The sequence below is a fragment of the Arcicella sp. genome (assembly GCF_964672035.1).
This window is the reverse complement of record NZ_CBABQS010000017.1, coordinates 1-57,671: the sequence shown is the minus strand read 5'-3', so window position 1 is coordinate 57,671 and position 57,671 is coordinate 1. Positions and strand designations below refer to the sequence as shown.

General features: G+C 36.7%; 46 protein-coding genes and 1 pseudogene (1 of these 47 running past the window's edge). 22 read left to right on the top strand and 25 right to left on the bottom strand.

The genetic code is table 11. The annotated features are described in order from the left end of the window. Together AC1W31_RS07040 and AC1W31_RS07035 are read right to left on the bottom strand one after the other, a co-directional pair. Positions 1 to 219: pseudogene (locus tag AC1W31_RS07040) on the bottom strand (toxin-antitoxin system TumE family protein) (it extends 123 nt beyond the left edge of the window). Continuing rightward, the gene (locus AC1W31_RS07035; protein ID WP_481733710.1) at positions 197 to 463 is read right to left on the bottom strand and encodes a hypothetical protein; all 267 of its coding nucleotides are present in this window, start codon (positions 461 to 463) and stop codon (positions 197 to 199) included. Before AC1W31_RS07035 ends, AC1W31_RS07040 begins: the two are co-directional and overlap by 23 nt. 43 nt (positions 464 to 506) lie before the next feature. Here AC1W31_RS07035 and AC1W31_RS07030 point away from each other — a divergent pair, with 43 nt between their 5' ends. Continuing rightward, the gene (locus AC1W31_RS07030; protein ID WP_481733709.1) at positions 507 to 1,385 is read left to right on the top strand and encodes a helix-turn-helix domain-containing protein; all 879 of its coding nucleotides are present in this window, start codon (positions 507 to 509) and stop codon (positions 1,383 to 1,385) included. Between the two features lie 48 nt (positions 1,386 to 1,433). Here the strand turns inward: AC1W31_RS07030 and AC1W31_RS07025 are convergent, their stop codons facing one another. Then, on the bottom strand, positions 1,434 to 2,255 hold the full coding sequence (locus AC1W31_RS07025; RefSeq protein ID WP_481733708.1) for a DUF4405 domain-containing protein: 822 nt from the start codon (positions 2,253 to 2,255) through the stop codon (positions 1,434 to 1,436). Positions 2,256 to 2,594: 339 nt separating this feature from the next. Here AC1W31_RS07025 and AC1W31_RS07020 point away from each other — a divergent pair, with 339 nt between their 5' ends. Next, positions 2,595 to 3,137 carry a collagen-like protein gene (locus AC1W31_RS07020; RefSeq protein WP_481733707.1) on the top strand — a complete coding sequence of 181 codons (543 nt, stop codon included), beginning with the start codon at positions 2,595 to 2,597 and terminating at the stop codon, positions 3,135 to 3,137. Positions 3,138 to 3,356: 219 nt separating this feature from the next. Here AC1W31_RS07020 and ccsA (AC1W31_RS07015) read toward each other — a convergent pair whose 3' ends face one another. The 7 genes from ccsA (AC1W31_RS07015) to AC1W31_RS06985 form a co-directional block, all read right to left on the bottom strand. Next, a complete protein-coding gene (gene ccsA, locus AC1W31_RS07015) occupies positions 3,357 to 5,927 on the bottom strand; it encodes a cytochrome c biogenesis protein CcsA (protein ID WP_481733706.1) in 2,571 nt (856 codons plus the stop codon). A 107-nt stretch (positions 5,928 to 6,034) separates the two neighbouring features. Then, positions 6,035 to 6,349, bottom strand: coding sequence for a type II toxin-antitoxin system VapC family toxin (locus AC1W31_RS07010; RefSeq protein ID WP_481733705.1), 315 nt, complete (start codon positions 6,347 to 6,349; stop codon positions 6,035 to 6,037). Beyond that, positions 6,349 to 6,564, bottom strand: a complete 216-nt coding sequence (locus AC1W31_RS07005) for a DUF2281 domain-containing protein (protein WP_481733704.1) — start codon at positions 6,562 to 6,564, stop codon at positions 6,349 to 6,351. Before AC1W31_RS07005 ends, AC1W31_RS07010 begins: the two co-directional genes overlap by 1 nt. A gap of 12 nt (positions 6,565 to 6,576) precedes the next feature. Next, the gene (locus tag AC1W31_RS07000; protein ID WP_481733703.1) at positions 6,577 to 7,017 is read right to left on the bottom strand and encodes a cytochrome c maturation protein CcmE domain-containing protein; all 441 of its coding nucleotides are present in this window, start codon (positions 7,015 to 7,017) and stop codon (positions 6,577 to 6,579) included. Then, positions 7,014 to 7,232, bottom strand: coding sequence for a CcmD family protein (locus AC1W31_RS06995; protein WP_481733702.1), 219 nt, complete (start codon positions 7,230 to 7,232; stop codon positions 7,014 to 7,016). Before AC1W31_RS06995 ends, AC1W31_RS07000 begins: the two co-directional genes overlap by 4 nt. Positions 7,233 to 7,252: 20 nt before the next feature. Beyond that, positions 7,253 to 7,918 carry a cytochrome c biogenesis protein CcsA gene (ccsA, locus tag AC1W31_RS06990; RefSeq protein WP_481733725.1) on the bottom strand — a complete coding sequence of 222 codons (666 nt, stop codon included), beginning with the start codon at positions 7,916 to 7,918 and terminating at the stop codon, positions 7,253 to 7,255. Between the two features lie 10 nt (positions 7,919 to 7,928). Beyond that, positions 7,929 to 8,594: a heme exporter protein CcmB gene (locus AC1W31_RS06985; protein WP_481733701.1), complete on the bottom strand. Its 666-nt coding sequence runs from the start codon at positions 8,592 to 8,594 to the stop codon at positions 7,929 to 7,931. Between the two features lie 361 nt (positions 8,595 to 8,955). Here AC1W31_RS06985 and AC1W31_RS06980 point away from each other — a divergent pair, with 361 nt between their 5' ends. Next, positions 8,956 to 9,174, top strand: a complete 219-nt coding sequence (locus AC1W31_RS06980; protein WP_481733700.1) for a FeoA family protein — start codon at positions 8,956 to 8,958, stop codon at positions 9,172 to 9,174. 15 nt (positions 9,175 to 9,189) lie between these two features. Continuing rightward, a complete protein-coding gene (gene feoB, locus AC1W31_RS06975; protein ID WP_481733699.1) occupies positions 9,190 to 11,310 on the top strand; it encodes a ferrous iron transport protein B in 2,121 nt (706 codons plus the stop codon). Between the two features lie 45 nt (positions 11,311 to 11,355). Here feoB and AC1W31_RS06970 read toward each other — a convergent pair whose 3' ends face one another. The 6 genes from AC1W31_RS06970 to AC1W31_RS06945 all read right to left on the bottom strand — a co-directional run bounded on the left by AC1W31_RS06970 (position 11,356) and on the right by AC1W31_RS06945 (position 19,587). Then, on the bottom strand, positions 11,356 to 11,964 hold the full coding sequence (locus tag AC1W31_RS06970) for a precorrin-2 dehydrogenase/sirohydrochlorin ferrochelatase family protein (protein ID WP_481733698.1): 609 nt from the start codon (positions 11,962 to 11,964) through the stop codon (positions 11,356 to 11,358). A gap of 388 nt (positions 11,965 to 12,352) precedes the next feature. Further along, positions 12,353 to 12,763, bottom strand: a complete 411-nt coding sequence (locus tag AC1W31_RS06965) for a QcrA and Rieske domain-containing protein (RefSeq protein WP_481733697.1) — start codon at positions 12,761 to 12,763, stop codon at positions 12,353 to 12,355. A gap of 53 nt (positions 12,764 to 12,816) precedes the next feature. Further along, a complete protein-coding gene (locus AC1W31_RS06960; protein ID WP_481733696.1) occupies positions 12,817 to 13,746 on the bottom strand; it encodes a hypothetical protein in 930 nt (309 codons plus the stop codon). A 507-nt stretch (positions 13,747 to 14,253) separates the two neighbouring features. Beyond that, positions 14,254 to 14,757, bottom strand: coding sequence for a hypothetical protein (locus AC1W31_RS06955; protein ID WP_481733695.1), 504 nt, complete (start codon positions 14,755 to 14,757; stop codon positions 14,254 to 14,256). A 70-nt stretch (positions 14,758 to 14,827) separates the two neighbouring features. After that, complete coding sequence (locus AC1W31_RS06950; RefSeq protein ID WP_481733694.1) at positions 14,828 to 16,291, bottom strand: SusD/RagB family nutrient-binding outer membrane lipoprotein; 1,464 nt, start codon at positions 16,289 to 16,291, stop codon at positions 14,828 to 14,830. Between the two features lie 137 nt (positions 16,292 to 16,428). Continuing rightward, positions 16,429 to 19,587 (bottom strand): SusC/RagA family TonB-linked outer membrane protein, encoded by a 3,159-nt coding sequence (locus tag AC1W31_RS06945; RefSeq protein ID WP_481733693.1) that lies wholly within the window; start codon positions 19,585 to 19,587, stop codon positions 16,429 to 16,431. Positions 19,588 to 19,891: 304 nt separating this feature from the next. Here AC1W31_RS06945 and AC1W31_RS06940 point away from each other — a divergent pair, with 304 nt between their 5' ends. From AC1W31_RS06940 to AC1W31_RS06925, 4 genes are all read left to right on the top strand, one after another. Then, positions 19,892 to 23,044 (top strand): SusC/RagA family TonB-linked outer membrane protein, encoded by a 3,153-nt coding sequence (locus AC1W31_RS06940; protein WP_481733692.1) that lies wholly within the window; start codon positions 19,892 to 19,894, stop codon positions 23,042 to 23,044. A gap of 27 nt (positions 23,045 to 23,071) precedes the next feature. Further along, entirely contained in the window at positions 23,072 to 24,679 is a 1,608-nt protein-coding gene (locus tag AC1W31_RS06935; protein WP_481733691.1) for a RagB/SusD family nutrient uptake outer membrane protein, read from the top strand. A gap of 196 nt (positions 24,680 to 24,875) precedes the next feature. Continuing rightward, complete coding sequence (locus tag AC1W31_RS06930; protein WP_481733690.1) at positions 24,876 to 28,100, top strand: TonB-dependent receptor; 3,225 nt, start codon at positions 24,876 to 24,878, stop codon at positions 28,098 to 28,100. Positions 28,101 to 28,243: 143 nt separating this feature from the next. After that, entirely contained in the window at positions 28,244 to 30,706 is a 2,463-nt protein-coding gene (locus AC1W31_RS06925; RefSeq protein WP_481733689.1) for a bifunctional YncE family protein/alkaline phosphatase family protein, read from the top strand. A gap of 121 nt (positions 30,707 to 30,827) precedes the next feature. Here AC1W31_RS06925 and thiL read toward each other — a convergent pair whose 3' ends face one another. Both thiL and AC1W31_RS06915 read right to left on the bottom strand, forming a co-directional pair. After that, complete coding sequence (gene thiL, locus AC1W31_RS06920) at positions 30,828 to 31,856, bottom strand: thiamine-phosphate kinase (protein ID WP_481733688.1); 1,029 nt, start codon at positions 31,854 to 31,856, stop codon at positions 30,828 to 30,830. A gap of 148 nt (positions 31,857 to 32,004) precedes the next feature. Continuing rightward, complete coding sequence (locus AC1W31_RS06915; RefSeq protein ID WP_481733687.1) at positions 32,005 to 32,481, bottom strand: hypothetical protein; 477 nt, start codon at positions 32,479 to 32,481, stop codon at positions 32,005 to 32,007. Between the two features lie 144 nt (positions 32,482 to 32,625). On the opposite strand from AC1W31_RS06915, the gene AC1W31_RS06910 reads away from it, so the two are divergent. The 4 genes from AC1W31_RS06910 to AC1W31_RS06895 all read left to right on the top strand — a co-directional run bounded on the left by AC1W31_RS06910 (position 32,626) and on the right by AC1W31_RS06895 (position 36,273). Continuing rightward, complete coding sequence (locus tag AC1W31_RS06910; RefSeq protein WP_481733686.1) at positions 32,626 to 32,853, top strand: cytochrome b5 domain-containing protein; 228 nt, start codon at positions 32,626 to 32,628, stop codon at positions 32,851 to 32,853. Between the two features lie 117 nt (positions 32,854 to 32,970). Further along, positions 32,971 to 33,816, top strand: a complete 846-nt coding sequence (locus AC1W31_RS06905) for an N-acetylglucosamine kinase (protein ID WP_481733685.1) — start codon at positions 32,971 to 32,973, stop codon at positions 33,814 to 33,816. Positions 33,817 to 33,857: 41 nt separating this feature from the next. Continuing rightward, on the top strand, positions 33,858 to 34,790 hold the full coding sequence (locus tag AC1W31_RS06900; RefSeq protein WP_481733684.1) for an RpnC/YadD family protein: 933 nt from the start codon (positions 33,858 to 33,860) through the stop codon (positions 34,788 to 34,790). 61 nt (positions 34,791 to 34,851) lie between these two features. Next, positions 34,852 to 36,273, top strand: coding sequence for a TonB-dependent receptor (locus tag AC1W31_RS06895; RefSeq protein ID WP_481733683.1), 1,422 nt, complete (start codon positions 34,852 to 34,854; stop codon positions 36,271 to 36,273). Positions 36,274 to 36,343: 70 nt separating this feature from the next. Here AC1W31_RS06895 and carA read toward each other — a convergent pair whose 3' ends face one another. The 3 genes from carA to AC1W31_RS06880 form a co-directional block, all read right to left on the bottom strand. Then, positions 36,344 to 37,441 (bottom strand): glutamine-hydrolyzing carbamoyl-phosphate synthase small subunit, encoded by a 1,098-nt coding sequence (gene carA / locus AC1W31_RS06890; protein ID WP_481733682.1) that lies wholly within the window; start codon positions 37,439 to 37,441, stop codon positions 36,344 to 36,346. Positions 37,442 to 38,241: 800 nt separating this feature from the next. Beyond that, positions 38,242 to 39,759 carry a DUF1593 domain-containing protein gene (locus AC1W31_RS06885; protein ID WP_481733681.1) on the bottom strand — a complete coding sequence of 506 codons (1,518 nt, stop codon included), beginning with the start codon at positions 39,757 to 39,759 and terminating at the stop codon, positions 38,242 to 38,244. 139 nt (positions 39,760 to 39,898) lie between these two features. Further along, positions 39,899 to 41,551: a fatty acid--CoA ligase gene (locus AC1W31_RS06880; RefSeq protein ID WP_481733680.1), complete on the bottom strand. Its 1,653-nt coding sequence runs from the start codon at positions 41,549 to 41,551 to the stop codon at positions 39,899 to 39,901. A gap of 466 nt (positions 41,552 to 42,017) precedes the next feature. On the opposite strand from AC1W31_RS06880, the gene AC1W31_RS06875 reads away from it, so the two are divergent. Then, the gene (locus tag AC1W31_RS06875; protein WP_481733679.1) at positions 42,018 to 44,444 is read left to right on the top strand and encodes a T9SS type A sorting domain-containing protein; all 2,427 of its coding nucleotides are present in this window, start codon (positions 42,018 to 42,020) and stop codon (positions 44,442 to 44,444) included. Between the two features lie 128 nt (positions 44,445 to 44,572). Continuing rightward, the gene (locus tag AC1W31_RS06870) at positions 44,573 to 45,604 is read left to right on the top strand and encodes a WD40/YVTN/BNR-like repeat-containing protein (protein ID WP_481733678.1); all 1,032 of its coding nucleotides are present in this window, start codon (positions 44,573 to 44,575) and stop codon (positions 45,602 to 45,604) included. Positions 45,605 to 46,937: 1,333 nt separating this feature from the next. On the opposite strand, the gene AC1W31_RS06865 is transcribed toward AC1W31_RS06870, so the two are convergent. Then, positions 46,938 to 47,564 carry an ABC transporter ATP-binding protein gene (locus AC1W31_RS06865; protein ID WP_481733677.1) on the bottom strand — a complete coding sequence of 209 codons (627 nt, stop codon included), beginning with the start codon at positions 47,562 to 47,564 and terminating at the stop codon, positions 46,938 to 46,940. 190 nt (positions 47,565 to 47,754) lie between these two features. Next, the gene (locus tag AC1W31_RS06860) at positions 47,755 to 48,615 is read right to left on the bottom strand and encodes a helix-turn-helix domain-containing protein (RefSeq protein WP_481733676.1); all 861 of its coding nucleotides are present in this window, start codon (positions 48,613 to 48,615) and stop codon (positions 47,755 to 47,757) included. Between the two features lie 115 nt (positions 48,616 to 48,730). Here AC1W31_RS06860 and AC1W31_RS06855 point away from each other — a divergent pair, with 115 nt between their 5' ends. Next, positions 48,731 to 49,378, top strand: a complete 648-nt coding sequence (locus AC1W31_RS06855; protein WP_481733675.1) for a hypothetical protein — start codon at positions 48,731 to 48,733, stop codon at positions 49,376 to 49,378. Between the two features lie 40 nt (positions 49,379 to 49,418). Here the strand turns inward: AC1W31_RS06855 and AC1W31_RS06850 are convergent, their stop codons facing one another. Beyond that, on the bottom strand, positions 49,419 to 49,925 hold the full coding sequence (locus AC1W31_RS06850) for a DUF192 domain-containing protein (protein WP_481733674.1): 507 nt from the start codon (positions 49,923 to 49,925) through the stop codon (positions 49,419 to 49,421). 57 nt (positions 49,926 to 49,982) lie between these two features. Between AC1W31_RS06850 and AC1W31_RS06845 the strand changes: the two genes are divergently transcribed. From AC1W31_RS06845 to AC1W31_RS06825, 5 genes are all read left to right on the top strand, one after another. Further along, the gene (locus tag AC1W31_RS06845) at positions 49,983 to 51,638 is read left to right on the top strand and encodes an amidohydrolase (protein WP_481733673.1); all 1,656 of its coding nucleotides are present in this window, start codon (positions 49,983 to 49,985) and stop codon (positions 51,636 to 51,638) included. Positions 51,639 to 51,761: 123 nt separating this feature from the next. Then, entirely contained in the window at positions 51,762 to 52,379 is a 618-nt protein-coding gene (locus AC1W31_RS06840) for a DedA family protein (RefSeq protein ID WP_481733672.1), read from the top strand. Between the two features lie 86 nt (positions 52,380 to 52,465). Beyond that, positions 52,466 to 52,930, top strand: a complete 465-nt coding sequence (locus tag AC1W31_RS06835; RefSeq protein ID WP_481733671.1) for an NADH-quinone oxidoreductase subunit A — start codon at positions 52,466 to 52,468, stop codon at positions 52,928 to 52,930. 157 nt (positions 52,931 to 53,087) lie between these two features. Further along, entirely contained in the window at positions 53,088 to 53,483 is a 396-nt protein-coding gene (locus AC1W31_RS06830) for a LytR/AlgR family response regulator transcription factor (RefSeq protein ID WP_481733670.1), read from the top strand. A gap of 65 nt (positions 53,484 to 53,548) precedes the next feature. Beyond that, entirely contained in the window at positions 53,549 to 53,884 is a 336-nt protein-coding gene (locus tag AC1W31_RS06825; protein WP_481733669.1) for a hypothetical protein, read from the top strand. A 73-nt stretch (positions 53,885 to 53,957) separates the two neighbouring features. Here AC1W31_RS06825 and AC1W31_RS06820 read toward each other — a convergent pair whose 3' ends face one another. Then, a complete protein-coding gene (locus tag AC1W31_RS06820) occupies positions 53,958 to 54,995 on the bottom strand; it encodes a PorP/SprF family type IX secretion system membrane protein (RefSeq protein ID WP_481733668.1) in 1,038 nt (345 codons plus the stop codon). A 190-nt stretch (positions 54,996 to 55,185) separates the two neighbouring features. On the opposite strand from AC1W31_RS06820, the gene AC1W31_RS06815 reads away from it, so the two are divergent. Continuing rightward, positions 55,186 to 56,268 carry an aminotransferase class V-fold PLP-dependent enzyme gene (locus tag AC1W31_RS06815; protein ID WP_481733667.1) on the top strand — a complete coding sequence of 361 codons (1,083 nt, stop codon included), beginning with the start codon at positions 55,186 to 55,188 and terminating at the stop codon, positions 56,266 to 56,268. A 329-nt stretch (positions 56,269 to 56,597) separates the two neighbouring features. Further along, positions 56,598 to 57,611, top strand: a complete 1,014-nt coding sequence (locus tag AC1W31_RS06810) for an IS110 family RNA-guided transposase (RefSeq protein ID WP_481733666.1) — start codon at positions 56,598 to 56,600, stop codon at positions 57,609 to 57,611. The last annotated feature ends 60 nt before the right edge of the window (positions 57,612 to 57,671 follow it).

Below are 57,671 nucleotides of genomic sequence, written 5' to 3'. Positions count from 1 at the left end.
GGCATTGTCCCATCGGATTATTAAATCGCCGTTGATTTATTGCCAATGGAAAGAATATTTGCGATGGTCAACATCTGTATATTCTCGTACGTGAAGTTCAGAATTATTGACGAAATGTATTTTTATATTGAGGTAAAAAACGGTTTCAGATTTCCTAAAATCGTTGATAGCAGGTGATTTGACGAAGGAAGAATCATCAAGCCATTTGAAAATCTCCATGTTTTATTTCGTCAATTTTGATTAATAATTCCGACAAAAACTGTTGGAAGGCTTTCCATTCTATGTAATCATCCCACGCTTCGAAATTTTCTGTGCTTGCCTGTTCGATTTTTTGTTCAAACGATATAAAGTCAGTCGCATATTTTCTTTCAAGAAAATGTATTTTCTCTTGAAAAACTTGCTTCTGAGCATTATAATCAAGTAGTATCCAATTACTTACCTGCTGTTTTGATAACGTTTGCATAAGTTTTTTTTACAAACATAGTTAAATAATTTCGTTATTAAAAATGAAAACCATCCCCATTTACAGCATAGATAAATTCAATGCAAAGACTGAAAAAACCATTCAATTTCAGATTGAAGTCTTTGATATTCATCGAAATTTCAAGGTGACATATCCACACAGACACGATGATTTTTATGAGATTTTGTTCCTCACGCAAGGCGAAGGTGTGCATACGATTGATTTTCAGCATCATCAAATTAAACCTTTTTCAATTTTCTTTCTTTCGCCTGGACAAATTCATGAGTTAACGCTTTCGGATGATGTGCAAGGATATATTTTTTTGTTTACCTCGTCCTTTTATCATTTCAATAAAACCGACCCGTACAAACTTTTTGAATTGCCCTTTTTCTATAATTTGGCTCAAGAAACACCACCACTTTATTTAGAAAATGAATCGGAAAGACAAACCTTTATTGACTTTTTTCAAAAAGCAATTACTGAAAAAGAATTGAAATTAGCTGATAATGAGGAGGTTATAAGAGCTTTGTTGGATTTAATTTTGATTCAAAGCAAGCGGATTTACCCGGTAGGTACGATGGACGAACAGGCTCATAAAGGGAGAATTTTGGTGAAGCGTTTTAAACAATTAATCGAAGAAAAATGTCAGGAAAATTTATCGGTGAAACAATACGCAGATTTGCTGACCATAACGCCCAATCACCTCAGTGAGACGGTGAGAAATGTAACGGGCCGCACGTCAACGGATTTGATTAATGACCGAATGGGGATGGAAATTAAGCGATATTTAACGCATACCGACTTAGGGATTTCTGAAATTGCTTACAAACTAAACTTCGCTGACCAATCGTATTTTTCCAAATATTTCAAGAAATTGATGAAACTTTCGCCTTTGGAATTTAGGCGGAATATGGTAAAATAAAGACGGTATCGCTCTGTGCAATACCGTTTTTGTTTTATGAATTATATTTTATAGTATTTCCACTAATCCACTCTTTATCAAACTATTACCTGTTGATTTTAATTTAGATAATCCACTAATTGTTTCATCGACTTTAGCTTCATATACTTCGGATTTATCTTTGCTTTTCACTTCCAACATCACGTAAAAAATGCCTTTTACGAAGGTTTTTGAATTGACCACAAAATTTTCGTGAGGCGTTTCTTTTTCTGAAAGTGGCGTTTTTGAAGTTGCTACGGTTTGCCATTTCGCTAAAGATGCTGACTTGAAATCTGAAATATCAAAATGTCCTTCTCGGGCTTCTTCTTCGCTTTCTGGCATTTTGGCTTCTTTGCCAGGAACGTAAAGATTTTCCACAAATTTATGGTCGGCATCTTCTACCCAAATTGCTACGATTGGTAATTCTGTTTCTTTATTTTTCTCGACCAAAATTCTCAAAGCCGTTCCTTTTGAATCTTGATTGGTTTTTACTTCTTCAAACGATAAATTCTCTGGACGTTTAGGTTTTTTTCCTGCAAAAATTTTCCCTGCTTCTGCCACAGGTTCAAGGATTTCGGAGGCTGTTCCTGCTAATACAACACCAAAAACCAGAAATGCAATGATGAATTCTTTTTTGAATTTCCCAGAGGTTCTCTCTTTTGAATATCCCGTAATTGAAGACCAGTTATTGACAATATGAAAGATGGCAAAGCCTACGAAAATTAACCCAAATACGGTATGTGTAATTTCAACGGCGTGCGCTTTTTGTTTGATATACAACAAAATGCCCGTGATTGACAAACTCAAAAAGGCAAATGCTACCGATAGGCTAATAATGTTCTTACGTTTCATGATTCGTTGGTTAATAGTGAATGTTTAAACAAATTTAGGCAAAAAGTTACTTGAAAAGTACCGTAAACTCAAAAATGATACCGTTAAATAAGAACTTCTGTCATGTTTAAACTTAAAAGATAAAATCATGAAAAATTTATTGAAAAGTATACTCATTCTTGGGTTATTAATTTTTGCGATTGCTTACTACAAATAAAGACCGATAACTCATTAATATTACCACAAACTCAATAATGTATGGTATTCATTTTTTTTAAATATTTCTTTGTTAATGTTTAATGAATTGGCTTTGCCCATTCCATTAATTTATCTCTATTTTTCACAATAAATATGATCAAAATGAAATCAATTAAAAGACTTTTCGGGATGTTGGCAGTACTTGCTGCCGTTATTTTTATGGATGCTTGTAAAGCTGAAAAAGGTGATGTTGGACCCGCAGGGCCCGCAGGACCAACAGGTACACCAGGCGCAACCGGAGCAACTGGTGCCACAGGGGCAACGGGTACTACGGGAACAGCCAATGTAAGTTATTCAGATTGGGTTAATGTCACGTTTGTAGGAAGTGGGAATAGTTATATCGTAAATGTTGCGGCTCCAAAATTGACCCAAGATATTTTAGATAAAGGAGATGTGCATGTATACTGGAAAATTGGAACATCTATTTATTACCTCCCCTATTCACAAACGCTTGGTTCAATTGCTTATACAATATTTCAAATATTCACCGTTGGAAATATTAGGCTTACCGCAAGTTATGCTATTTCTTCAAGTACGGCTATTCGGTATGTAATTATTCCTGGTGGTGTTGCTGGCGGTCGTAAAGCGGCCATTGATTATAAAAATTATGATGAGGTGAAAACCTATTATGGTTTAAAAGATTAAAAGAGGATATATTATTCAAACAAAACCCGCCTAATAATCAACACTTGATTATTAGGCGGGTTTGTTTGAATAATATATTTTTAGCAGAAAAATGATATTAAATGAACCATAAATTTTCTTTAATGTGTGTTGAAACTGCTAAGTGATATGATTTTTTCCCAACTAAATACAAAAAAAGACAAGGCATTCATTACCTTGTCTCTGCAAATTTATGAGATTTTACAATTCCTTATCCCGCATCAATTTAAATTCTCGATAGCGTCTGATAATGGCCATAATAAAGCCAATCATTAATATCACCGTACCAATCCAAAGTAAATTTATCAATGGTTTTTCGATGGCTTTTAGCACTACGTAATCTCTTTGGGTAGTATTAAAAGCAAATCCAAATTTGCCCGTTTTAGGGTCAATATTGGTGAATTTTGCCCGAATTCCTACTTCGTCATTTTCAACGGGAGGCATCGCTACCATGCCATCACGAATGACAAAAGTGGGCTTTATTTCGTGCTGAATGAATTCCTTACCCATCACCTTAATCGTCGCTTGAACTGCCGCATTATTGGGGCCTAAAGGCTTGCCTTCAAAAGTATCTACACGAGCCACATTGTCCAAAACCGCTACATAATCATTCAAAAAGAAAGTATCTTTTACGGCAATGGTATAGTTTTCGGTTTTGCTCCATTCACGTTGGTCTAAGTCGGGCGCTTGAGCAACATACGTGTATAAATCTCTACCAAGATTGCGTTTGAGGGCAGGAGAGACCGAATTTCCCATTTTTTTATTAATCTGAAAACGGGGGTAAAGTGTCGTTACTCGTCCTTCTTTATCTCTAAAATCTATTTCGTAATATTTATTTTCTGGAAAAACGGGTAAGGTATCGCCCTTTGAATAGTACTTTTTCCCTTTCTGTTCAATATCCTGTAAAGCAATGGCGTGGAAGTCATTTTCGATAATTTCCACCTGTTCTGGACGCAAATATTCAGGTAATTCTCGCCCTTCTACTCGCACGCCCTTGTAAGTAAGTGTGTAATTGTCCATTTGCTGTGGCGTATTCAACCACAAGGCAATGTGTTCTTTGTTAGCATTGGCATTTTTTGCATCCAAATCTTTCACATTAAAGATTTTCATATCACTCTCATTCATCGAAACAATCTTCGAATATCCAGAAGAAAAAAGGATTCCTAATAGCATCATTGCTACCCCAATATGCGTAACTGCTCCGCCCGAAAGTTTGTAATTTCCTTTGAAAATATCCATCAAAATTGAGCCATTCGTCAAGATTGAGAAGATGCCAGCGAACAATAAGACGATGTACGTAGGAGATTCAAAAAAGTCGCCCGTTTGGGTTTTGGTGGTAAAGAAAATGACTACGAATGTCAATACCAAACTAATTAATAATGGGGTAAGAAAGAATTTTGTAACGTTTTCTTTTTTGATTTTTTTCCACCAAAAAGATTGTCCAATCCCTGAAAATATGGCAATTCCTACGCCAAACCATAATTGAAATTTAGAATAATAAGTAGCAGCATCGGCAGGAGGAGCAAGTTTTGAGACAAAACCAAGCGCTTCTACAATTTTGTTGTAAACGGGTAAGGAGGTAGCTGCAATTATTTGAAAAGCGGATAAACAGAGCGTAGTTGCACCCATAAAAATCCAGAATTCACGGCTATAAGTGGATACTTCTTTTTCATCTTTTGGAATTTCTTTCCATCTAAAAATCAACAAAGTAATGGCGGAAATTAAGAAGAATAATAAGTAAATTAATAGCTGTCCCGAAAGTCCTAAATCTGTGAAAGAGTGAACCGAAGCATCGCCCAAAACGCCACTTCTATTCAAAAAAGTGGAATATAAAACCAAGATGAAAGTAGCGATTACTAAAATAAACGAAGTTCCCAAAGCGGTTTGATTCGTTTTGTAAATAATCATGCAATGATAAGCCGCCACTAAAACCAACCACGGCACAAATGAGGCATTTTCAACGGGATCCCAGTTCCAATATCCGCCGAAATTGAGGGTTTCGTAAGCCCAATAGCCACCCATGATAATTCCTACGCCCAAAACCAAGCCAGAAAATAAAGCCCACGGCAAAGCAGGACGAATCCAAACGGTAAATTCACGTCTCCACAAACCCGCCATTGCGTAGGCGAAAGGAATTAAAGTCGTAGCAAAACCCAAGAAAAGCGTTGGTGGGTGAATCACCATCCAATAGTTTTGAAGCAAAGGATTTAGTCCATTTCCATCTTCGGCAATAAAATCGGGTTTCATCTGCCAAACTGGTAAATTGGGCATGGCTTCCTGTAACATCAAGAAGGGCGAAGAGCCGATTTTGAGGTTGATTACGGGTAAAACAACACCCAAAATCATCGAACAAAGGAAAGTTTGCACGGCGGCAAAAATTGCCATTACGGGTGCTTCCCAGTGTTTATTGGTATTGATAAGTACAATTCCCAAAACGGCGTGCCAAAATATCCAAAGCAAAAAACTGCCTTCTTGCCCTTCCCAAAAACAGGAAATGATATAATAAACCGGTAAAGCCCTCGATGAGTGCGACCATGCGTAATGATACTCGAAATAATGGTTGTAAATAATCAAGAATAAGGCAGTTATCACGCCCACAACTGCCAATCCGTGGACATAAAAGGCATAGCGAGAAAAGCGTTTCCAAGATTCTTGTTGAATTAAATCAGTGGTTTGTACAGATTTGAAATAGCCAAAAGTTGCTATCACCGATGCCACAAATGACAGGATGATGCACAAATGACCAATATTTCCGATGGTTGTATGAAGCATTTTATTTTGGGGTTAGGCGTATTAAAACACCTTAAAAAAACTCTATTAACATGATATTCGTCAAGAATCTCATCAGCGCTAATGGCAGTTATATTTTCGACTAAACATTAGGCTGCAATAATTCTATCAAATGGATCTTTATGATGAAACGGAAGCGTTTCTACTTTTAGAACGTGCGAAGGATTAATAGGTAAGATTCGGATATTACGGAGATATAACTCACCAATCATTTGTTGCAAAACTCCCACAACCTTCAATTTACCAATACTTATTTTAATTGCCATTTCCCAAAGGCTGGCAATACTTATAAATATCTCATTATCAACGTCTTCTATTAAACTTTTACAGGTGTTTGACAATTTAGGGTCATCATCAATAAGCCATATGAAAGTGTGGGTATCAATCAAAAAATCATTTTTCATTACATATAATCCTTATAGTCTTCTAAAGGTTCATCAAAATCCCTTGACACATAGGTTACAAACCCCTTCATACTTCCAACAATACCACGAGTTCTTGGCTTTGGGTTGCTTTGTGGCAACATTTCCTTAACTATTGTACTAAGTTTTTGAAGGTTTGTATCGTCTATTTTATCAATTTGACGATATAGTTCGAGTTTTAATTCCGCTACGTTCATGACTTTAAGAGTTTACGACTGTTTGGCAGGTTTTTCCACTTCCTTAAACTCAACCTTACCTTCTTGATATTTTGAAGGGCATTTCAAAAGAATTTTATCACATTTAAAAACCTGTCCTTCCATACTGCCGATGATAACGATTTGTTCTGCCTTACCCAAATCTTGTGGTTTGGGGGCATTATATACTACTTTTTGTGAACGACCTTTGTTATCGGTCAAGGTAAATTCCAAGTGATTGGCATCAATGGCAGGATTGTAAATAATGTCTTCAATCTCGCCAGAAGCACCTTTCTTTAATTTACCAACTACGTGAACCTGACTAACATCACCACTTTTTGCTTTGCTTTCAGCATCTGTAAAGTCCGTATAAGTACTTGCCTCCGTACCCGTAGAAACTAAAATAGCTACGGCAATGGCAATAATAATGAGTCCAAAAATGTGAGTCTTTTTCATTTTTTAATTTGTTTTTCTAACTTAGAAATTTTGCTATCAAGATTTATTAAGTAAACAATAATTCCTGCAAAAATGGTTGCAACAACGGCAACAACTACATAAATTCTGCCATCGGCGTATAATTTATCCGCCATTTCGATTTCGTTGGTGGTATCTTGGGCGAATAAATTCAACGCCATGAATAATAATGTGATTAGGGAAATTATTTTTTTCATTTTTAGAATATGGTAAAATCTTAGTTATTTTCTTGATGAATTTGTTCTAAATTTTTCAAGCGTAATCTTAAATTGGTAATCCAAAATCCCAGACAAATCCAACCGATACAGGCAGGATAAAAAACGATTCGCATGGTGTGTTCGGAATCCATTGGTTTAAACCCTGGATTTCCACCATTACCGGGATGTAAAGAATCAGTTACTCTTGGAAGAATAATCAATAATGGTATTAACAAAGCCACGGCAAAAATATTGTAAATAGCTGATATCCTGGCTCTTTGCTGTTCGTCATTGAATGAACCACGCAAAATAATATAAGCAAAATAAATTAATAAACCAATGGCAGCACCATTGAGTTTTACATCATTTGTCCACCATGCGCCCCACGTATATCTCGCCCAAATACTGCCCGTCAAAATTCCTACAATGCCAAATAAAATGCCTGTATTGGCATATTCCGATGATTTTGTGTCGTGCAACATATGAGAAGTACGCAGATATTGAATCGAATTCCAAACCGAAACGGAAAGCACCGCAAACATTCCAAACCACATGGGTACGTGAAAATACAAGTTACGAGCGGTTTCATGCAAGACAGGCTGGCGAGGAATATGTCCAAGAAATCCCCAAATTATTACGTAAGTCAATAGCACTACGGCTAAAATTTTATACCAGTTTTTTTTCATCATTTTACTATTAACTTCTCCAAAGAAATGGAAACAAAATTACACTCAAAACCAATACGATAGCATCAATTGCTAACAAGGTCAATATTTCATCTAAACTACTGCTTCTATCCAATCCATCTAACGCATTTTTAGAGATTTTCAAGAGCATTATCAACATCGGAATGATGATTGGGAAACTCAAAATTGCCATTAATGTTGAACTATTTTCAGCTTTTGAAGCAATGCCTGCCACCATCGTGAGCGTACTCGCAAAACCCAAAGCACCCAACACAATGCTCAATAAATATAAGCCAATATCTTCCACGGGATTGCCCATAATGATGGCATAAACCCCAAATCCTATGAGTGCCAACACTAACATCAACAACGTATTGTACACAATTTTTGAAAGAATTATTCCTACTGGACTCGCCAACGTGTAGTAATACAACAACCGTCCAAAACGCTCTTGCGTGAAACTTTTTGCAATGGCATTCATGGCGGTGAATAAAAGAATAATCCAAAACAAGGTATTCCACGTAATTTTATCAATCTGATTTGCCTTCAACCGAAATGATAAATAGCACACATAAACCGTACTAACGATGTACAAAATCATGCCGTTGAGTGCATATTTTTGACGAAGTTCTAATCGTATTTCTTTATCTATCAGTGCTTTAATTTCTTTGAACATTCTTTTAGGGATTGGGGATTGGGTAATTGGGGATTAGTTATTTGGAATAAAAATCTCAGAAAGTCAATCAATATTAATGAATTTCTAAACTGCTAAAAACTAATCCTAAATCTCTAATTACCTAATTCCTAAAACATCCACAAAGTTACGACACAAATAAACGGCACGCACACAAACAAAATAATATTTTGAGAAACCAAAATGTTTATTTATTAATACTTCATTATCAAGGAACTCTTTACTAATTTTACTTTGTTTTGAATAAATCTAAATAAGGGGTTTTGTTAATAGTTATCAGTTATTTTTACCGGTAATTTGTCCAAAATAACTAATAACCATCAACGAACAACCAATACAGAACTTGAAAACCGTAGCAGATTTGAAAAAAGGAGAAAGAGGGATTATTGTCAATTTTACGGATGATGAGCTTTCTTTGAAATTATTAGAAATGGGCTGTTTACCTGGTACACAAGTAACCATGACGCATATTGCACCTTTCGGCGACCCAATTGCCGTTAAAGTTTCAGGTTATGTGTTATCACTTAGGAAAGACGAAGCCGCAACCATTGTTATTGCTTAATTTATACCAATTAAATTGAAAAAATCACCCAAAATAGCCCTCATCGGCAATCCAAACGCTGGAAAATCGTCTCTGTTTAATTCGTTGACGGGACTTCGCCAAAAAACTGGCAATTTCCCAGGAGTTACCATGGATAAACTCATCGGTAAATGGAAATTGGAGAAAGGCGATGATGCCTCAATCCTTGATTTGCCCGGTATTTATAGCATTTACCCAAAATCGGTCGATGAGCAGGTGGTTATCAATATTTTAGCCAATCCCCAACATCCTGATTATCCTGATTTGGCCATTGTGGTGGCGGATGCTTCCAATCTCAAACGAAATTTATTGTTGTTTAGCCAAGTGCGGGATTTAGGAATTCCGACGGTTTTGGCTTTGAATATGATTGATGTCGCTGAGAGTCACGGGATTGTGATTAATTCCGTCAAATTAGCTCGAGAACTTAATGTAGAAGTGGCAGAAGTCAATGCCAAAAAAGGCATTGGATTGAATGGTTTGCGTTTGGCAGTAAATAAAACGTTAGAATCAGGATATAACTCAAATGACTCATTACCAATGGATTATGATAGAGGAATGGTCGAAGTTATTAAAGAAAAATACGGAGATACCGATGATTATCACGCACTTCTGTGGCTTTCAGAACACGATAATCTTAAACAATTTGATGCAAAACAACGAGTAGGATTCGACGAAATTCAAGAAAAATATCATTGGAATACCCAAGACTTTCAGTCGAAAGAAACAATGGCGAGATATTCACAACTCACCGAAATTGTGGATAATTGTTTGCACGAAATGCCCGTCGAAGAAGAACCATTAAATACTTGGACGGACAGATTAGACAAAATTTTCTTGCATCGTTTTTGGGGATATTTTGTCTTTTTAGGCATCCTTTTTATCATGTTTCAAGCCATTTTTACTTGGGCAACTTATCCCATGGATTTGATTGATGGGGGTGTAGCAAACTTAAATGATTTCCTAAAATCTAATCTTCCACCCACCAAATTAACTGATTTATTGACCGATGGATTGATTGCGGGAATTGGTGGAGTCTTGATCTTTATCCCTCAAATTGCCTTTTTATTTTTGTTTATTTCGATGTTGGAAGAAACAGGATATATGTCCAGAGTAATGTTTATCATGGATAAATTGATGCGACGTTTTGGATTGAATGGTAAGTCAGTTGTACCCTTAATTTCGGGCGTTGCTTGTGCCGTGCCTGCCATTATGAGTACCCGAAGCATTGGTTCGTGGAAGGACAGATTAATTACCATTATGGTTACGCCCTTGATGTCATGTTCCGCTCGTTTACCCATTTATACCGTTTTGATTGCCTTAGTTGTACCCGAAAAAAGTACTTTATTTGGCGTATTTAATTTGCAAGGCGTAGCGCTTTTTGCGATGTATTTATTAGGTTTTTTCATGGCATTACTTTCCGCTTGGATTATGAAAATTATCCTAAAAGTGAAGGAAAGAAGTTATTTTATCATGGAGTTGCCTTCTTATAAAAGTCCAAGATTTTCGCACGTTATGCTTACGATTTTGAACTCGACAAAAGCATTCGTTTTTGAAGCTGGAAAAGTGATTGTAGCGATTTCAATTGTACTATGGGTATTGGCAAGTTATGGCCCCGGTGATGCCATGCAACAAGCTGAAATTTACGTAAAAACACAAAATCCAACGCTTTCTGGGACTGGATTAACGAATAAAATATCGTCAAAAAAATTAGAAAATTCTTACGCTGGACATTTTGGAAAATTCATTGAACCTGTCATAAAACCTTTAGGATATGACTGGAAAATAGGAATTGCTTTGATTACGTCTTTCGCTGCTCGTGAGGTTTTTGTTGGTACGATGTCCACTATTTATAGTTTGGGAGGAGAGGCCAATGAGGAAAACTCAACCGTGATGAAACGCATGAGAGCCGAAATAAATCCCGAAACTGGTAAACCGATGTACGACATGGCATTGGGTTTTTCACTCATGATTTTTTATGCCTTTGCCATGCAGTGTATGAGTACATTGGCCATAACCTACAAAGAAACAAAATCTTGGAAATATCCAACTATTCAGTTTGTTTACATGACAGCATTAGCCTACATTTCGGCATTTATTGTCTATCAATCGTTTAAATAAAATTAGCGCTAAGAAGGGGGGCGAATATAGTTTTGCTACGTAATACTAATTATTTGTTTTATTCCCCTTAACCATTCCTTCTGTAACTTCATTCATAATTCTGATTTTCTCTTGAAAATCACCTTTGATGGACTTTCTGATTTCTCGGAGATTTTCTAATAATTGTTGCACATTTTCGGGAATGATGTCATCCAGAAATTCACGCATTCGTTTGGCCATTGTGGGTGATTTTCCATTGGTTGAAATGCCAATTTTCAAATCTCCTTTCTGAACAATTGAACCTAAATAAAAATCACAAAGATCGGGCGTGTCCGCAACATTACATAGAATATGACGTTCGGCAGTTACTCTTTTGATGCTGGCGTGCAAATCTGGATTATCGGTTGAAAGAATTACTAAGTCTCTGTCGTTCAAGTCATTAAACTCAAATTTTCTTTCAATTAAAGTTACATTTGGATAGTTTTGTACATATTCACGAAGTTCGTCCCTAAACATATCCGCCACCATCGTAACTTTTGTATCAGGGCTATTATTAAGCATCGCTGAGAGTTTTTCTAAGCCCACATTTCCACCTCCTACCAACAATACATCCAATTCTTCCAACTTCAAAAAGACGGGAAAAAGACGGTTTTTTATTTCTTTTTTATTTTGCATTCTTTTTAGAATATAGATTTTTTGAAATATTTAATGGCTTTGCATTTATTTGATACAAAATTAACTTCAAAACATCTGACAATTTCAAAATATCGAAGAAAGTTTACGACTCATAATCAGAAATTGAAGGGCATTAAAATTACTTATTTAATTGCTTTTTGCTTGGAGATGGACAGCATACATATTGCTCGGATCGATGATTTCTGATAATTATATTATCGCTTTTTTGCATTTTTTGTGTTTGAAAAAAGGAAAAAAAATAATCTAACATTGAAAATTAACATCATCCAAGTTGGTAATATTATCCTGAAAAATAAAGGCCTCATAGATGATAAAATCTATAAGGCTTTTTGAATTTCAAATGTGGAATTACAACAAATATTGAGTCTTAAGAAATCGTCAATGTTGAACCCGTTATTGTTACGGCATATTTCGATAAACTACTGCTGGCTGGACCTCTGGTTACGGAACCCGTCGTACTGAATTGAGCTCCGTGGTTTGGGCAATAAAAAACGCCATTTCCTTGATAAGTAATCGATGTTCCTTGGTGAGTACAAGCCTGTGACAAGGCAACAAAAGATGCTGCTGTACTTCCTGCACTGACTCTGGCGATGATTGCGCCGCTTGAATAAGTATAATCTCCAACGTTTTTAATGGCAGTGGAAATATCAATAGAAACTCCGCTCGGAGCAACACTATCTGCGCTTTTGCAAGAGGCTAAAACTGCCATTAAAGCAGCACCACCTAAGCCCATGCTTCTAAGAAAATCTTTTCTTGAAATTGATTCTTGTGTCAACATTATTTTAAAAGGGGAAGTTTAAACATGGAATCATTGTAATAATACGCTTTAAATTATGCCGTAATGTGCAAAATATTACCCACCAAAGAGGTTTTATAAACGGTTAAACCGCCTCGACCATTGCTATTTAAGCCAACACCCGAAGTGGTAAATCTGGCTCCGTGCGATTGACAATAAAATTCTCCAACTTGATAAATTACCTGTTTTTGACCTTCATGACTACACGTTTGGGTAACCGCAGCATAAGTATTGGCAGCCACTAAAGCCACCACAATATTGCTCTGACGAATATATCCACCCACTTTTAACAAAGCTGCATTTGCCGAAAGGCTAAGGTCGAGCGTAAGTAAATCTTTGGTTGTCACTAAATCAGTAACCGTTACAGCAGCACTCGCACCCGATATTCCGTTGGGAGTTTGTAATTTAAAAGTATATACACCAGCTAATGAAGGCGTGTAGGTATTTGCCCCAACAACCGCCGCAAAAGTGGTTACTTGGGTCGTTCCGTTAAATACAATGATTATTCCTGCCAAAATCGCAGTGATTGAAATCGCATTATTTGTGTTAATACTACTAACTGAAAGGGTGGGGGCAGCAGGCGTGGTTGATGTTTTAGCCGTTACAATTACTGCTGTACTTGAAATAGAAGTTCCAGCAGAAGTTAGTAATTGAAACGTGTAAGTTCCCGCCTTAGTTGGCGTATAAGTATTCGTTCCCGAAATTGCCGTAAATGTGCCTATTTGCGTTGTGCCATTAAATACCAGCACCGTTCCCGCTGATTCCGTTGTTACCGTGATTGGACTATCGGTTACCGTACTGGCGGAAACCGTTGGAGCATTCGGTACACTTGGCGTAACCGAAACAGGTTCGGGGACAGTCTGTTTTTCATTCAAGCAAGACGAAAGTACTGCCATTAACGCAGAGCCACTAAAGCCAAGCGTCATTAAAAATTTCTTTCGATTAATGGAATCTTGTGTTAACATTTTAAGAGAAGTTTATTTGTTTTGTTAGGTAAGGTTTTTATCATAAATTGACTATTATGCTTTATTATTTACTTTTAAGTACATGACTTCATATAGATTCATTGCCTACGAATTTCTAAAAACTGTATTTTACTAAAATTTTGCTCGATAGAAAACGGCAATGGAAATTGCCCGTTTTCTAAATAATTAAGAGATTGTTTGAAGGAAATGTTTCTTATAATGAAGAGGATAAGTAATTTTAGAAATCATGAATGCCATTAATTTCTAAAAATATTGATTGTATTGAGCGGGAATTATTATTTATTGAACAGAAAAATTAGTGCTAAACTTAATATATCTAAACGCTTGAAAGCGAAATCGCCAATAAAATAAATGACAAATTCTAAGATAAAAAATAGAACAGCGGCGTATGAGTACAGCTGCGTAAAGATTGCATAGTAAACGAAAAAACCGCTTCTAAATCATTTGATTCAGAAGCGGTTTTTGGTGTATGCTAATACAAGATGCTTATAACAAAGGTCTAACTCTTGTTTCTAATGGAATAATGGTTTGACCATTATCCAAGGTTACCAAGAAATAAAACTGCAAATCATAAGGGGTTGTGCCAGATACTTGCAAAGTAGTTAAAGCCTTCTTTTTCAAGTATTCTGCAATCGAAGTTTTGAAAGAAACTGTTTTCCCGCCCCCTGTTATAACTGCTGTATTATACAAACCAGTAGTCGTTTGTACAGAAGTGGCGTTAATAGCTTTGTTGGTTGACGAAGCATTTACACGAGTAATTTCCTTAATCGTATTTGGACTGCTATCGGCTAATTTTAGTACAATTTCAATGTTTCCTCCCGCTGACTGAGAGGTTGTTACGAAAGGAATACGCTCGTAGTAAACGGCATTGTCAACCGTGATTACATCCGTAGGAACAGCATCACGTAAAGACAAATAATCGTACTGTTGTTTGCAAGAGCCAAGACCCAAAATGAGTATCATGGCTACTAAGAAATTATATTTTTTCATGTTGATTTCTTTTTATGTTCACTTATTTGAAAGAATAATAGTGGCGAAATACTGCCACCATCACATCATGTTAGTCAATATCCCACCACACTCGGTCGAACGTTTTCGGGCCAGGTGTTGGTATATTTGGGTTACTTAATTGCTCATTACCTGTGTATGGAAAACGAACAGGAATATTGCTATCATCGCCACCCGTTGCGTTTAAAGCTTTTTCTAAACGAGGGAATCCCCAACGTCTCCAGTCATTATAAGCTTCAATACCATTACCACAATTGGCAATCCATTTTTGGGTCATAACTTGATTTATCTTCTGAGAAGTTGTTCCTGCTAATGTAATAATGCTTGGATTTGCCTTGAAATATGCATCAATTTCAGTCGTAGTAACACCAGTTTTTAACATAGAAGCACGAATACCTTCTTCAAATAATTTCTGAGCATCACCAGCTGTATTAAGTGATAAAGCCGCCTCTGCCAACATAAATGCACGTTGGAAGTTGGTAATCATTCTGATAGGAGCTTCTCCAGATGCTCCCGTTAAATAAACACCGTATCTTGAACGTGTAGCCGAAACTGGAGCTGTACCTGTTGCACCGTTATTCCAAGCTACGTAAGTTGTACCGCTTGGCAAAGTAAAGAGTTTAGAAATACGTGGATCTTTATTTAATAATAAGGTATCTCTAAAACGTTGGCTCAATAATTGGTCATCAGGACGGTTCACAAAGTTGAACGCATAGATCGGGTTTTGTGTACCCGCAGTAGCCGCAAATGCTACTTGAAAATCCTGTGCGTTATCCGTAATTAAACCCGCAGAAGAAGCTAATACACTTGTAATTTCAGTCTTAGCACGGTCAGGTTGAACACGGCTGATAATGATAGCAAAACGTAGTAAAAGTGTATTTCCTAATTTTTTCCAGTTTGCTATGTTTCCTTTATAAACAACATCGTCAGCACCAGGATTCAAGATACTTTTCTTATCTAAATCTGTCAAACCTTCTTTTACTAAATCGAATAAACTTTGAACTGAAGCCGTTCCCAAATAAATATCTTTCTGAGCATCCAATTTTGGCGTAAGTGTGTTTGTCCCTTTCAAGGCCTCCGAGTACGGAATATCGCCCCAAAGGTCTGTGGTCATACTAAAACCATAGGCTTTATAAATTTTGGCAATACCTGCGTAAACTGGACTTGTCGCTTGCGTATTGTCAATCATCTTCTGAGTATTTATCAAAAGACCAGCGTATAATTCACCATTCCATTGGTTGTCAGAGTTTCCACGAATATTATAAGAATCGTAAGTGGCTACTTGGTTGGCAACACCCGCTTGGTGTTGTACCAAAATGGATGTGATACGATTTAAGTCGTTGCTATTGGCAAAAGCGGCATCGTAGGCCAAAGTTGTCAATAGAGCAGCGGGCGGAACGATAAGTGGATTATTGGGCGTATTGTTTACCTCCAAAAAATCACTTGAGCAACTCGAAGCCAAAAATCCTACGGCTAAGGTTGAGATGAAAAGTATATTTTTAATTTTGAATTTCATGATTATTGATATTTTTGCTTTCTATTCTTCGCTTTAATAGCTTAAATAGCAAATATTTGTAAGATTTTATTCTGAAAATAAATAAGAATAAATGTCAAATTTTTTTCGCTAAAAATGACCTTTATAAAACGCAATGATTAGAAAGTCAATCTTAAATTAGCACTGAAGTTACGAGTGTTTGGGTTACTTTGTAATTCCAAACCTCTGATATTACCAGCACCTTGCGTATTTAATTCAGGATCAATTAAGCTGTCTGGCGCATAATAGAACAAGTTACGTCCACTGAATGAAAGCGATACACCACCGAATGGCAATTTCGCTAACAAATTTTTTGGTAACTGGTACGATAATGTCAATTCACGCAAACGATATACAGTAGCACCATAAACGTTCAAGTCAGTTTGTAAACCTTGGTTGAAGTAGTTTTGGGCATCAATCTGGATATTATTTGGTGTATATGAACCATCAGCATTAAGGAAAACGCCATCAATAATTCTTGGTTTTTCACGATCAACCGCTGTTTCTTTCAAGGCTCCTGAACCTTTCAAAGAAGCTAAAGTAAATGAAACGATTTGTCCACCTTGTTGAGAATCAAACAAAAACGAAAGACCAATTCCTTTGTAATTGAACGTGTTGGTAATACCGATAATTGCGTCTGGGTTAGGGTTCGCAATTTCTTGATTAGGAATTGCTGCAATCCATAAACCAGTTTGTGGATTTACGATAAATTTAGTTCCGTCTGGCGTTCTTGCTCTTTTGTTTCCTAAAATAACACCGTAAGGTCTTCCTTCTACAATTGAAGGTGCTGTTCCAATAAATGAACTTCCTGGAATGTTGAAGGCTGTAACGCCCGCACCGATTTCGTCAACATTGTTTCTGTTCACGGTAAAGTTTCCTGTAACTGTCCAACTGAAGTTTTGATTACTAAGTACTTTATAAGAAAGCATTGCTTCAATACCTTTATTGGTCATTTTACCGATGTTCGTAGTACGTGTTCTAAAACCAGTAGTTGCTGCAACCGTAACATTCAAGATTTGATTAGTACTTACTGTATTGTAAACGGCTAAGTCTAAATTCAAACGGTTACGGAATAATCCAATGTTCGCTCCAGCTTCGTAAGAAGTCGTAAATTCTGGCGTTAAGTTATCTCCACTACCGATACGAGTACCGATTGAGAAACCTGCCTGACCATTGATTGGGAAACTAATACTTGACACGTTATTACCCTGTGAAGTAACTGAATAAGTTGAATTCAACAAATAAGGGTCAGCATCTTTACCGACTCTTGCATAACTAACTCTAAGTTTTCCGAATGAAAATACATCACTTTTAATATTGAATGCATCCGTAAGCGAAAGACCTAATGAACCTGAATAATAGAAGAACGTATTATTGGCTTTCGGTAAAGTTGAAGATTGGTCTAAACGTCCCGTTAATTCTAAGAATAACGATTTCTTATAATCAAATGAAGCTTGGCCATAATAACCAACTAACCTTCTCAACGTTGTTGCTTCACCCGTTCCACCATTTGAACTCGTGTAAGTAGTAGCATTGTTGATGTTATAATAGTTTGGTAAAGTCAAACCTCCACCGTAAGCAGAGATATTTTGAAATTTACGTTGGTTAACATTATATCCTAACAAACCAGTGAAGTTGATATTTTCAGAGAAAAGTTTATCTTTCTTGAAACGGAAAATCAAATCACTGTTAATCTCATTTCTGTAAGTAACATCTTCAAAAACAGCTCCCGTTGGAAGACGTGCTGCACCAATGGCAAAAGTTTGCTTACGACGGTCAGTATAAGTATCCAATCCTAAACGGTAAGTGACCGTTGCCCAAGGAGTAATGTCGTACCCTAAATTGATATTACCCGTTAAACGGTCAACATTACTGATGGTTTTGTTATTATTGATTGACCAGTAAGGGTTATCTGCACTTGAAAGATAAATACTTTTACCATTTGCATCCGTATAAGGTAATCCTTGTAAGTCATAACTACGTGGCAAAGTTGATAATACCGCAGGAGCACTTGAGTTGTTACCCGTCAAGAAGTTATTTTGACCCGTTGCAGTATAATTGAATGTCCCACCAAATCTAATTTTGTTAGCCAAAATAGTGTTTCCACCAAAAGAAACGTTGGTACGATTAAATTCTGACCCTGGAACAATCCCTTTTTGCGAAGTATTTGAAACTAACAAAGAGTAACTCTGAGTAGCCGTTCCACCCTGTAAGTTAACCGAGTTGTTCAAAATTGTACCTTGCTGAAAGAAGTTCTTAATGTTGTTTGGGTATGCCTGATAAGCGTAATCTGTACCGTCTGGATTCTTACGAGTACTGCCATCTGCTAATAATAATCCATTAGCTGTGGTTGGTGTTGTGCCAAATTTAGGCCCCCAAGAGTTAGCAGAAGTAGGGTTGAAAATGGTACTCGTACCTTGTCCATAATCATTTTGAAGTTCTGGATAACCATAAGCATTTTGGATTGTATAAGAAGTATTTACAGTTACTTCCATTTTCTTATTCAATCCTCCGCCTTTACCAGCTTTCGTCGTAATAATAATCGCACCAGAAGCCGCTCTTGAACCATAAAGTGCTGCTGCCGCAGGTCCTTTCAATACGTCGATTGATTCAATATTTTCTGGAGCAATATCTAAAGCACGGTTAGATGATTGAGGTCCACCTAAAGTGCCATTTGGTCCACCATTTGTACGATCCAAGTCATTACTAACTGGAATACCATCGACAATAAATAAAGGTTGGTTACTTCCCGTGAATGAAGTTATACCACGAATGTTAATGTTGGTTGAAGCACCTGCTTCACCACTGGCTCCCACAATTTGAACCCCAGCAATTCTACCTTGCAAAGCATTCAATACGTTTGGTTCTCCTTTTTGCGCAATGTCCGAACCTTTAACAGTTTGGGTAGCATAGTTCAACTCTCTCTTAGATTTTTCGATACCAAGCGCTGTTACAACAACTTCCGATAATTCTTCGATGTTTGAGGTCAATTTGACATTAACAACTGTTTGAGAGCCTACGGAAACATTTTGAGATGAAAAGCCAACAAAACTGAAGATAAGTGTGGCATTGGCAGGAATACTTATTTTGTAGGTACCATTAGTAGCTGTCGTAGTACCTCGAGTCGTACCTTTAATAGATACACTCACTCCAGGCAATTCTGTACCGTCTTCTAAAGAAGTTACTTTACCTGAAACTGTTCTGTCTTGTGCAAAACTCTGAGAAACGAGCGAACACACAAACAAAAACACAAAACTAATTAGTAGTTTTTTGTTCATTTGTTGATTTTTTAGTTATTGATGAAAATATTCGCATTGAATATTACGATAAAAATAAGAGATAATTAATTAATCTACAAATATTTTAGATGTATCAACATATAATATAGGTGTTTGTTTCAATTCGTCAATTAATTGAATACATTATCTTTGTTCAATTTTATCAGCGCTATTTTTTCTTCAAATCTATTTTATAAGGATATTCTAATCTCAAGCTAACTTTTTAAACAATATTGTTTAGTAAATTGCAAATCGTATTCATACGAATTGTTTCAATAGTAATTAATCAATAATTCCTCATCAAATGAACAAAAAAATACTAACAAGTTTTGTTCTTTTGCTATTACTCATATTCAGAGTATCCGCACAAGACAGAATAGTTTCGGGAAAAGTAACTTCTTCCGAAGATGGCTCGGCACTTGCAGGCGTAAGCATAGGTGTAAAGGGTACAGCAAAAGGCACTGTCAGTAATTCAGATGGATCTTATAAAATCAGTGTTTCAGGAACTCCGATTTTAGTTTTTACTTTTGTAGGATTCAAAAAATCTGAAGTTTCAACTGGGTCAAGGTCAGAAATTAACGTTTCGCTAACTTCAGAAGTATCTAACTTAGAGGAGGTTGTGGTCATTGGCTACGGTGTTCAGAAAAAATCCAAATTAACATCTTCTATTTCAAGCGTTGCTGGTAAAGACCTTGCGAATTTAACCACACCAAGTTTCGATCAACAATTGGCGGGTCGTGCTTCGGGTGTGCAAGTGACGGTTGGTTCAGGAATTATCGGACAAGCACCTCGGATTCGTATTCGTGGGACAAACTCTATCACATCAGGAGGTTCGCCTTTGATTGTTATTGATGGCGTTCCTGCCTTGGATGGTAATCAAAGTGGTGTTACGCCAACCAACCCATTGGCCGATATTAATCCAAGTGATATTGAATCGCTTGACATCCTGAAAGACGGGGCAGCAACTGCCATTTACGGTTCGAGAGCAACCAACGGGGTAATTTTAATTACTACTAAAAAAGGAAAGAAAGGACAACCCCTAAAAGTTAACTTTGATTTTCAATACGGAGTAACAAACCCAATAAACCGGTTGAGTTTGTTGAATGCTACTCAATTTGTAGAAGTTGCTAACGAAAAAATCAGAAATGCAGGTGGTGCAGATGCAGCATTTTTGGATGATAAAGGAACAAATACTGATTGGCAAAATGTAGTGCTTCGTCAAGGACTTGCTCAAAATTATAATATCAACTTTAGTGGTGGTGTTGAGAAAACTAACTATTATTTTTCTTTGGGGTATAATCGTCAAGAAGGTGCAGTGGCTACTAATGGTCAGAAACGTTATACATTTACGTCTAACCTTGACCATAACTTCAATAAGTATGTATCAGTTGGGACAAAATTACAAATTACTCGTACTGAGAACACAGGTTTGAATACGGGTACAAATGCGTTGTCTGGTAATATCACTGGAGCGGCACGTTTATTCCCTAACGTTCCTATTTATGATGCTACTAATGCAACGGGTTATAATATTTCGCCAGATGGTGCTGTGTTAGGTCAAGGTGCAAATAAACGTGGGATTGATAACAACTATACCAACCTTCAATTTGTATTGGACAATAATAAATTTGCTTCACAAGTTGGACGTGTTTTATCAACTACTTATTTGCAAATTACACCCTTCGAAGGCTTGACTTTGAAATCAATGATTGGCCTTGATTATACTGATGTTCGTAGTTTCTTATCTTATGACCCACGTCACGGTGATGGTCGTGGTTCAAACGGTGTTGTCAGTCAGACTTCACGGAATGTAACTCGTTGGAACTGGCAGAATACATTGAACTATTTGAAAGATTTTGGTAAACACTCGTTCAATTTAACGGCTGGAACGGAATACCAAAAACAAACAGTTTCTTCTTTCACCGCAGGCTCAGCTAATTTTTCGGATAGATTCTTTGAACAACAAAACATTATCTCGGGTAGCTTTTCAGTGCCAACGGTTGATGGTTCGGGTTTTTCAACTGGTTTTGATTCTTACTTTGGACGTATTCAATATGATTACGATAATAAATATTTCTTGACTGCATCTGGACGTAATGATGGTTTATCAGCATTGCCAGCGGCAAGTCGTAGGGGTAATTTCTTTGGTGGTTCATTGGCGTATCGAGTTTCTAACGAAGAGTTTTATAAAAATTCTAACGTAGCAAAAACGCTTAATGACATAAAAATCAGAGCAAGTTATGCCCAAGTTGGTAACGTTGATATTGGGGCCTTCCCTTATTTAGGCTTGTTTGGTGCGGCACAGTATGCCTCACAAAATGGTGTTGGTTTTACACAAGCGGGTAACTCAGCGTTGAAATGGGAGTCAAGTACACAATCTAACTATGGTATTGATTTAGGTTTCTTTGATAACAGAGTAACTTTATCAGCTGAGTATTATAGTAATGATGTTTCTGACTTGATTTTGGCGGCTCCAACGGCTCCATCTTTGGGCGTTCCAAACAACTCTATTTCTAAAAATGTAGGTTCATTATACAACCGAGGACTTGAATTTAATTTAGGAATTGAAGCCATCAAGAAAGGAAGTTTTTCTTGGGATGTTAATATGAACTTCTCAACAAATAACAATAAAGTAACGGCGTTGAACAAAGGAACGGATGGTAAAGACCAACCAATATTTCCTTCTGTTTATCATATCATTAGAGTTGGTGAATCAGTTGCTTCATTATACGGATATGAAAGTGCGGGTGTAAATGCGTCGAATGGTTTTCCAATGTTTGTGAAAGGAGATGGTCGTATTGTTCAAAGAAATGTTGCCAATGGTGGATACTCATTCTACGATGCTGCAAATCCTGCTGTTATTACCAATACAACGGGAGCTTCGCTTGCTTCTGCTGATGTTATAGATGGTGGTGATAGAAAAGTATTAGGTAACACAAACCCTACTTATTTCGGAGGATTAACCAATACGTTCAAATATAAAGGCTTGGATTTAGAAATTTTCACTCGTTTCTCTGGTGGAAATTACATCATGAACGTTACTCGCCAAGAAACGCTTTTGAATCAAGATTTCAATAACAACGGAACAGAAATTTTGAATCGATGGACAAAAGAAGGACAAGTTACAGACGTTCCTAAAATGTACTTGAACGGTAACGCTCAAGTTAACCAAACGGGAAATGCAACCAGTCGTTTTATTGAAAGCGGTGATTTTATCAGAATCCAAAATATCATCCTTGGCTATTCAGTTCCAAAAGAAGTGTTGAGAAAAGCAAACATTGGTGTTAGTAATATTCGTTTATACGGACAATTGCAAAATGCTTTCACTTTCACAAAATACAAAGGCTTAGATCCTGAATTGAATGCAAATGGTAATGTAAACCAAACTTTTGGACTTGATTTCAATACAAACCCTCAGTTTAGAGTAGTTACTTTTGGGGTAAGCGTAGGTTTCTAATATCAACAAACATTTAAGAGAAATAAAATGAAAATAATATCATATAAAAATATAGTTGCTCTCGGCACAACGCTGATGTTGGCAACGGCTTGTTCGGTCACAGACCTCACGCCAATTGATGCCCTTTCTGAATCAACCGCTTTTCAAACGCCCGAAAGAATTGAACTCGCCGTGGCGGGTGTTTATGACGGAGCTCAATCAGGATTTTATGCAGGTGGAGCTGTGCGTGGGTATCCTTTCGGGGCTGCTCATCTTGAACAAGGTGATTGTCGTGGCGAAGATATGGTAAGTGTTGCGGCATTTTATGCAGTAACTTACAATTCTACTTACGATGCAACAAGTGCTAATAATGGCTATTTTTGGCAAACAATTTATGCCATGATTAACCGTGCAAACGTAGTAATTGACGGTATTCGTAAAGCCCCAGTTGGCGGAAGTTTAACGGATGCTGTGAAAAATTCTTATGAAGGAGAATTACGTTTATTGAGAGCAATGGGGCATTTCTATCTATTAGCAAACTTCTCACGTCCTTACGGTGACAACCCAAGTGCAGTAGCGGGTGGTGTGCCTTACCGTGAGCAACCTGTGGGAACAAGCACGGGAGTATCGGTAGACGAGGCTTCAAAACAAGGGCGCAATACGGTGGCAGAATGTTATGATAAAATGTTAGCGGATTTGGATTTTGCCGAAACAAATTTACCTACCACTCGTACTAAAAACGGATTAACTCGTGCCACAAAAGCAGCTGCAATTGCTTTGAAAACCAGAATCAGATTGCACCAAAATAACTTTGCACAAGTGATTGCTGAGGCAAATAAATTGGTGCCAACTACTGGAAATTTAGTGTCACCAATTGGTAGCTACCAATTAACAGCAACGCCAATGGGACCGTTTGCAGCGGGAAATAAAAGTAATGTTGAATCAATTTTCTCAATCGAAAATAATGATGTTGATAATAGTGGTGTAAATGGTGCTGCTCCTTCGATGTACATTGCTTCTATCACAGGAGGACGTGGAATTGTGGGAATTAGCCCAATTATCTGGAATCAACCTTTTTTCCCTGCCGACGATTATCGTAAATCTGCTAATATGGTTCAACAAGATGGAGCAACTTCTCCAGGACGTGGAGCCATGTTCAGTAAGAAATACGCTGATGCCACGGCTCGTACAGATAATGCTCCCATTATTCGTTATGCGGAAGTATTATTAAACGCTGCCGAAGCCATTGCCCGTACCACTACAGGCGTTGATGTAAGAGCTTTATCGTTGTTGAATGCCGTTCGTAATCGTGCAGTACCAGCAGGAACGGGACGTTATACAGAGGCAAGTTTCAAAACAAATCAAGACTTGATTCAAGCAATTCTGAACGAACGTAGAATTGAATTTTTAGGAGAAGGCTTACGCTGGTTAGATATTCACCGTTTGGCCACTGATGCTGTTTTCACAACGGGAGGAATCCCTGCTAAAGCAAGTAATACCAACGTATTTACGGCCCTTTATACGAATAATCCATCAACAACTTATGTCCGAGTTGCGGCCATTCCTTATAGCAGTTTTAAATTCATTTGGCCATTACCAATTGAAGAAATTAACAATAATCCAACGTTAAAAACTCAACAAAACCCAGGTTGGTAATTGAATATTAATCTGGTATCGAAAGTCCTACTTCTTTTATTAGAGGTAGGACTTTTTTGTTAAAATCTTATTATGCTGATTGATACATTCTTCACAATTTTATAACGTATATTCATAATTTGATAACGTAGGGGTGAAGTTCTCCTAAAATATAGAAGGTAATTTTGTGAAATTATTCAACTAAATTATTTTCATAATGCAAACATTTTATCTCAATTTATGGAAGGGAAACATTTTAAAAAGTGTTTTTCTATTATTTTCAATTTTATTTTTCAGTATTCAAACCTTCGCACAAAGCACTGATGCCACCATCGCTGGTAAGGTTTTAGACGAAAAAGGCGAAGCCATTCCAGGGGCATCTATCAGAATCAAAAATGAATCTACGGGCTTTCAAACAGGCTCGGTTTCCGATGTGAAAGGCGAGTACCAATTTCAACAATTACCCCTTGGTAAACCTTATTCTATCTCCATTTCATTCGTTGGGTATCAAACTAAAATCTTCACGGATTATGCTTTAAATCAGGGGGATAAACTGAAAATTGATGCCAAATTGTCAATTGCTACTACGCAATTATCCGAAGTCGTGGTAAGTGCTAATTCCTTCGTCAATAAAGAAACTGAAAGAGCAGGTGCTGCTATTGCAGTTACTTCTTTGCAGATGAAACAGTTACCTATGGAAGGTAGAAATTTTACAGCTTTAACTGCTTTATCGCCACTACAAGGCAAGAATGGCAGTTTTAGTGGGCAAAGACAATCATCAACTAACGTAACCATGGATGGTGTGAATGCTCGTAATATGTACACTACGGGAACAGTCGGTAATGGACCATATTCCATTTCGCAGGAAGCCATTAGAGAGTTTCAGGTTTCGACCAATAATTATGACGTAACACAGGGTCGTCAAGGTGGTGGTTCTGTAAATGCCGTTACTAAGAACGGAACCAATACAACGGAAGGTTCGGCATTCTTTTACCAACGAGCAAGTCAGGCGTCGCTTTTTGGCAATAAACTATTTCCCTTAAATAGTGAATTTAATGCTAATGGAACGCCAAGGACGACAAATATCGACCAAAAACAGTACGGTTTTTCATTGGGTGGCGCTTTGATCAAAGATAAGTTGCATTATTTTGTTGCTTTCGACCGTCAGAATGAGACCATTCCTTTTCAGATTGCTCCTGTATTTAATGCTTTGCAGGAACAGAATTTTGGTATTACGAAAGCGAATTTAGAGCAAGTAATCACTACTGCCAGAGAAAAATACGGTATGAAAAATACACCACAGTACGGAGATTTTTCCAGAGAAACGGTAGCAAATGCCATTTTTGCCCGAATTGATTGGCAGATTAACGAAAAAAATAAATTGACTTTTCGTAATAATTTAACAACATGGGATAGCCCGCAGTCGGTGAATGATAACTCGAACATAAATTTATTAGAAAGTTGGACGGGCTTTAAATCAATTGAAAATAGTTCGTTGATTTCTCTTCGGTCTGAATTAGCTCCCAATTTAACCAATGAGTTGAAATTTCAATTTCAAACGGTTTCTCGTGACTATGTTGTGAATTCAGATTTACCAAAAGAAAATATTCCACGGGCAATTATCACGGTTCAGTCGGTGATTCCAACGGCTACCAATCCAAATGCGACCCAAACCAGAACGGTGCAATTTGGTGGACAAAGATTCGGAACGGAATACGCTAAAGATATGACTTTTCAATTAGCAAATACCGCTTATTTGAGAAAAGGGAATTTGAATTTTAAATTCGGAACGGATAATATGCTCACATTCTTGGACTCAAGAATTGTGAATGAAATGAACGGACGTTTTTTCTTCAATAGTTTGCAAGATTTTATTGACAAAAAACCAAGTCGTTACGCCCGTGAAGTGCCTTTGGTTAATCCAGCCGTTCAGCAATCTTTACTTGATTTAGCAGTTTTTGCCCAAGTGGAATTTGAGCCTTTCAAAAACGTTAGGGCAATGGCAGGTTTGCGTTATGATGCTACGATTTTCTTTAAACAAGGAGACCCAAATCCGATGACGGAAAGTAAATTGTTTATTAAGACCAATAATTCACTCGCCGACTACAATAATATTCAACCAAGATTGCAATTGACTTGGGATGTTCAGGGTCGTCAGCGAGATATTGTTAAATTTGGTGGAGGCGTATTTTCAGCTCAACCTGTGTCTTATTTACAGTTAAATAATATTCAGAATAGTGGTACAATCGTAGGCTCGATTGACGTTTCAGGGGCAAATGTACCAACGCCAGACTTTGTTTCTTACCGAAATGACCCATCAACAACGCCTGGAATTGCGAAAGGAGCGAGTTATGTCTCAACGATAAATGCCGTAAGTGATAACTTTCAAGTTCCTTCGATTTACAAATTAAACTTCTCGTACAATCGTTTTTTCAATTCGAGATTCAGAGCGGGAATCAATGTATTATGGTCGAAAACGGTTAATAATTATGTGTATTACGACAGAAATATTGTGGATGAGCCTTATTTTAGATTGAGTAATGAAGCGAATCGTGGTGTGTATGTACCTGCTAACACAATTCCAGCAAATGGTTCAACTGACTGGACAAAAGGAAGAAAATCAACTGAATTAGGACGTGTTTTATCTTTGGAATCAACAGGACAATTAGACCAAATGGCGATTGTTATTGATGCCAGTATGAAAATTGGTAGAGATGGTTATTTCACAATTAGTTATACCAAAAATGATACAAAAGATAACTCTTCTTTCAATTGTTGCGTGGCAAATACCTCAACATTCCGTCCGGTTGTGGACGATCCAAGAGACCAAAGTGTTTCTTATTCTGATGATCAGTTCTCGGATAAAGTCGTTGCTTCGGCGGCTACTCCAACATTTAAAGGTTTTCAATTAGGGGCGATTTTTAATGGCGTTGGCGGTACTCGTTACTCATTTTTAGTGGGCGGGAATAAAAGTATTAATGGCGATTTTGTGCTAACCAATGATCTGGCTTACGTTTTTGATCCAAATGGAGCTAATGTTCCTGAAGCAGTTAAAAAAGGAATTCAAGGTTTGTTAGATAATGCAGATGTTACAGAAAGTGTGAAAAACTATATTCGTGAAAACATTGGAAAAGTTGCTCAACGAAATGGTGGTGTAAATCCATTCTATTACACGATTGATTTACGTTTGACGAAGGAATTCAATATCTCGAAAAAACACCATTTCGCTCTCTCAGCAGACTGTTTCAACTTTACAAATTTATTGAATAAAGAGAATGGAATTAGCTATAATCACGGTAACGTAAATCTAACTTCAATGGTTGGCTTTGATCAAACAACTAAAAATTATACCTACAACGTAGAAACTGGTGCAGGAAGAAAATTATCAACCGCTGGTGGAACTCCTTGGAGAATTCAGTTAGGTTTGAGATATTCATTTTAGTAAAATCTATTTATTTGCTTAAAAAGGACGGTGCCGCTCAAAGTGGTGCCGTCTTTAATGTTAAAAACCCATAACGACAAACCCAATTTGTCGTATATTTGATTCATAAATCGAGGTATCAAAAACGAAAATTATCCAAACTAATGAAAAACCTAATCTTATCAATATCCATGTTTTTAGTCTGTCTTGCTTGTAATCAAAAACAAGCGAGCAATCAAGGCAATGGAGACAAGGCATTGCTCGAAAGTCTAACTGCCAAGCGAGTAACACTTCCAAATGGTTGGGCATTAACGCCCGTGGGCACAAGCCTAAATCTCAATGATTTACCGTTGAATCTTATCGTTTCGCCTTCACAAAAATTATTAGCAGTTACCAACAACGGCCAAAGCACGCAAAGTATTATGTTGATTGATGCGGTTTCGGAGAAAGTTTTAGACGAAATTTCTATCAAAAAATCGTGGCTTGGTTTAGCTTTTAGCGAAGACGAAAAATATATTTATGCTTCGGGTGGAAATGATAATGTAGTGGTAATTTATAAAATTGAAAACCAAAAATTGGTGCAAGATGGTGAGATTAAATTGGGCGACGTGAAAGCCAAAATTTCACCCGCTGGTTTGTGCGTAGATTCTCAGAATAATCGTCTGTACGTAACCGCAAAAGATTCAAAGTCACTCTTTATTTGCGACTTAAATGCACGTAAAGTAATCAAGGAAGAAAAACTAAATGCTGAACCATATACTTGCATGATTGCCCCACAAAGCAAGGAATTATACATTACACTTTGGGGAGGCTCAAAAGTAATTGTTTACGATATTTTGAAGGAAAAAATGGCCGCTGAAATTCCTACAAATAGTCATCCAAATGATATGGTTTTCACGAAAGATGGTAAGTATTTGTTCGTACCCAATGGCAATGACAATACCGTTTCTGTTATCGAAACTGCTTCTCATTCGTTAATTGAGCACATTTCAGCTTCGTTGTATCCAAATGCTCCAATTGGCTCAACGCCTAATGGCGTGGCACTTTCACCCGATGAGAAAACCATTTATATTGCTAATGCCGACAATAATTGTTTGGCAGTTTTTGATATTTCTCAGAAAGGTAAAAGCATTTCAAAAGGTTTTATTCCAACGGGTTGGTATCCTACTTCGGTGAAGACGATTGGTAATAAGATTTACGTAACTAATGGTAAAGGATTTACCTCAAAACCCAATCCAAAAGGGCCTAATCCATTGGCAAAAAAGAAACCACAAGAAGTAGGTGCAAATCCAGAAGCCAACAAAGAAGTCGTAGAATATATTGGGGGATTGTTGAAAGGAACCTTATCAATTATTAACACCCCTGATGAAAAAACATTGGCCACTTATTCCGAGGTTGTTTTTCAAAACACACCTTATTCCAAGCAAAAAGAAAGTGTGGCAATGGGCGAAACTGATAATCCAATTCCGATGAAAGTAGGTGGGAAGTCGCCCATCAAATATGTATTTTATATTATTAAAGAAAATCGCACGTACGACCAAGTTTTGGGCGATATGAAAGAAGGAAATGGGGATGTTGAATTGTGTATTTTTCCCGAAAATTTAACACCAAATCAACATAAATTAGCCCGTGAATTTGTGTTATTGGATAATTTTTACGTGGATGCGGAGGTTTCTGCCGATGGACATAACTGGTCGACGGCAGCGTACGCCAATGATTATGTAGAAAAAAATTGGGTAACGAGTTACGGAGGCCGAGGCGGTTCTTATGATTATGAAGGACAGCGAGAAATTGCCTATCCAAAAAATGGTTTCATCTGGGATTTTTGTAAAAGAGCCAAAATTCCATTCCGAACTTATGGAGAATTTGCCGATACACCCAAAGGAAATTATGCGGGTGTTCAAGGCAATGTATGCGCAAAATACACGGGTTGGAACATGAATTTTAAGGATTCTGACCGTGAACAACAGTGGGAAACAGACTTCGATTCTTTGTTGGCTATTAATGCCGTTCCAAGATTTAATAGTCTCAGAATGGGCAACGACCATACTTCTGGTTCACGAAAAGGAGCTTTTAGCGTTGAAGCTGCCATTGCCGATAATGATTTGGCGGTTGGAAGATTTATTGAACATCTTTCAAAATCAAAAATCTGGAAAGAGTCGGCCGTATTTATTTTGGAAGATGATGCCCAAAATGGCTCCGACCACGTGGATGCTCACCGTTCGCCTGCGTATGTAATAAGTGCCTACACAAAGCGGAAATCGGTTAATCACGAAATGTATTCAACCTCTGGGATTTTGAGAACCATGGAGTTAATTTTGGGCTTACCACCCATGAGTCAATACGATGCGGCGGCAACCCCATTATTCAAATGTTTTTCAAAAAATGTAGATGTAAAACCTTTTCAATCCGTTCCTGCCAATGTGAATATCAATGAAAGAAATGTGGCACTAAATACGGGAAAACGCAGAAATAACTTTGATTTTAGTCACGAAGATGCTGCTCCAGATGCTGCTTTCAATGAAGATATTTGGAAAGTAATGAGAGGAGAAAAAAGCAAAATGCCCGCCCCTAAAAGAAGTGCTTTCGTGAAAATTGCTCCGAAAAATGAGGAAGATGAAGATTGAAAGAAAAGGTAATGTCGTTTAGTTAAGCCGTTTATCTTCCCGAAAGTTTTAAACTTTCGGGAAGTTTATCCGTATAAATTCCTTAACTAAATGTAAACGACATGATTTTAAACTCACTCACCTAAAAATGCTCATATCCAGGGGCCGTAATATTCACTAAATTTCCAGATTTCATCATCATTTTTGCCTCGATAACTTCGTTGGTCATGTAGCCAATGATGCTCACATCGTTCACATTTTTGATTTTTTCGTAATCTTCTTGTTTCACCGTGAAGAGTAATTCATAGTCCTCACCACCGTTCAAGGCCGCCGTCATTGGACTTAATTTTAGTTCAGTAGCCGTCAAATAAGTTTGATCGTCAATTGGAATTTTATCTTCAAATATAACTGCCCCAACGCCCGAATTCTTTGAAATATGTAATAATTCAGAAGCTAATCCGTCCGATACATCAATCATGGAAGTTGGCACAACGCCCAAATCACGAAGTTCATAAATTACGTCCATTCTCGCCCGTGGTTTCAACTGGCGTTCAATAACATAATCCTTGTCTTTATCAATTTCAGGCTGCATATCAGGGTTGGCGAGGAAAACTTGTTTCTCTCTTTCTAATAGCTGTAAGCCCATTAAAGCCGCTCCCAAATCGCCTGAAACGCATATAATATCGTTTACTTTTGCGGTATTTCTGTACACAATATTCTGTTTTTCAGCCAAGCCCAAAGCCGTAATTGAAATCACCAAACCCGACCGTGAAGCAGAAGTATCACCGCCCACTAAATCAACTTTATATTCATCACAAGCAATTTTAATTCCTTCGTACAATTCTGTAATGGCCTCCACCGAAATACGATTACTCAAACCAATGCTTACGGTAATTTGCTTTGGAATGGCATTCATCGCTGCGATGTCAGAAATATTAACGGCAACGGCTTTATAACCCAATAATTTCAACGGAGAATAAGATAAATCGAAATGAATTCCTTCAATCAATAAATCCGTTGAAACCACCAATTCTTTACCCGCCGTATCAATCACAGCGGCATCATCGCCAATTCCTTTGAGCGTTTCTATGTTGTTGATTGGAAATTTTGAGCTGATTAAATTTATCAAACCAAATTCACCAATCGTGCTAAGTTCTGTTCTTTGTTCCATGATGCAAAGGTAATAAGTTTAGGGTTTAGGTGTTAGGGGTAAGGAGTTAGATTCGGGCTTTTAATTATAGAATGTCTAAATCCATAAAATCTAAACACAAAAAAGCCATTCCTTTCAGAACGGCTTTCAAAATTTATTTGTATTTGGTTTATGGATTCACTAATTGTAAATTCACGATTTTACTACCAGCTTTCAAATCGGGCGAAGCCGTTTCAAGCGTAACAGTAGTGGCGGTAATCGTTGAAGTAATATTATAAACAATCGTTCCCGCAGGATTAGAACCCGTTGGAGTTGCTCCTGAACTATTCTTCAAGTTTGATAACGTTAAAGTTTTATTGTCCGAAGATAATGCCCACGTACCCGTAAAGGTAGTACCATCAACAGCGCTTAAAGTGGCAGCACTGGCAGTAGCAAGTCCAAGACGATAGCCGCTATAACCTGGGACAGTATTGGTAGTTCCTCCTTTTTGATATACCTGTGTGCCAGCTTCTTTTGCAATGCTCACAGTCCAAGTTTTTGTCAAGTTTTCTGTTGCAGTTGGTTCGGGTGTAGCTGTTTTGCCACAACTGATTGCTACTAACATAAAAGCAAATAATATAGGCAAATAAAGAAATGATTTTCTCATAATGATTATTAGATTTTTATTTAAAAGATAAAAATGATAAAATAATTTGTAATCAGCAAATGAATTTGAAGATTTGAAGATTTTGAAAATTTGAAAATTAAAGTAACTAATTGATAATTAAACGTTTATAAAGATATATTTATTTTGAAAGAATATACAAAATCTCAATTAGCCCTTCGCAATGGTCAAGACCGTGACGAAATTTGGGTGGCATTTCGTGGACAAATATACGATGTAACTAATTCTCGTCTATGGAGAAATGGCAAACATTATGAACATTGGGCGGGTCAAGACCTTACCGATGAACTTCCCGATGCACCACACACTGAAACCGTTTTTGACAAATTTGAAGTAATTGGAAAACTGATTTGAGTCGTTAAGACTTTCAGAAAAAATAATGGTTTATTTTGTTACTTTAAAGACCGAATAAACCATATAAAAGGTTGCATTACTTGGTAATACTAATTTTAATAATTGAAAATAACAAACATGATTTTAATCGCAGAAAGTGGCTCAACAAAAACCGATTGGCGAATGATTGCCGAGGATGGACAGGTTTCTCAGTGCAAAACAATTGGGCTGAATCCATATTACCAAGACCTTGATTCTATTACCGCAGAATTAACCGAAAACTTGCTTCCAAACGTAAAAGGAAAAGTTTCGGAGGTTTTCTATTATGGAACGGGTGTAACCAATGAGGAGAAATCCGAGATAATTCGTCAAGCAATTTTAACTATTTTCCCATCTGCGCAAAAAGTAGAGGTTCACTCGGATATACTTGCGGCGGCTCATGCTTTGTGTGGACACGAAGCGGGCATTGCGTGCATTTTAGGAACTGGGTCGAATTCATGTTTTTATGATGGCGAAAAAATAGCATTTCAAGTGCCACCTTTAGGTTTTTGGTTGGGCGATGAAGGTTCGGGAGGGTATTTAGGAAAACAGTTGATTTTGAGTTATTTGCATAAAGAATTTCCCGATGAATTGCGAGCGAAATTTGAAAAAAAATATGGCGTAATTGACCGTTTAGAAATTATCGAAAATGGGTATCAAAAGCCTTTCCCCAACCGTTATTTTGCTTCATTTTCAAAGTTTCTTTTTAATAATCGTCAAAACCCATTCGTTCATCATTTGATAAGTGATGCTTTTGGCTTGTTTTTTGAAAAATATCTCTTGAAATATCCTGATGTTAAGCAGTATAAAATTCATTTTACGGGTTCGGTAGCGTTTTATTATTCCGATATTTTAAGAAGAGTAGCTACCGATAAAGGCTGTACCGTTGGTGTAATTATGGAGAGTCCGATTGCAGGTTTGACCTTGTTTCATAAATCAAAATAAATGTATCTTTGAAGAAATAATTTTACCGCAAAAATTACCTTATGAAACGAGACGATGCCTTATGGAAAGCATTAATTGAAGACCTTGCAGATGATTTTCTAAAATTCTTTTTCCCAAATGCCGAAGAAATTTTAGATTTCAATCGGAAAATCTCTTTTTTGGATAAGGAATTAGAACAACTTTTTCCGAATACACAGGATGAATTTAGTCCTAAATACGTTGATAAATTGTTGAAGGTTTACACTAAATTTGGAAAAGAAGAATGGATTTTGGTTCATATTGAAGTGCAAGGTAGTACTGATAAACAATTTGAGCGGCGTATGCTTACGTATTACTATCGAATTTTGGATAAATACGATAGAGATATTGCAAGTTTAGCCATCTTGACGGATAAAAGTAAAACCTTTCGCCCGAGTAAATATGAGCGAGAGTTTTTAGATACTTCTTTAAATTTCAGATTTAAGACCTACAAAGTTTTGGATGCTGATATAAAAGAGTTGGAAGAGCGTAATAATCCCTTTGCATCTGTGATTTTGGTTGTGCAAACTGCTTTAAAAAAGGGAGCAATTTCAGATGAATCATTATTTGATTTGAAGATTGAGTTAGTAAAAAAACTGCTAAAAAAGAACTATTCAAAACCTAAAATAGATGCTTTATTACGCTTTTTGAAGCTATATATTCGTTTTGAAAGTAAAGAATTAATCATTAAATTTGATGATGAATTAGATAACATTACAAACCGACCAAATACTATGGGCTTAAAAGAATTTGTATTAGACCGTGAAAGACGGATGGCACGGAAAGAAGGAAGAGAAGAAGGAAGAGAAGAAGGAAGAGAAGAAGAAAGAGAAGAAAAAAACTCAATTTTTACACAAAATCTTATTATACAAACAGAATTTTCAGATGAAAAAATCGCTTTGTTAGCTGGTGTAGAAGTGGATTATGTTAAAAAAGTAAGAACTTCGTTATCATAAAAAAATACCGTTTGACAATTATCAGACGGTATTTTTATTTGTCATTGAAAATATAAAATATATGCTTACATACGATAGAAACATAGGAACCAAACAGAAGGCTCTTCGCATCAATCTTGACCGCTTAATTTATGGCTCTTTTGCTGAAATTGGGGCTGGGCAGGATGTAGCAGCAAATTTTTTTAAGGCAGGCGGAGCATCGGGAACTATTGCTAAAACAATTTCAGCTTACGATATGGCATTTTCGGATGCGATTTACGGGGAAGAACAATCGGGTAGATATGTGGTGGAGGCTCGATTGAATAAAATGCTCAATCGTGAGTATAAATTATTGAACGTTCGCCTTACAGAAATGGCTTCTGAGCGTACATTTTTTGCCTTTGCCGATACAGTTTCTGCCTTAAATTATCAGAAAACCAACGATCCTCATGGCTGGATTGGCCTGCGTTTTCAACTTGAACCTAACGGCGAGCCTAACGATGTCGTTATTCACGTGCGGATGAAGGATAATGATAATGTGCTTCAACAACAGGCTTTAGGTATCATTGGAGTCAATTTGATGTTTGGCTGTTTTTATTATTACGAAAAACCCGAAATTCTGTTGCAATCGCTGATGGACGACCTTTCATCCGACCGTATTGAGATTGATATGATTCGGTTTAATGGCAAAGATTTCGATAATGTTGATGACCGTGTCATGTCTTTGCATTTAGTGAAAAATGGCTTTACCAATGCCGCACTTTTTGGTCCTGATGGCAACGTAATGCAACCGTCAGAAGCATTTTACAAAAAACACATCGTGGCAGTGCGTGGACGTTTCAGACCCGTGACAAATGTTTCATTGGATATGATTAAAAAAGGCTTGAAACAGTTTGAAAATGAAATAGATGTTGATGACGACAAAGTTGTACTTTTAGCAGAATTAACGCTTAAAAACTTACAAGCAGGTAATGAACAAATCAATGAAAAAGATTTCCTTGACCGGGTTGATATTCTTTGTTCGTTGGGGCAAACCGTGCTAATTTCTAATTTCCATGAATATTATCGCTTAGTTCAATATTTGGCAGATTTTACAAAATTGCGAATGGGCTTAATTTTGGGAATGCCCAATTTGGAATACATTTTTGAAGAAAAACACTATACAAATATATCAGGAGGCATTTTAGCAGCATTTTCAACGCTTTTTGCGCCTAAAATCAAACTCTATTTGCACCCAACGATGGATGATAACGGAGATATGGTTACAACGAATGAATTTATTCCTCCGACCCATTTGAAAGGACTTTTTCAGTATTTACAAGACAATGATAAGGTTACGGATATTCAGAATTATGATAAAAAATTATTGAGTATTAAAACGGATGATGTCTTAGCGCAGATTCAATCGGGTGAAACGGGATGGGAAGAATTTGTGCCACCCGTAGTAGTGAAGTTGGTAAAAGAAAAATGCTTGTTTGGTTATCCTTGCGAGATTGAAATATAAATTCAGAAAAAATCCCTCAAATTTTTACAAATTGAGGGATTTTAAATTTTATTTATTCCCTAAAATTTATCTACAACATTGCAACAAAATTATCGAATAAATAACGTGAATCATGCGGGCCAGGAGAAGCCTCTGGATGATGTTGTACCGAGAAAGCGGGTTTATCCGTTCTGCGTAAACCTTCAACCGTTTTGTCGTTCAAATTAATGTGCGTAAGTTCCACATTATCAGCTGCTTCCAGTTCTTTCATCTCAACGGCAAAACCATGATTTTGAGAAGTAATTTCTGAAAGTCCAGTGATTAAGTTTTTCACAGGATGATTCAAGCCACGGTGCCCATTCTTCATTTTATACGTCGAAAGTCCTGAAGCTTGCGCCAATATTTGATGTCCTAAACAAATCCCAAATGTTGGATTGTTACCCTCCACAATTTGTTTTACCGTTTCCACTGCATAAGGCATTACGGCTGGGTCGCCAGGGCCATTTGAAACAAAATAACCATCGGGATTCCACGCTTTCATTTCTTCGAAAGATGTTTTAGCAGGAAATACTTTTAAATAACAATTTCTATCAGTTAAATTACTCAAAATACTTTTCTTTACACCCAAATCCAATACCGCAACTTTGTGTTCAGCATCGGGTTCGCCCAAGAAATAACTCTCTTGCGTACATACCTGCGAAGACAATTCTAATCCTTCCATTGGCGGAATTTTAGCCAATTCTTTTTTCAATTCCTCTACATCTAAAATTTCCGAAGAAATGATGCAATTCATCACTCCTGCTTCACGGATATGACGCACAATTTGGCGAGTATCCACGCCCGAAATGCCCACAATTCCAGCTTTTTCAAAGTAATTTTGAAGTGAATCATCGGCCGTTTTGCGTGAATGAATCGGTGAAAATTCATTACAAACCATGCCCGAAATCTTCACAGACGAAGATTCTGCTTCCAAATTTTCAACAATTCCGTAATTCCCAATGTGTGAAGTGGTATTGATAACCACTTGTCCAAAATAAGAAGGGTCAGTATAAATCTCCTGATAGCCCGTCATGCCCGTATTGAAACAAATTTCTCCACCATTCGTCCCGATTTTTCCGAGCGCATTTCCCTTAAAAAATGTACCGTCTTCCAACAACAAAATGGCTGGTTGGCTTTGTGTTACTTTCATTATATCCTTGCTTTTTTTATTACTTGGTTCGATTTAATTACAAAAAAGGAGGTCAATAAACTTGACCTCCTAAAATATCATTAAAACCACAAAATGCCTTTCATTGAAGGTAAATCTTCGGCAATTTTCCAGTTTTTGTTCATTAAGTTTTTGAAATTTTTAATTCTTCTGCAAAGATAACGCATAAATGATTTTTGGACAAATTATTTTTGTTATCAATCTTTTGATTGTATCATCGTGTAAATCGTGCAATCATTTTCTTTAGTTAATGCATCCTCAAATTGTTTATAATATTCAGCTACTTTTTTTGCTATGTACATTTTTTTAATAAGTGACCCAATGTCGTAATTAGCTCCTTTAATCACTGGATCCATCAAAAACGAGTACAAGTTAGTACCATCTTTTTCTTCTTTTTCGGGATGCAAGATGCGTGTTTGATGAAGAACCTTTGGATCTATGTTGTTTTGTGTGGGTAGAATATTTTGTTAAATTTTATCTAAAATGTTACTTTAATTTTCTGGACTGATGTACAGGAAATTTTAAATAATGCGTTAAAACACGCTGGAGCTAAGGTTAATAAAGTTGTCTTGGATTATGTGCCCAATAGTTTTACCCTACAAATATCCGATAACAGCAAAGGTTTTGACTATTCATTGGTCATAAAAATAAATTGAGTCAATCTGGTTCTGGATTAAGAAATATTCAACGCAGAGGAACTTTGATTGATTTTGAATGTCAGATTGACTCAGAAATTACTAAAGGGAAATACTATGTTTTGAAGACAAATAGTACTTAGCCCTCTAATTACTCCCCTTCACCACAACCCGCTGATAACGAGTCAATTGTGGACTTCCCCCGTCCTTTACTTCTAAGATTAGATGTATGGTTTCCCCCTTTTTAATATCGCTCGGCATTTTAAATGAAGCATTATTATTATCTGCATTTTGAATGGAAACTTTACCGCTGTGCGTGTCCACTTCGTCATATTGCCACCAATGATATTTCAAACTATTACCATCGGGGTCAGTTGCCGTTCCGCTCAATTTTACGGTACTATTTGGTTTTGCCGATAAATTTGAGGGAATATTTAATTTTATATTTGGCTCGTGATTGGCATCTTTGAAACCCTTTACGCACCAATCTGCCCGAGCGGCAAAATCGTTTTGAAGTGCTTCCAACCAACGAGTTTGAGGATATGCCAAGTCTAATTTATGGGTAAATGGATTAAAATCAGCAATTTCTTCACCGTCTTCCCAACGATTTGGGTTAGTTTTGGATTGACTCAAACGCCCGCCCCAACCACCAAATTGTGGATTTTCAAGATTACCTAAACCCACATTAATCAAGTGCAGAAATGCAGGAGAATCACCTTCTGAAATAAAATCATACTGCCCGAAACTGCCCCATTGAGCATTTTTTAATTTGGTAATATCACCGTGAATATTCTCATCATCTCCCGCCTGTTTTTTCCCATCACCATAGCTATAATACATTTTTGTCAAAGCTCCATGATTATTAATAATATGTTCGCCCATAAATTTGCCTTCCAAAAATGGGTGTAATTGTGTTGGTACTTGTTTTTGCCAGGGATAAGCCAAACAAGCAAATTGATGCGAATTATAGTAAACTTTAATATCTTTCCAATTAACAGCCACGTACTTTTTATAGGTTGCATCTTGGTCAAGAATGGCATAAATAATGGCTTTTCTGCACACTTTTTTATAGACTTCTTGCCAATTTTTAGTGTCTTTATATTGGTCTTCAATTGATTTCAATGCTCTTGCAATGGTGTTTGTACCACCCCAAACTTGTAAATAAAGAGGTGTCATGTTATCGTCAAGGAGTTTATCTTTGATAAGATTTGAGCCTTCGGTATCGTAATCCATTTCTCCTTCAAAATCAATATTGCCCACTTTTACTAAACTTTTTAAGGATGAAGCCGTTGGAAAACCCTTTGCATTTTTACTGAGATTGGAATAGACTTTTGCATAAGCATCAATCAACTCTTGCATCCAAGTTACGCCGGCCCAACGTAAATCAGTTTTTTCGCCGTACATTTTCTTAGTCATTTCCATCTCAGAAATCATCTTTGTTCCTTTTCCATCGCCTTTATAATGCCACATCGAACTGCTATAAATTAATCCTTCAATGTGGTATTCATTCGCATACAACAACATTCTGATAAAAGAATCTACATCGTCAATTTCACCATCGGTCGTCACGATTGTTCTTGGTTTTTCAAGGTTATTTTGAGCTTTTATTTCGCTGGAACTTGTAGTCAACAGCCATAACAGCACTAAGAATAAGGCTTTTTTCATTATTTGTTTTTGGATTATGGCATTGTAATGCGTAACTCAATTGCAATGCCTTCAAATGTATATCAAATTATTACTAAAACAAAAAACCTTGCTCAGAAACTAAGCAAGGTTTATGTAATCAAGCATTTATATAATATTTTTATTCAGTCAATAAAGTAGCCCGAATTACTTTTTTATCTAATTTTCCAACGGATGTTTTGGGAATCGCAGAAGCAAATTCTACTGAGCTTGGAATGGTCCAAGCAGTGATGGTATTGTCATCTACATAACGTTGCATAAAGGTTTTTAGATCTTCTTTCGTCATGTTTTTCCCTTCCCTCAAAACAATCATTGCGTGTGGACGTTCACCCCATTTTGCGTCTGGAATGCCCACAATGGCCACTTCTTGGACGGCTTCGTGTTGTCCAATCATATTTTCTAAATCAATAGAACTTACCCATTCGCCCCCCGTTTTGATAACGTCTTTAATTCGATCGGTTATTTTTAATGAATTATTTGAATTCATCGTAGCTACATCACCGGTGTGCAACCAGCCATCATGCCATAAATCTTCTGATTTATCGGGTTCGTTAAAATAACCTTGCGTTAACCAAGGCGTTCGTGCGGTAACTTCACCAATGGTTTCACCGTCTTTTGGCGCAGTATTTCCTTCGTCATCTATAAGCCTCAAATCCACAAACATTGCGGGCGTTCCCGAACGAGTACGAGCTTCTACTTGAAAATCAATATCAGGGTTTTGTTTGTCTTTCGGACTGACATAAACTGTTGAAAGAATGGGACAAGTTTCGGACATTCCGTAACCCGTAATCACATCCACACCCCGTTTAATCGCTGCTTTTGCCAGTACTTTTGGTAAGGCAGAACCACCAATGACTACTTTCCATTTAGAAAGGTCAATATTTTGGGTGGCAGGATGCGAAACAAACATCTGTAGAATGGTTGGAACGCAATGAGAAAATGTCGCTTTTTCTTTGACAAAACACTTTAAAACCGTTTCTGGGTCAAATTTTCCGATATAAACTTGTTTGGTATTACACAAGGTTGCCACGTAAGGGAATCCCCATGCGTGGACGTGAAACATGGGCGTAAGTGGCATATAAACATCCGAATTATTGAACCGACAAGCACCATCAATCGCACTAAATGTAAGTCCAACGGACAAGGTATGCAAAACCAATTGACGATGCGTAAAATAAACACCTTTAGGGTTTCCTGTTGTACCTGTCGTATAGAATGTTGTTGCCACCGCATCTTCGTCAAAATCTTCAAAATCGTAAACATCAGATTCTTTACTCAATAACTCTTCATATTCACCCACAATTGGTAAAGAAATGTCTTTTGAATATTCTCCACCATCTGCGCAGACGATAATACTTTTTACCGTTTTCATTTCCTTCGATAAGGATTCTAATAAAGGCAAAAAGTCTGAATGGCAGATAATTACAACATCTTTAGCATGATTGATTGTGTAAAGAATTTGTAAGGCAGATAAACGCCAATTGATGGTATGAAGAACATTTCCCGTCATTGGAATTCCGAAAAAACACTCTAAATAACGATGCGAATCGTAGTCTAAAACCGCAATGGTTTCGCCACCATCAAGCCCTAATTTTTTAAAAACATTAGCTTGTTTTCTTACCCGCCGATTTAGCTCAAAATAGTTGTATCTTACTTGGTCTTTATAAACTATTTCGTTTTCAGGTTCAATCATAGTAGAATAAGCCAAAATACTTTTGATGAGTAGTGGAAATTTAAAGGCTCTACTGGCTGAGGGTAATCTTCTGACCTTCATAGAATTATCATAAAATATGTAAAATGATTAATGTTTTTCAAAGATAATAAAACATACGTAGAAAGTGTAGAAAGAGACTTTATTTTTCGATGTAGTGAATTTTTCCTAAAAAAAGTATATTTTTGATAAACAGAAACAACCTTTTAATCCCCAAAACCGTCTCTAACTAAATAACCCAACGCTGTTATTAGGAGGGAAAACTTAATTCTCAACATATCAAGCAGTTATAATTTTAGATAATGTTTGTGGATAAACCTTAGATTTTTAAAATGAACTGACCGTTTAAAAAGTTTGAATATTTTTCTATGGTTTATACCCGTTCTTAGCTTAAATTTACCAATATTTTAAATTAAATCTGAAATTTAGACAAACAGTACTTTTATTTAATTAATTTATTTTCTGAATTACTAACATATTATACTGGTTTTAATCTTAACCTACAATTCTTATCCAAATATTATTAATTATGAGCAACCTTACTAATAAGACCTTGTTAGCCCTCCTTTTTGTGGCAATGTCTGTTATCTCTTGGGCAAATAAGTCGCCAAACGACAAAGAAAATCCCTCCGCTAAAAAGACCACTAAAGTAGCAATTCCACCAGCATCTCCAGGCGTTACCTATTTGGGAGTAGATAGATGCGGTTATCAATCAGCAGGAGATGCCAGAAGCTCTGTTATCTTACAATCGCAAGGTTGCGGAAATGGCTTTATTCAGTGGTATAATGCTGGCGACAAGAGTAATCTTGGCAGAAATAATGTCGGGAACAAAAAATATTTAGACGTACTTTTTGACATTTCTGTTTACGCTACTTGTACGGAATTTGGCGAAGAAAGTGCTCCTTCTCAAACGCTGTTTATCAAATATTTGTCAGCTCCAAGTTTCCAACCTGTTATTACACAGGACAAAAAAGTGGTTTGTGACGGTGAATTAATTACTTTACAATCAAGTCTTACCGACCCGAAATTTATTTATCGTTGGGAAAGAGGTATTGTTCAAACTCCTACTCTTGGGAGTTTAATTGATAATACCACTATTGGGCAAGGTTCGCCAACATTGAAAGCAAAAATTTCTGGATATTATTACTTATCAGTAATTTCTCCAGACTGTCCACAAATACCTGTATATGCAAAAGGGCAAGTTTATGCAGAATTTTATTCAGTACAAAAACCAAAAGTAATTGCCAGTGATACTGTTTTCTGTGAAGATAAAACGGTTTCATTAAAAGCGGATAGTTCTCAATTTGTAACCAGCTACTCATGGTACGTTAATGGTACAAAGCAAGATAGTTTGGGTGCAAAAAGTTTCATTAAAGCATTCAACAAAACCGCAAAAATTCAAGTCCAAACGATGGAAAGCCGATTGGGTTGTAAATCACCTTTGTCGGATGTAGTTTCATTAAGAACATTAAGAGTTCCTGCAAAACCAGTAATTACGCCTTCTAAAAAAGGAGCGGCAATTTGTCAAGGAGATACTTTGAGTTTAACTTCCTCATTAGGTTTCAAGTATAAATGGAGCAACGGAGCCATAACGCCAAGCATCAAAAATATTAGTACGGTTGGAAAATATACCGTTCAAGTAATTGATACGAGTGGTTGTATATCAAAAGCATCTGATACCACAACGATTACCGTTTTCAATTTACCCACAAAACCTGTTATTTCAGCCAGTGGGCCTTTGGCATTTTGTAGCGGTGGTAATGTAACGTTAACTTCAACACCAAATACTGCTTATATTTGGAGTAACGCTGCGATTACTCGTGCCATTACCATCAGTGCTTCGGGAGATTTTACGGTTGCTGTTAGAGATGCAAATTTATGTCTTTCACCAACTTCTGATCCTGTGAAAGTTACGGTTTATGCACTTCCTGCAAAACCAGCGATTACGGCAGGTGGACCACTTTCTTTCTGTGCTGATCAAAGTGTTATTTTGACAGCCTCTAATTTAGCAAATGGCGAAGTAACTCGTTACCGTTGGAATACCACAGATTCAACGAAATCTTTGACCGTTAAGACTTCGGCAACCTTCACCGTTCGTGTACTTGACCCACGGAATTGTTTGTCGCCAGCATCCGACCCAATTACGACCATCGCCTTACCATTACCGATTGCACCAACTGTTGCGGCTGATGGCCCTTTAGCTTTCTGTTCAAGAAGTAATGATGATTATACAAAACCAAACACCGTTAATTTAGTAGCAACTATTTCATCAACAAGTACAAACGTTATCACTTGGAGTACGGGCTTTGTTGGAAAAACCTTACCATTGACAGCAATTGGTGCCGATGGTAAATTTGTTGATATTTCACGTGACTATACTGCTACTGTGAAGGATGCAGTTACGGGTTGTGTTTCGCCAAAATCAATTCCATTAACAATTGTTGTAAAAGATAATCCAGACGTATCAGCCTCAAGTATTGCCAAAGATGGTACATTTACCTTGAAAGCCGTAAACTTCCCTGATGGAACAGATTATGAATGGAGATTTGGAACAGAAGTTTTGACCTTTAAAGAAGCAGTTATTAAAGCCAATCGTTATGGAGATTATACAGCACGCAGAAAAACAGTATTTACAGTGCCATCTCCAACGAACACTTTGTCTTGTTTCTCTAATTTTGTAAAACTATTTACTTTTAAAGAAGACCCAGATTTTAAAGGACTTTCTATTTATCCTAATCCAAGCAACGGTTTATTGACCATTGAAACGTTAGCGGATTATGACAATGCGGAGATTATCATTTATGACCTTTTGGGGAGATTAATTTATACAGGAAGCGTTCCATCAGTAAAAGGAAAATTAATTCTGGATTTAAGAAATCAAACGGAAGGTGAATATATGTTACGTTTCAAAGCTAATGGTTTTGATCTGACAAAACGTATTATTATTGATAGATAGATTTAGATTTATAATTTTAAAAAAGCCTTCTCAATTCACATGGGAAGGCTTTTTTCGTTATCTTCGTATCTAAAAAGAGCCTTAGCTCGAAGCAATTAGTTTCATAAATAACCAATAAATTTCTTAAAATGAAAAAAATATCCTTCATTCTCATCCTTGTATTTATTTCCTCTCAAATCAATGCCCAATGGATTAAACAGGCGGCTAATACCGAAGCAAGTTTTCGTGCTGTTTGTGCTATTTCAAATGAAATTGTCTGGATCGGTGGCTCAAAAGGAACGTTTATCAAAACAATAAATGGGGGTAAAACTTGGGAAACTAATCAAGTAAAAGGAGCGGAAATCTTAGATTTTAGAGATGTTCATGCTTTCGATTCACAAACGGCTATCTTGATGAGTGCAGGTGAGGCAGAAAAAGGAAACGCCAAATTTTACAGAACAACCAACGGTGGAAAATCGTGGGAAATTGTCTATCAAACTACTCAGAAAGGTATATTCTTTGATGGAATAGACTTCTGGGACAAGCAAAATGGCATAGCATTTAGCGACCCGATTGATGGTAAATTCTTTATCATCAAAACAAAAGATGGTGGTAAAACTTGGCTACCAGTTAATCCTGCAAATATTCCTTCAATGCAAGAAAATGAAGCTGCTTTTGCTGCCAGCGGAACGAGTCTTGTCACAAGTGGGCGTAAGAATGCTTATATATGCACGGGCGGAGGCGAGTTTGCCCAAATCTATAAAACTGAAAATCAAGGCGAAATTTGGTCGGTTGTGAAAACCAATATGCCCGCAGGAAAAACGAATGGTTTATTTGGGTTAAGGTTTTGGAACGACCGTAATGGAATCGCAGTAGGAGGTGATTATCAAGAAGTTACGAAGCCAATTCCTAATGTTTTGCTGACTTCTGATGGTGGAAAAACTTGGCAAGATACTCCGCAAACAACTCCTGTTGGGTTGAAAGAAGGTGTTTCGATTTACCAAAAAAAAATCTTGATTGCGGTTGGCCCGTCGGGGACTTGCTATTCAAAAGATTTTGGAAAATCTTGGATAATGATTGATAAAACGCCATTTCATGCCATTAGTATTTCGGGAAATGGAATTTGGGCAGTAGGGGGAAGGGGAAGTATTTATAGGCTGAATGATAAAATTTTAGAATAATACTTGCCATACAATAAGGAAACAGAACTGCCCAATGTTACCGAATGCGATGTCAAGTAATTCTTCTCAAATCAACGGTATGCAAGTCCAATGAAGTGGGTGAATTACTGGTATGACTTACGTTAGTGTCAATACTGAGGTTAAAAGATACAACGACTTTGGCATTGAAGGTTTAATTAATAAACCTGGTCAAGGACTTAAGCCAATTCTTAATCGCAGTGGCTCCTATCTTAGATTTGTGTGTTAAATTTTTCCAAGAATTTGTAACTTGGAAAATCTCTCAAAATGAGAGAAAACCAGAACCAGCCTTACCTTCAGCGGCTGATATTTACATCAAAAATAGGCTAATATTTGGCTTGAATAAGCAACCCAAATAAAGGCGAGTATGGGTATTTCTATAAAATAGATTCACAAAAAACGGACTTTACGCTTATAAAAATCGTGAATATTTCAAATTGTGGACCCCTAAACACCCTGTTATTATTCAAATAGACCGTTCAACGGCTCTTACAGAGCAATTCGTTAAAAGTATTATAGTTTTAAGAACACACCTGTTCGATGTCATTGCCACCGAAGGTCTAATTACAACAAATGAATTTAAGGACATTACTGACCCTAAAAAGTAGGTTCGTTACAGTGGATTCGTTCCCTTTGAACATTCATCAGGTAAATACAAAGGCAAATCAAAGGTCAGCAATAAACAAAATAAAAAAGTGAAGGCGTAGTTCCATAACGGAGCGATATCTGACATCCAACACTGTAAACCAATTAAGGAATACTACCAACGAAAAGTCAGCGAAGGTAAAATGAAATCCTCGTATTTAACAATGATTGAAACAAGTTGCTGTATGGGAATAAAAATATAGCAAATCCGTTAATATTAGCACTTTAAAACTTTTTTAAAAGCCTTGACGGACGATATAAAAGAATAAAAATATAGGCCTGACCCAGGTTTAGATATTCTTAAAATTGAATTAATTGCCAAGTTAGAGCAACTTTCCAGTCAAGGATCCATTAATTTCTCCTTCTGTAATGAAAGCCATATATGTAGTGAAGATTATATTCAATTTCTCAATGAAGATATTTGCATACCCCTTGAAAAGGGTTGTAAAACCACTATTTGGTTGGGTACTTATCAGTCGATATAATCAACATTACTGGGCTACAACAGAGTAAAATATTAATGCAAGATTTATATTTGAACAATTAGAAAAATTATCATTTCAAATACAAACCTTTACCATACTTGATAACGATGGTATTCATAAGGTTAAAATCATTTAATAGCAATTGAAATTTTGGGCAAGAAGAGGACTATTGATTATTTATAAAATCAAAGTTCAATTCTCTTCTCAAACACATCTTTCAATCGTTGGTCGTGCGTAACAACTACCAAACTCGCTCCAATTTCTTGAATTTGTCTTTTTAATAAATCAATGACTTTCAGACAGTTATCATCATCCAAACTTGAGGTTGGTTCATCCGCCAAAATCACCGAAGGCTTGTTCATCAATGCCCGTGCAATGCTCACCCGCTGCTGTTCTCCTTGCGAAAGTTGGGTTGTTTTTTTCGATAGATGTTCGGCAAAACCCAAACTTTCAGCCAAATGTTGAGCCATCTGTTTTGCTTGATTTTTGCCCGCTAAATAATTGGCTAACAACAAATTATCCATCACCGAAAGCGAATGAACAAAGTGTGGTTTTTGGTAAATAATCCCCACATTTTTTGCCCTAAAATCTGCCGCTTTACTGACCGACAATTGACTGATTTCTTGATTGTTTATTTGAATATTTCCACCCGTAGGTTTCAATAAAAGTGCCATGAGATGCAGGAAAGTAGTTTTTCCTTTGCCCGATTTACCCAAAATGAGCATCGTTTCACGGTTGGAACAAGAAAAATTGGGGAAGTCAAAACGCTTTTCGTGCGTGTATGAAAAAGTTAGGTTTTGGGTTGCAATCATGGGGTCTGGGGTAAACGGTTAAGGCAATTTCGGTTCACGGTGAACGGTAAATGGTGAACGGTTTGTCAGTGAAAATTCTCATCACAAATATAATTAAAAACCATTTAAGTTTAATCGTATTCCTAATGGTTGTATTTTTTTATCCCACCCCGTTTACCGTTCACCGTGAACCATTGACTATTTTTACCATTCACCGTGTTCCGTTCACCGATAAGCCTGGCGTTTTTCCGAACTTCTCTTTGAAAGCCTTTATAAAATGCGAAACGCTTTCGTAACCAATTTCCATGCTGATTTCTGAGACATTTTTATGCGTATTTTCTAACTGTAAACCTGCATATTCGAGTCGTTTATTTTTAATCCAATGAGCGGGCGAAGTATCAAATTTTTCTTGGAAATCACGTTTGAATGCAGACAGACTTCGACCCGAAAGCCTTGAAAGTTCATCCAGAGAAAGCAGTTTCAAATAGTACGATTGCATCAAATATTCCAAATCAACTTTTTCACCTTTGTATAAGCTAAATAAAATGCTTTTGAACTGTTCAGAGGTATCAATTTCGAGAATATGAAGTAATAATTCTTGCAATTTTAACCGTAAAAAATGATTCAAATATTGCGTTTTGAGGTTAAAGTAAGGGAAAATAGATTCGGTAAATTTGTTTAAACTTTCGGTAATTTCAAAGACTAAAAGCGTTGAATTTTCTTCATTTCTGAGGGCAGTATTTTCAAATAATTCTAAATGTTGTCCCACAAATTCCTTCAATAATTTCTCATTAAAAAAGAAAACTAAACTTCTATAATTTGTATCAATCGTTTCCTGCATCAGATAATATCCCCGTCGAATAAAGACAATATTCCCTTTGCGAACGTGGATAGTTTGGGTAGCTGAAACAAATTTTTTCTCCCCTTCCAACACAAAAATAACGGCGTGTTCTTCAAAAAAAACCTCATTTTTGAGCGGAGGGTCTTGATTTCGGTACGCCACAAAAGTCATATCCTGAATTTTCAAGGACTGAAATTCGCCAGCGTGTATGAGGGAAGGGACTCTTATCATTGTCTTTGTTAAAACTGTAAATGTATCAAAAGAATTAAACGGGTGGAATGATTTTTTGGATAAATAAAACGCTAATATTAGCAATATTTTCACCCTTTTAAAATAAACTCACATCATGAAGAAAATCCTCTTCTCTTTCGCCCTTTTTTGCTTGTCTTTCGCTTCGTTATTTGCTCAGGAATTTGCTGGAAAACGAATTATTAGTGGAAGTCTCTCTATGAATCTCAATACTATTAATTTGGACAGAAAAAATGCAACATCATCCAATCCAAATTCTACGACATCCACATTTGGACTAAATTCAACATTTCTAACGGGAAAAATTAGAGCAAATAACACTTACACAGCTTATGGGTTTAAATTAGGTATTGACCATTCATCTAATCTAACATCACAAAATTCGAGTTCATCAAATTACACCATTGGACCAGTAATTCAGTTTGGTAAATTTGTTAAAGTCTTTGACCAATTTTATTACGCTCCCAATGCCACATTTGGTATTTCTGGAAATTTCTATTCAACTTCTCCAAATCTTTACAATACTAAATCAATCGGGTTTGGAGTATCAGCGGGTGTAGCTCCTTTAAATTTTGTTTATCAGGTAAAGGATAATTTTCTTTTAAATATCACTTTGGGCGGGGCAGGAATTAATTATAATTATTCTGGCTCAACAAGTGATACTGGTAGTTCGAGTATTAATAATCTTTCCGTTTATGGTAGTATTAGTAACTTTTCAAGCCTGGGCGCCTATTATTTATTCTAAAAAATAAGGGGGCAGGCTATTTAAATCTGCTCTTTATTTCCTACCATTTCACCGCATCACCCTTCTCAATTCCTTTCCTTTTGCAATATCCCGCATTCACTTCCAAGACATATTTTGCATTTTCAAAAGAGGGGATTTGCTCTTCTGAAAAAGGCGTTCGGTTGGCTTGAATGGTTACGATTTTCTTGGATTCGTCTAAAAATAAAATATCTAAGGGAAGATACGTATTTTTCATCCAAAAGTTACGGGGCTGACTATCGGCAAAGATAAAAACCATCCCACAACTATCGGGCATCGTGCGTCTATACATAAGACCTTGCGTGGTTTCTGCCTCATTATCCGCAATTTCAATGGTAAGTTTCTCTTGATTTTTCAGGAAAGTCAATTCTCCTTCTTTCTTAAATTGAGGTTCGGTAACGGTTGAATTATCGGTAGGATTTTCTGTAATTGATTCATCTGAATTCTTAGAAAAATTTAAAATACCAGTTGAGATTAATCCACCGAAAATCAGGACGATTACTAAGATGATGGCAACTATTTTTTTCATGGTTTTGTATTAATTTTCCGTAAATTTACCATTCCCACATTAGCTTTTCAATAAACCATGAAAAAAACACTACTAATTCTTTGCTCATTACTCATAGCTCAAAGCTCACTACTATTGGCTCAAAAAATCTGTTTTTATAATGGAAAAATCTACACTGTCGATGCTCGTAGTTCGGTTGCGGAGGCAGTTGTAGTTGAAAATGGGCGGATTTTATTCGTGGGTTCAACGCCCGAAGCCCGTGCCGCTTGGTCAGATAGTCGGACGAAAATGGTGAATTTGGAAGGCAAATTAATGCTCCCAGGTTTCATTGATAATCACACCCATTTTGCCGATGGTGGCATGTATCTTTCGGGTTTAGATTTGCGTGGAGCAAAATCAACGACGGAGTTTAAAAATACCTTGAAAAAGTACGTGGAATCGCACAAAGGCGAATGGGTAAAATCGGGAAATTGGGATCATGAATCTTGGGAAGTGAAAGATTTGCCAACCAAAGAAATGATAGATGATTTCTCGAAAGAAACGCCCATTTATATCGACCGTTTTGATGGTCACATGGTATTAGTGAATTCAAAAGCATTGACTTTGGCAGGCATCATGAAGGATACAAAATCGCCCAATGGTGGTGAAATTGTGAAAGATTCAAAGACTGGCGAACCCACTGGAATCTTGAAAGATGCAGCTATGATGTTAGTTTACAATATTATACCAAAAATTTCACCCGAACAAAAAATTAAGTTCGTTCAACGTGCTTTGCAAGAAGCTCGTGAAAATGGGATTACTTCCGTACATGATATTACTTTCCAACCTGATTTAATTGCGTACCAAACCTTAGAAAAAGAAGACAAATTAACGTGTCGTTTTTATACTCGCTTACCAATAGATTCATATCAAAATTTGGTAAACATGGGAATTCAAGTTGGGTTTGGCTCGAACAAAATCAAATTGGGTTCGTTGAAGGCTTATGCGGATGGTTCGTTGGGAAGTAGCACGGCATTAATGTTTAAACCGTACGACCAAAATCCCAATACGCAAGGCTTGGCGAGTGACATTATCATTAACGGAAATCTGACCAAATGGGCAACCGATGCCGATAAAAATCATTTGCAATTATCCATTCATGCCATTGGAGATTCGGCTAATTATTTGATGTTGAAATTATTTGAAGACATTACGAAAACCAATCCAAAATGGGATCGACGTTTCAGAATCGAACACGCTCAACACGTACGTTTTGAGGATATTCCCTTATTTGCTAAATTGGGCGTAATTGCCTCTGTACAACCATATCACTGCATTGATGATGGCGTTTGGGCGGCTAAACGCATTGGTACTCGCATAGATTATACGCATCCGTACAAATCGTTTTTGGATGCTGGAATTAAACTTTGCATGGGCTCAGATTGGTCTGTGGCACCGCTGAATGCTATTTTGGGAATTTATGCGGCAGTTACTCGCCAAACATTGGACGGTGGAAATCCGATGGGTTGGATTCCGAAACAGAAAATTGGCGTTGCCGATGCGATAAAAGGATATACGATAAATAATGCGTACGCCGCTTTTGAAGAGAAAGAAAAGGGCTCGATTGAAGCAGGAAAATTGGCCGATATGGTCGTCCTTTCAGACGATATTTTAACCATTAAACCAGAAAAGATACAAACCGTAAATGTCTTAATGACTATTTTTGATGGAAAGATTGTTTATGAAAGAAAGTAAATTAGGATTTAGGGCGACCGACGCTTCGGGTTGGAATTTGGGATTTTTTTAAAATATCCTATGCCCAGTTTATTGATTTTTTGATGTCCCAAATCCAAACCCCAAACCCCTAAACCCCAGAATATGGAAATATCCGAAATTATAAAATACCTTTCCGATTCAAAGGAAATTATTAGTGCTGGTCTTTGGGCGGTGACTTTTGTAGTTTATGCTGAAAATGGACTGTTTTTCGCTTTCTTTCTTCCTGGGGATTATTTACTTTTTCTTACGGGTGTATTCGTGGGTACGGCGGTAGTAAAATATGCACTTATAACGGTTTTACTCTATCTTTTCATGGCTGCGGTATTAGGTTCATTAACGGGATTTTTATTCGGAAGATTCTTTGGAAGCAATCTCGAAAACCGTCCCGACCGATGGTATTTCAAGAAAAAACACATAAAATCAACAGAAGAATTCTTTGAAAAATACGGAAATCAAGCTTTAATTATCAGTCGTTTTTTGCCCTATATTCGTACATTTGCACCCATTTTAGCAGGAATTAGCAAGATGAATTATCCCAAATATTTGTTCCTAAATATTACAGGTGCTGCACTTTGGGTTGGTTCGTTGGTTGGTGGGGGATATTATTTTGGCGTACAATTTCCGTGGATAATTAATTACGTTCATTATGTTATTTTGTTTTTCTTGGCGATAACAACCTTTACCGTCATAAAAGGTTATTTGAATATTAAAAAATCATAAATATATTGCCACGAAGGCTCAAAGGCACTAAGAAAATGTAAACTTTTAGCCTTGGTGTCTTAGTGACAAAGATTGATTATAAAAAAATGCTTACAGACTTCGGTTACATACTACTCTTCATCATCTCAGGAATCGTCTTCGTGGCGTTGATGCTTTTTATTGCCAAATTAATACGCCCAAGTCGGCCGAATTTGGAAAAATTAAGTACTTATGAATCAGGCGAAGAACCCGATGGTAATGCCAATGTTCGCTTCAATATGCGTTTCTACGTGATTGCCCTAATTTTTGTACTTTTCGATATTGAGCTCATCTTCCTTTTCCCTTGGGCAACGGTCTTTGGTAATCAACATTTAATTGAAATTACCAATGGTGTTTGGGGGTGGTTTTCAATCGTCGAAATGTTTGTTTTTATTGGCATTTTAGTACTTGGTTTGGCGTATGCGTGGGTGAAAGGGCATTTAGATTGGGTTCGCCCGGAGACTCCGAAGCACGATTATCAATCAAAAATTCCGAAGAGTGCCTATCAAAATATTAATAAAAAATACAGCTAAAATTATTAGAAAAATTAGTACTAATCATAGATTTTAAGGGTTGATAGTAGAACCGTATAATTACGGATCAGAATCCTTTAAATTGTTTTTGGAACGTAAATATCTATCCTATATCTTGCATAAAAATTAATAGTCTATCATACTAAAAACACGTTGAATGGAAATTCAAAATCTACCACAATTACCACTATCTACTATCTCCATCAAAATCGTTACGGTACTCGGAAGGCAGTATTTATTAGTCCCAGATCAATCAAAAATTCGTCACGTACCTATCCATGATATTGTTCGCTTGGAAGGTATGAAAAATTATACTCTTTTGCATCTGTTAAATGGAGATACCATGCTCAGTTCCAGAACATTGAAGGTGTACGACGAGGTTCTTCAAAAGGCAGATTTCCTCAGAATTCATAAAGCGCATCTTATTAATATGAAGTGTTTGAGAAATTACGACGAAGCTCAAATGTTGTACGCTGTGATGCAAAACAGGGATGTTATTACCATTTCCAGACGAAAAAGAAAAGATTTTCAGCAGAGAATTAGCGGTTGTTGAATGATAAACAAGCTATGATATGTTATGAATAAAAGTCTTTAATTTTATGTCAAAATTTATCATTTATGCCGAATCATTTTCGCTTTTTTGTGGTAAGATTACCCTTCATGAGAGCTCATGGTATGGCGATTTTTCCGTTTCTGTTTGTCAAACATGAAAAGCCGTCTAAAGTGCTGATTAACCACGAAAGAATTCATTTTAGACAGCAATTAGAAATATTTATTTTGCCTTTTTATATTTGGTATGTACTTGAATATCTGATACATAGACTAAAAGGTAAAAACCAAAATCAAGCCTATATGAGCATTAGTTTTGAACGAGAAGCTTACGCCAATGATGATGATTCGGGGTATTTAAAGAGGAGAAAAATTTGGGGTTTTTGGCGATATTTGAAGCTTTAAGTTATGAGCTTTGAGCAATGAGTTTCAGAAAATGCCTCATTTCAAGTCTCAAAGCTCATATCTCAAAGCTAATTTACCAAAGATTCTGAGGACAAACAATCCGATGACGGTTATTCAGCATAATTCCCACCACCACTTCATGAGAACCTTTTGAGCGTTGATTGATATCCGAAAGTGTGAAATCATATGAATAACCAAGGTTAATAAACGAGCTAATATTTACCCCCAAAAGTCCAACTATGGCATCTTTATGTCGGTATGAAGCCCCAAACCAAAAACGATCTTTGTGAATCGCTTTGAGGTTAATATCATAACTTATCGGTGCTTGACTTACTCTTTTTATCATTGTAGAAGGAATAATCGCCCACTCTTCGTTGATTTCATAACGATATCCAGCTGTCAGAAAGTAGTGCGGATACGTAGTTCCCAACCACGAATAATTCCCAGCCGTTACATCTTTGTTAGAATAATTGAAATTATCAAAAATTAATTGATTGGCAGAAATTCCCAAGAAAAAATGGCGTGAATACAACCACGCTCCAACATTAATACATGGCTGAATTGCCGTTAATTGACCACTCGCTAAAACGGCTTGGTCGGGATTGTCTTTCACTTGAATTTTACTGAAATCTAAACTGTATTGCGTAATTCCTCCTGATGCGCCCAGCGATAATTTCATCGTTCCCGAAACAGGAATATGATAGGCATAACTTGCCGTAAGGCTATTTTGTACCGTTGCTCCGATGTGGTCACTCACGAAAATAATTCCCACGCCATGATGCCCAGGTACACGAGGAGCGCCCTTAAATTCGGTAGAAAGTGAAAGTGGACGACGAATGGTTTTGCTAATATTGGGCGTTACTCCCGTACTGGTACGGTCGGGTTTACCAATGGGCATGTTGGCGGATACATAATACGTAACGGGAGAGCCCGGGAAGTCCGTCCATTGATTTCTGTAACCCGTTTTGATATCAATATAGTCCTCAACTCCCGAGACGGCAGGATTTATAAGGTAACTATTCATCATATATTGACTGTATTGGGGCTTGCTTTGGGCAAAACTAACCAGTGAAAATGAAGTAAAAATTATAATCAGTATATATTTTTGCATAAAATTATGTCCTAAAATCTATGGATTTTCCTTACTGAAATCAATAACGAAAAAAAGAGCTATAAAGATAAGTAGAATTGATTTTTTTTTAGGGATTTAGAAGAATAATTATTTTTTGGGCTTAGATAAGATTTTTTATTTCCTAAGCCATAATATTTCGTAATTTTACCCTCCAAATCCATATCAGAAAATGCGTAAAACATACTTCACTCCAGGGCCTGCCGAACTCTTTCCAACTGTTGAAAGACATTACCATGAGGCTTTTGAGCAACAATTAGGCTCAATTTCGCATCGTTCGCAGCGATTTAGAGATATTTATAAACACACCGTTGAGCAGTTGAGAAACTTAATGAATATTCCAGCATCACACGGGATTTTTTTTACGGGTTCAGCCACAGAAATTTGGGAACGTTTAATTCAAAATACGGTTGAACATGAAAGTTTTCATTTGGTAAATGGCTCGTTTTCAAAGAAATTTTATGACTTCTCGCTTGAGTTGAATAAGTACGCTCACAAACTTGAAAAACCATTCGGCGAAGGCTTTGATTATTCGGAAATTGTTGTTCCTGAGTACGCAGAGCTAATTTGTACAACCGCCAACGAGACTTCTTCGGGCGTGCAGATGCGTCCTGCGGAAATTCATAAACTTAAAAGAGCCAATAAAGATAAGTTTGTGTGTGTCGATATGGTTTCGTCGGCACCTTATCCAGATTTGGATTTTAATACGGTTGATTCAGCCTTATTTTCAGTGCAAAAATCGTTTGGAATGCCCGCTGGTTTAGGCTGTTGGATTGTCAATCCTTCGATGTTAGAAAAAGCAGAACGCATGAAAACTCACGAAAATCAAATCGGAACGTATCATAATTTGCCCTCTTTATTTAAAAATTTCAGTAAATACGAAACGCCCGAAACGCCCAACGTCATGGCGATTTATGTGTTAGGGAAAGTAGCAGAGGACATGAACAATATCGGGATTGATAATATTAGGAAACAAACCGAAAAGAAAGCAAAAATGCTGTACGAATTTGCTGATAAAAGTGATTTCTTGGAAGTTTTTGTAAAAAATCCAGAGCATCGTTCGCAGACGGTTGTGGTGGTAAATGTAAAAGAAAAATCGGCCACCAGTATCATAAAACAAGTTCAAAATGACGTAAATATGGTGATTGGTTCCGGCTACGGTGATTTTAAAGATACACAATTAAGAATTGCTAACTTTCCTGCGGTGAGTTTAGGGCAGATTGAAAAGTTGATTGATGCTTTGAAAAAAGTTTAAGCAATACGTCACGAAAATTAGACTACAGATTATAGGGATCATACTGATTTACACGAATAAAATTCTAAAAATCCGACTGTTCTTTTAGGTTTGTGCTGTTGAATTTTTCCAAGAAAAAAGTAATTTCAAATAATTTCTCAAAGTGAGAAAACCATCCCCTCAGAAGTACCTTAATGTACTGTGCTGGGTTAAAGACCCAAGGGACGATTCAAGGCTCTGAGGGGTTCATTAACACAAGATTCATATAGAAATTTGGGAAAGACCCATGAGCAAAGTAATGAATACGTTAATGAGAGGTTTTGTACTATCATTTAAATTGAGTCAAAATTATGAAAACTTTTTCTCATTTCATTGGCATTGATATTTCCAAAGAAACCTTAGATTTTGCCTTAGTCGTGGATAACATTTTTTGTTTTCATCAGCAAGTTGAAAATACAGCAAAAGGCATTAATATTTTCATCAAAGAACTAAAAAAACGTTATTCAAGCTTCTCATTTGAACAAAGTTTATTCTGTATGGAACATAGGGGTATTTACAACAATATTTTGCTCAAATTTTTACATGATAGACAAACTAATATTTGGGTCGAGCAAGCTACCCAAATTAAACTTAGTATGGGCATTTCTCGTGAAAAAAACGATAAAATAGATGCTCAAAAAATTGCTTTTTATGCTTATAAGAACCGAGAAGATGTTAAACTATGGCAACCCAAAAGAACTGTTATTATCGAATTAGACCATCTTACGGCACTTAGAAGTCGTCTTGTCAAGACACTTCAAACTCTAAAAACACCCATTACTGATTCTGAGGGTCATATGGATAAAAAAACAAGAGCATTAGTTATTAAAATGTGTAAATGGTCTATTGAATCCATTAAAAAAGACCTTAAATTAGTCGAAAATAAGATTCAAGACGTTATCAAAAATGACCCATATCTCAATGAGATTTATAGTTATATTGAATCCGTAAAATCTATTGGACCAGTGATTACAGCCGAAGTAATTATTACAACCAATGAATTTAAAAACATAGATGACCCTAAGAAATATGCTTGTTATGCGGGTTTTGCACCGTTTGCACATTCATCAGGAAAGTACAAAGGCAAGTCAAAAGTTAGTCAAAAAGCTAATAAAAAAGTGAAGGCTCTTTTTTACAATGCAGCCATGACTGCCATTCGATTCTCCAAAGAAATGAAAACGTATTATGACACTAAAATTAAAGAAGGAAAGCATCATTTATTAGTAATGAATAATATTTGTAATAAACTTGTTCATCGTATTTTTGCTTGCGTTAAACGAAAAGAATGTTATGTCGAAAACTATATCACAACCAATAGTTTTTGAAAAGTAATTTGTACTTTTTTAATACTTTTTCCTTGTTTTTACCATAGAAATCGTCTCAGT

Excerpts from the sequence above, each read along its gene's own strand:
- AC1W31_RS07035 (WP_481733710.1), bottom strand. The coding sequence starts at position 463 with ATGCAAACGTTATCAAAACAGCAGGTAAGTAATTGGATACTACTTGAT.
- AC1W31_RS07030 (WP_481733709.1), top strand. The coding sequence starts at position 507 with ATGAAAACCATCCCCATTTACAGCATAGATAAATTCAATGCAAAGACT.
- AC1W31_RS07025 (WP_481733708.1), bottom strand. The coding sequence starts at position 2,255 with ATGAAACGTAAGAACATTATTAGCCTATCGGTAGCATTTGCCTTTTTG.
- AC1W31_RS07020 (WP_481733707.1), top strand. The coding sequence starts at position 2,595 with ATGAAATCAATTAAAAGACTTTTCGGGATGTTGGCAGTACTTGCTGCC.
- ccsA (WP_481733706.1), bottom strand. The coding sequence starts at position 5,927 with ATGCTTCATACAACCATCGGAAATATTGGTCATTTGTGCATCATCCTG.
- AC1W31_RS07010 (WP_481733705.1), bottom strand. The coding sequence starts at position 6,349 with ATGAAAAATGATTTTTTGATTGATACCCACACTTTCATATGGCTTATT.
- AC1W31_RS07005 (WP_481733704.1), bottom strand. The coding sequence starts at position 6,564 with ATGAACGTAGCGGAATTAAAACTCGAACTATATCGTCAAATTGATAAA.
- AC1W31_RS07000 (WP_481733703.1), bottom strand. The coding sequence starts at position 7,017 with ATGAAAAAGACTCACATTTTTGGACTCATTATTATTGCCATTGCCGTA.
- AC1W31_RS06995 (WP_481733702.1), bottom strand. The coding sequence starts at position 7,232 with ATGAAAAAAATAATTTCCCTAATCACATTATTATTCATGGCGTTGAAT.
- ccsA (WP_481733725.1), bottom strand. The coding sequence starts at position 7,918 with ATGAAAAAAAACTGGTATAAAATTTTAGCCGTAGTGCTATTGACTTAC.
- AC1W31_RS06985 (WP_481733701.1), bottom strand. The coding sequence starts at position 8,594 with ATGTTCAAAGAAATTAAAGCACTGATAGATAAAGAAATACGATTAGAA.
- AC1W31_RS06970 (WP_481733698.1), bottom strand. The coding sequence starts at position 11,964 with ATGCAAAATAAAAAAGAAATAAAAAACCGTCTTTTTCCCGTCTTTTTG.
- AC1W31_RS06965 (WP_481733697.1), bottom strand. The coding sequence starts at position 12,763 with ATGTTGACACAAGAATCAATTTCAAGAAAAGATTTTCTTAGAAGCATG.
- AC1W31_RS06960 (WP_481733696.1), bottom strand. The coding sequence starts at position 13,746 with ATGTTAACACAAGATTCCATTAATCGAAAGAAATTTTTAATGACGCTT.
- AC1W31_RS06955 (WP_481733695.1), bottom strand. The coding sequence starts at position 14,757 with ATGAAAAAATATAATTTCTTAGTAGCCATGATACTCATTTTGGGTCTT.
- AC1W31_RS06950 (WP_481733694.1), bottom strand. The coding sequence starts at position 16,291 with ATGAAATTCAAAATTAAAAATATACTTTTCATCTCAACCTTAGCCGTA.
- AC1W31_RS06945 (WP_481733693.1), bottom strand. The coding sequence starts at position 19,587 with ATGAACAAAAAACTACTAATTAGTTTTGTGTTTTTGTTTGTGTGTTCG.
- AC1W31_RS06940 (WP_481733692.1), top strand. The coding sequence starts at position 19,892 with ATGAACAAAAAAATACTAACAAGTTTTGTTCTTTTGCTATTACTCATA.
- AC1W31_RS06935 (WP_481733691.1), top strand. The coding sequence starts at position 23,072 with ATGAAAATAATATCATATAAAAATATAGTTGCTCTCGGCACAACGCTG.
- AC1W31_RS06930 (WP_481733690.1), top strand. The coding sequence starts at position 24,876 with ATGCAAACATTTTATCTCAATTTATGGAAGGGAAACATTTTAAAAAGT.
- AC1W31_RS06925 (WP_481733689.1), top strand. The coding sequence starts at position 28,244 with ATGAAAAACCTAATCTTATCAATATCCATGTTTTTAGTCTGTCTTGCT.
- thiL (WP_481733688.1), bottom strand. The coding sequence starts at position 31,856 with ATGGAACAAAGAACAGAACTTAGCACGATTGGTGAATTTGGTTTGATA.
- AC1W31_RS06915 (WP_481733687.1), bottom strand. The coding sequence starts at position 32,481 with ATGAGAAAATCATTTCTTTATTTGCCTATATTATTTGCTTTTATGTTA.
- AC1W31_RS06905 (WP_481733685.1), top strand. The coding sequence starts at position 32,971 with ATGATTTTAATCGCAGAAAGTGGCTCAACAAAAACCGATTGGCGAATG.
- AC1W31_RS06900 (WP_481733684.1), top strand. The coding sequence starts at position 33,858 with ATGAAACGAGACGATGCCTTATGGAAAGCATTAATTGAAGACCTTGCA.
- AC1W31_RS06895 (WP_481733683.1), top strand. The coding sequence starts at position 34,852 with ATGCTTACATACGATAGAAACATAGGAACCAAACAGAAGGCTCTTCGC.
- carA (WP_481733682.1), bottom strand. The coding sequence starts at position 37,441 with ATGAAAGTAACACAAAGCCAACCAGCCATTTTGTTGTTGGAAGACGGT.
- AC1W31_RS06885 (WP_481733681.1), bottom strand. The coding sequence starts at position 39,759 with ATGAAAAAAGCCTTATTCTTAGTGCTGTTATGGCTGTTGACTACAAGT.
- AC1W31_RS06880 (WP_481733680.1), bottom strand. The coding sequence starts at position 41,551 with ATGAAGGTCAGAAGATTACCCTCAGCCAGTAGAGCCTTTAAATTTCCA.
- AC1W31_RS06875 (WP_481733679.1), top strand. The coding sequence starts at position 42,018 with ATGAGCAACCTTACTAATAAGACCTTGTTAGCCCTCCTTTTTGTGGCA.
- AC1W31_RS06870 (WP_481733678.1), top strand. The coding sequence starts at position 44,573 with ATGAAAAAAATATCCTTCATTCTCATCCTTGTATTTATTTCCTCTCAA.
- AC1W31_RS06865 (WP_481733677.1), bottom strand. The coding sequence starts at position 47,564 with ATGATTGCAACCCAAAACCTAACTTTTTCATACACGCACGAAAAGCGT.
- AC1W31_RS06860 (WP_481733676.1), bottom strand. The coding sequence starts at position 48,615 with ATGATAAGAGTCCCTTCCCTCATACACGCTGGCGAATTTCAGTCCTTG.
- AC1W31_RS06855 (WP_481733675.1), top strand. The coding sequence starts at position 48,731 with ATGAAGAAAATCCTCTTCTCTTTCGCCCTTTTTTGCTTGTCTTTCGCT.
- AC1W31_RS06850 (WP_481733674.1), bottom strand. The coding sequence starts at position 49,925 with ATGAAAAAAATAGTTGCCATCATCTTAGTAATCGTCCTGATTTTCGGT.
- AC1W31_RS06845 (WP_481733673.1), top strand. The coding sequence starts at position 49,983 with ATGAAAAAAACACTACTAATTCTTTGCTCATTACTCATAGCTCAAAGC.
- AC1W31_RS06840 (WP_481733672.1), top strand. The coding sequence starts at position 51,762 with ATGGAAATATCCGAAATTATAAAATACCTTTCCGATTCAAAGGAAATT.
- AC1W31_RS06835 (WP_481733671.1), top strand. The coding sequence starts at position 52,466 with ATGCTTACAGACTTCGGTTACATACTACTCTTCATCATCTCAGGAATC.
- AC1W31_RS06830 (WP_481733670.1), top strand. The coding sequence starts at position 53,088 with ATGGAAATTCAAAATCTACCACAATTACCACTATCTACTATCTCCATC.
- AC1W31_RS06825 (WP_481733669.1), top strand. The coding sequence starts at position 53,549 with ATGCCGAATCATTTTCGCTTTTTTGTGGTAAGATTACCCTTCATGAGA.
- AC1W31_RS06820 (WP_481733668.1), bottom strand. The coding sequence starts at position 54,995 with ATGCAAAAATATATACTGATTATAATTTTTACTTCATTTTCACTGGTT.
- AC1W31_RS06815 (WP_481733667.1), top strand. The coding sequence starts at position 55,186 with ATGCGTAAAACATACTTCACTCCAGGGCCTGCCGAACTCTTTCCAACT.
- AC1W31_RS06810 (WP_481733666.1), top strand. The coding sequence starts at position 56,598 with ATGAAAACTTTTTCTCATTTCATTGGCATTGATATTTCCAAAGAAACC.